A 54,875-nucleotide genomic window follows, 5' to 3' on the forward strand; every position below is an offset into this window, starting at 1 on the left:
AATTACAAGATTAATTATTTTTTGATTTTTTCTTGACATTTGATAGCTGGTCTTTTAGTTTTAATAGTATAAAATCTTATGAAACTTGTCAAAGGCACATGTGCCTTTGAAATATAATTTAGGATATTGTATTCTAATATTGAGAATATTCTTAATATTATATAGGAGGTTATTATGAGAATAAAAGTTGTTAGAATGAACAAAAGCAATAAGGGAGCTACTCCTTCTAACTGTGGAGTTCACAAAACTGGTTCAACTAATAAGTAGAAATACTTGCTTAGTAGGTATTTAGATACCTACTAAGCTTAGTATATTAATATTGTAAGAGGATATAATATTGATTTATAAAACAAAAGTTAATGATAATGTTTATATTTTCGATGGTTCAACATTTGAGTTATATAAAAATAAAATAGATGATACAAATGAAATAAGAAGAGACAATAAGTTTGTAAGAGCAGTACCAAGAAGATTAGAAAAATTAGATTTAATTATAACTACACAATGCAATGGTGAATGCCTATATTGTTATCAAAATAGAGAGTATTTTGGTCATACTAGTCCCTTAATGGATAAAACATCAGCGGATAGAATATTAGATTATTTAACTCTTAATTATGATAAAATAGCAAATGTTAATTTTTTTGGAGGAGAACCAATACTTAATTTTAAAATTATGAAATATTTAACAGAGAATCTTAGAGATGAACTTTCTGTTTCTAGCTTATCTATAACTTCAAACGCTACGTTGATTGATGATGAAATTATTGATTTTTTGGATAAATTCAATTTTAATATTATATTGAGTATAGATGGACCCGAAATTATAAATGATAAACTTAGAAAGAACTTAAAATATGACAAAATTTATGAAACAATAAAGCTATTATGTAAGGTTGGCTTAAAAAATAATCTCACTTTGAATTGCACATACACAAAATATCATGAAGATTTTTTTGATAAAAACTTGTTAATTGAATTTTTTGATAAACTAGGTATAGCATATCATATATCTGATGTCATTACGGAAGATCCTAATCTAAAACTAAATAAGATTCATGATAATGAAAATGTAAAATTAGATATAGAACACTCATTTGATAGAATAATTAATAATTCAAAGAATAAAGATATTATTTCATACACAAGAGATGTATTAGAAGCAATAATATATAATAGATCTTCAGAGTGGTTTTGTAATGATGTAATTGAAGGATATTCTGAAACATTTGATACTGATTCTAAAAGGCATCATTGTATCAGTCTTATAAAAGAAGATATTGATTTTAAAAAGATTAATAATGTCAATAGTAAGAATAATCCTGTATGTAATAACTGTTGGGCGAGGAATTTATGCTCTAAATGTATAGCACAGTATTATTTGGGGAATGAAAAAATGATTCAAAATATTAATGATTGTGAAAGAAAAAGATATTATGAGTATACAATAAAAACTCTTATGAGAATTTATGAGGTATCTGAAAAAAGATTCAATAAAATTTTTAGTAATTATATTTACTTTTGATAAAAGGAAAAAGTATGAGAGAGTATGTTTTTTTTAACAAAAATAAATTAAATGTTTTAGATATTCCAAGAATTTGCTTTAATTACGCATATTATGAGTCTTTATTTCTAGCCATTTTTAGCTTTATTAATGGAATAGTTCCCCTTGTTTCTTTAATGGCTATTTCTTCTTTTATTGATAGTGTAAGTAGTATATACTATGGTAATAGTTCTTATAGTTCTTTCTATTTTTCCTTGATATTGATAATTTTTTGCTTACTTTATTCTAGTATGTATTCTATTTTCATTGATAATTTGGATATTAGATTTAAAAATAGAATTAGTGAAAATCTAGGAGTTGATTTAATCGAAATTATAGCTTCGCTAAAGTATAAATATTTTGAAGATGGAGATTCTCTAGATTTACTTTCAAGAGTAAGCCATGAACCAGAGCTTAATTTATCAAAAGCATATATAGATTTACTCAAAGCAATTAGTTTGTTTATTAAAATTATTGGCATTATGGTAATTTTATTTGTTAAAATACCTATGGCTACAATAATTATTGGACTATTATCATTTCCTACCTTTATATTGGCTGATAAAGCTGGAAAAATTAACTATAAAGCTAATATTGAAAAGGAAATTTATCAAAGGCGAGTTACATATTTCACAAAACTTTTGAGAGGTCGATTTTTTGCTAATGAAAGAAATATTTTTAAGTTTTCAACTTATATTAATAATCAATGGTACAAGAATTATAATTTATCGAGGAAAATAAAGTTAAAGGCGCACATAAAATGGTTAATAGGTTCGGAAGTTACTGGACTACTAACTTCTTTTTTGATAACTTCTGTAATACTTATATTATTAAATACTTTAAAAGATGGTAAGATAGGATTAGGTTTATTTATTTCTGTCGTAAATAGTATCATATCGATGATTCCTGATTTATCTTGGCAGTTACCCGAATATGTAGAAAGTTTATCCAATTCAGTTAGTTATATAAACGATCTGTCTAAGCTATTTGATTTAGAAAAAGACTTTTCATATATTTCGTTACCTAGCAGTAATAATGTTAAGATAAAAAACATAGAATTTAAAAATGTTTCCTTTAAATATCCTAATACAAAAGACTATATAATTAGAAATTTAAGTTTAAGAATGGAAGGATCAAAGAGTTATGCCTTTGTTGGGAAAAATGGCAGTGGAAAGAGCACTATTATAAAGCTACTAACAGGAATGTATGATGATTATGTTGGAGAGATTCTAATAAATGGGGTCTCTATAAAAAATTATAAGGCAGATGAGATAAAATCTATGTTTTCAGTAGTATACCAAGATTATTCAAGATATGATATTAGTCTTAGAGAAAATATAGAAGTTGGAAATATAGAAAATATTAATGAAAGGTCGAATGAGCAAAGATTATTAGAAATTATCGAAAAACTTGAATTATCAGATTTAATATCGAGACTAAGTAGTGGTATAGATACCCCACTAGGAAAACTTGAACAAGATGGAGTAGATATTTCTGGAGGACAGTGGCAAAAACTCGCCATTGCGAGGTCACTTATTAATAACAGGCCTATAAGAATTCTTGATGAGCCAAGCTCGGCTTTAGACCCTTTCAGTGAGAAGGCTCTTTATGAGATTTTTAATAAGGAAAATAAAGATAAACTCACAATACTTATTAGCCATCGCCTAGCTTCCACTGTATTTTCAGATAAAATATTTGTACTTGACGGAGGAAAGCTAGTCGAAGAAGGAGATTTTAAATCTTTGCTTGGTAAGGATGGACTTTATCAAACGATGTTTAATAAACAGAAACAATGGTATAAAGATGAAAAATAAGAAAAAAATTAGAAGTATCCTATTGTCGTTTAAATTTGTAATAAAAGCCTGTCCTTTTTATTTTTTAATAATTTGTTGTGTTAATTTGCTATTGGCTTTTATACTAGCCTTTAATACTATAAAGCTAGATGAGTTTTTGAATAATATAGAATTATATATAGATGGAAATATTAAATACATATATGTTATTAGAAGTTTCTTTGGACTAATGTTAGCTATTGTGGCAAATCCCATAGTAAATAGCATTAACACAAGCTTATCAAGTGATTTCGAAGAAAGAGTTAATGGTCATATAGAAAAGAACTTCAATCAGAAATGTTCAAACTTAGATTCGATTTTTTTTGAATCTAGAGACAATCTTTTAAGCATGGAGAAGGCTTCACAAGGATTGTCTAGTATAGTTTCTTTGGTTACAGGTATTGTTCTGGGGATATTTACATACTTTCCTTACTTTATTAGCTTGACCATATATTTTTATAATATTAATCCGACCCTTATAGCAGTATTATTTGTATTTTTCATAGGTCCAGTTTTATCACAAATGTTTAAGAAAAAACTTTACCAAAGCTTAGAGGATAATATAAGTCCTCTCAGGAGAGAAAGTAATCATTACAAGGATTGTATGATTGGTAATATAAGAGTCAGAGAAACTAGAATGCTTGGAGCGTTTACTTTCTTTATGCAAAAATATAGAGCGAGCCTTTTGGCTTTGAATAAAAATATTTATTATACGCAAAAAAAATCTGCAAGAATTGAGACTATTTTTAAGCTTCCCTTAATATTATCAAATATCTTAAGTCTCATGTTACTGGTAGATTATTTAATTAAGGGGCTAATAACAATAGGCAACTTTGGAGCTATCATAGCATCTATAAATATGCTTATAATGATGGCTGAGGAATTTATATTCTATGTGATAGGTTCTGCTATAAAGCAAATTGCCTTCGTAGAAAACTTTATAGACTTTATGGAAAAGGAAATCATAATTAATAGACAGCTAATATTCAAGAAAGCTCCTGCAATTGAATTAGAAAATGTGTCATTTGCATATCCAGAAAGTAATAAAAATTCCCTTACGTATATTAATTTTAAAATAAAGGCAGGAGAAACAGTTGCGATTGTAGGAGAAAATGGATCAGGAAAGTCAACTCTTGCGAAAATCATATCAGGACTATACCAGCCGACAAGGGGTAGAATCATATACGATAATATAGATATTAAAGATTGTAATTTCGACATAGCATCCAATATTTCAATAGTCTTTCAAGACTTTTCAAGATATAAAATTAATTTAGAAGAAAATATAAGAATAAGTGATTATAACAAAAAGACATGCTTAGATGACCTTGTTACTCATCTTGAGTTTTCTAATTTAAGCCTGAATAAAAATATATTTCCAGATGGACTTGCTACAATGTTATCTAGACAATTCAATGGAGTAGAACTTTCAGGAGGTCAATGGCAAAAGCTTGCCATTGCACGAGCAAGTTTCAAGGACTCGAATCTGATAATCTTTGATGAACCTACTTCGGCTATTGATTCTATAGAAGAAGAAAAATTATTCAATAATTTTTTAGAATTATCTATTAGTAAAACTGCAATAATAATTAGCCATAAATTAGCAATGACTCGCTTTGTAGACAAAATAATAGTTATGAAGGATGGAAAAGTAGAAGAAATTGGAAATCATGATGAGCTAATTAAAAGAAACGGACTCTACAAAAAACTTTACTTGACACAAAGCGTGCCATATTTAAATAATTAATTTTAGAATATTGATTATTTGGATTAAGAAGTTGAGTATCGCTTAAAATCTTAATCGTACTATTAATTATGTTTTAGAGTAACGGATAATTTTTCATAATAAAGTAGGTGATTTTTTCGCTGTATATACAGAGATATTGTTTGCTCTAACTTTCTATACTTGGAATAGGGCCTTGCCTAATGAAAATATCCCACCATAATAACAAAAGTTTTAGTCTATAGATCTGGGCTTATGTCGCCTAGGTCTTTTTTTGATAAAACTTGCAAAAAATTATCTTCTTAGTATACTATTATTATGAGTTAGCAGTCGAAGTTCATGAGTGCTAACGCCTATCATTTCATATATAAAGAAAGGATCATACAATGAATTTAAAACCAATTGGAGATAGAATTGTTATAAAAAAAGCTGAAGCTGAAAAAACAACAGCAAGCGGCATAGTGCTTCCAGAAAGTGCTCAAGAAAAACCACAATACGCTGAAGTAGTAGCTATAAGCGCAGATATAGAAAATGACGAAAAGAAAAAAGCTTCTCTAAAGGTAGGGGATAAGGTTATTTATTCTCAATACGCAGGAACAGATGTAAAGCTAGAAGATAGCGAATATATAGTTGTCAAATATAATGACATTTTAGCAGTAGTAGAAGCTTAAGAAGGAGAGATATAAATGGCAAAAGATATTAAATTTGGAAAAGACGCAAGAGATGGTCTTGAAAGAGGTATTGATAAACTTGCAAATGCAGTAAGAGTAACTCTTGGACCAAAGGGAAGAAACGTAGTATTAGACAAGGCTTATGGTGCACCAACAATCACAAACGACGGTGTAACAATAGCAAATGATATAGAATTAGAAGATAGATTTGAAAACATGGGAGCTCAACTTGTAAAAGAAGTAGCAACCAAGACAAACGATGTAGCAGGTGATGGTACAACCACAGCCACAGTACTTGCCCATGCAATCATCAAAGAGGGCCTTAAAAACCTAGCAGCAGGAGCAAATCCAGTAGTTTTAAATAAGGGTCTTAAAAAAGCAACCGACATAGTAGTAGACTACATCAAAGAAAACTCAAAAGAAGTAGAAGATAAACAAGCTATAGAAAATGTCGGCACAATCTCATCACAAGATGAAAACATCGGTAAGCTAATAGCAGATGCCATGGAAAAAGTAGGCAACGATGGAGTAATCACAGTAGAAGAGTCAAAAACAACAGACACCTACCTGGATGTAGTAGAAGGAATGCAATTTGACAAGGGCTACCTATCACCATACATGGCCACAGACAATGAAAAGATGATAGCAGAGCTAGATGACCCATACATCCTTCTAACAGATAAGAAAATCTCAAACATCCAAGAAGTCCTACCACTCCTTGAACAAATCGTCCAAGAATCAAGACCACTACTAATCATCGCAGATGATGTAGACGGCGAAGCCCTCACAACATTAATCCTAAACAAACTAAGAGGAACCTTCAATGTAGTAGCAGTCAAAGCTCCAGGCTATGGTGACAGAAGAAAAGCCATGCTAGAAGATCTAGCAATCCTAACAGGATCAACAGTAATAAGCGAAGAGCTAGGAATGGACCTAAAAGAAGCCACAATCGACATGCTAGGCTCAGCTAAGAAAGTAAAAGTAGACAAAGACAACACAACCATAGTAGAAGGCAAGGGCGAAAAAGAAAAACTAGCTGAAAGAGTAGAAGTAATCAAAACTCAACAAGCAAGCGAAGAAAGCCAATACGAAAAAGAAAAACTAGCCGAAAGACTAGCCAAACTTGCAGGCGGAGTAGCAGTAATCAATGTTGGAGCAGCTACAGAAACAGAAATGCAAGAAAAGAAATACAGAATCGAAGATGCCCTATCAGCAACAAGAGCAGCAGTAGAAGAAGGAATCGTAGCAGGCGGTGGAGTAGTCCTAGTAGGAGCAATCGATAAGGTAGAAGCCTTAAGAGAAAGCCTAATAGGAGATGAAAAAACAGGAGCCCTAATCATAGAAAGAGCCCTAGAAGCCCCACTAAGACAAATAGTAGCAAACGCAGGCCTAGACGGATCAGTAATAGTAGAAAAAGTTAAAAACAGCGGCAAAGAAGAAGGCTACGACGCTTACAACAACGAATTCGTAAACATGTTCGAAGCAGGCATAGTAGAACCAACAAAAGTAACCAGATCAGCCCTACAAAACGCAGTAAGCGTAGCAGGAATGATACTCACAACAGAAGCCGCAGTAGCAGACATCCCAAAAGAAGAGCCAGCAATGCCAGCACCACAGATGCCTATGTATTAGACAAGGCCGTCCGCCTCATGGAGGACCCCCGCGGAGCGGTCGAGCGAAGCTCGAAACAAGCCCCCGCGGCTCGTGGAGCGGCCTCCATGGAATGGTCGAGCTTTAGCTCGAAACACGCCTGCCCGAATGTCGCTTCTACGAAGCTCTCCGTGCTCCCGCACTATCATTCGGCGTAAATATGCCAAATCAAGGCATATTTACGTGGCCCGTAGAGGGCCCGTGCAGACCACCTCGCAGCGAAGCGAGAGAGAAAGCGGCGCGCAGAGGACCCCCGCGGAGCGGTCGAGCGAAGCTCGAAAAGCCCCAAGCATTGAGTCAGAAACAAAACTTTAAGCAAAACCCAAAAATCAGGAGAAAAAACCTCCTGATTTTTTTATGAAAATAGCCCATAAGCAATATAAAAGCAAATAAGCTTTTATTTCCCAAGTAAAAATGATAAAATATAGGTAGATAAAAAATAAGGAGTAATTATGTTAGAAGCAAAAAATGACAATAAAGATAGAAACGATATAGATATAGCTGATAATACATCAGGAACAGTAGGCTTTGACCCAAAGACAGGAAAGGTTTACTATGTCGATGAACCAAAAAAAGCAGAGAAGACCGAGGCAGATTCTCTAGTTGAATTAGAAAATCTTTCAAACCAATTATCTGAAACTTCTGATAAGATTATGGATCTTTTAAAAGAAGCGGGCATAGAAGACCCTACAGACCTTGAAGCTATCAAAAAATTAGCTGAAATGGGAAATGAAGACTAAAGGCGATAGGGGACTTGCAATTGTTTGGCAGATGATAGATATCTATTACAAGGGCAACCCTAGTGAAAATTATGATAAGGATAAGTTAAAATCCTATGTCAAAAAAAGGCTAGAAGCCTGTCCCCATGGGGATGATAAACCCTTTTGCTCAACTTGCAAGATTCATTGTTATGATAAGGAACATAGAAAGCTTATAAAAAAGGTTATGAAATATGCAGGGCCTAGGATGATTTTTCTAAGACCAAAGGCCTTATTAGCCCACAAACTAGCAGAACTTAGATCTAAGAAATCGTAAGGAGAAGCCTAATGGATAAAATTGACAAGAAGTTTTTACAAAAATTAGAAGACAGGTTTAAGGCCAATATGCACAGACATAAACATATAAAATGGGACTTTGTTCAAAGTTCCCTAGCGACCAATGACAAGCTCTACGACGCAGTCCTAAAGATGGAAGAAACAGGTGGAGAACCTGACTTAATAGATTTAGAAGTCTTTAGGGGACTTGTCTATGTGGATATGTCAAAAGAAAGTCCAGAAAGCCGACGCAGCCTCTGCTATGACAAAAAGGCCAGGGAAGAAAGAAAGAATGATCCACCACTTTCATCAGCTGAGGAAGAAGCTGAAAAAATGGGCCTAAGACTTATAAAAGAAGATGAATACTATGCCATCCAAGCCATAGAAGATATTGATACAAAGACAAGCTCCTGGATCCAGACACCAGAAGAGATAAGAAACTTGGGAGGGGCCCTATTTTGTAGCAAAAAATACGACAGGACCTTTACCTACCATAACGGGGCAGATTCCTACTACCAAACAAGAGGATTTAGGGCTTGCGTAAAAATCTGATAAGGATAATTTGGGTCTTTTGCCTCTTAGCTCTTGCAGGATGTTCTGAAAAACCCCAGCCAGAAAAGGTGGAAGTAAGAGAAGAAAAACCAAGTTTTGAAGAAATAAAGTCCATAATCCTAGCTAAGCTTAATTCTCAAACCCTAATTAGGACCTATGGCGAAGACACTGGTCAAACAAAGGTGATTTTTGAAAATGATGGTCATTTTAGGGGAGATTATTTTGGAAAAATTGCCGCAGATGGCAAAGACTACGGCCTAACAGGAAGGGCTCAAATCTATTATCATGCAGAAGAAATCCACTCGTCAGAATTTCGTGGCAAAATTGACCTTACAAGTATGCTAGATGAATACCGCTACCAGGCAAAACTTCTCGATTACAAGATTACAAGCAAGGAAGGTGCTCATGATGATATCTACTACAATGTAGACTTCGCCCTAGGTCTAGATAAAGAAGATGACTACATCCTCTATAGGCCAGGTGCACCGATTAAAGATTTGGAAAAAGATGAAAGGCTTGTTGATCTAGCCAAAAAATCCAGCCAAGATGGGCAGAAGATAAGGGGTTTTATCCTCTATAACAAGACTAAGGGCGAGGTGTTTTTTCAAAGATATTAGCAAATTATATAAAAATATAAAAAGTCATAAAGATGTGTATTTTGACAAATTTATACAATATAATATAATAATAAGAAGCACATGAGCCCTAACTTTAGAATAAGGGAAAGGCTTGCAGGAGAGTTAAATGAACAAAAAAATAATAGTAAGTCTTTTAAGTCTAGGACTAATTATAGGGGTTAATAATCCTACATATATAGAAAAATCCTATGCGACAGAAGAGACAAATTTAGAAATTAAAGAAAAAGTTGATGTAATAAAGTCCTATATAGAAGATTACGAGCAAGTGATAGGGTCAATACCTTATAAGCTTGCGTCAGAAAAGGCACAAAATGCCTATAAAGAAGCTATTGATGGGGCAAAATCCTACCTAGATTCAAAAAATATTACCGCAAAGGTCTTAAAGGTCCATGAAAAGAATTTATTTGAAAGTCTAAACAAACTTTCAGATGATGCTGAAAATAATCTTAAAAATCTTAAAAGTTCTATAATTATATCTGAAAGACTAGTCGAAAATAACAAGGATACAAATATAGAAGATCCTAGTATTTTTGTGGAATTTAGAGATGATTTAGCAAAGGCAATGGAGATTTTAAAGGAAGAAAATCTTGAAAAAGCCACTGGTCAGGACCTAATCAAATTAAATGACAAGCTAGAAGCAAATTTCAAAGCTGTAAAGGAAAAGCTAGGAGATGATAAAGAATATCCTATGCCAACAGAAGATGACCTAGCAGCTCTTGATATAAGGATAAATCCAGAAGGCTACAGGGATAGCTTCTATACAGCTGTAATAGACTTTAAAGATGTATTAGATGATATGAAAGAGCTTTTATCAACAGATGAGGATTTTAAAGCCCAAGAAGCCTACAAAAAGGCTAAAGACGACCTAAAAGAAGCCTATGACAAGGCCTTTAAGGCACTTGCAGCCATAGACAAAGAAAAAGATAAGCTTGAAAATTCAAATGAAGACTATAACAAGGTCCTAGAAGCCACTAAGGCCCTAGCCAAGGTAAGACTTGATATAGATGGCAAAAGTCTAAATTTAAAGACAGTTAAATATCAAGATAGCAAGGAATCTGACCTTACAGACCTAGATAAGGCCCTTGCAAAGCTTAAGGAATACGTAGATGCTAAGCCTAGCATAGATTCATTGCTTGAAAAAGATGTCTTTAAAGAAGAATCTAAGCTAAAAGAAAAATATGGCCAAGAAATAGAAAAGGCTAAGGACTTATTAGCTAAAAAAGAGAAAAAAGAAGTTACTTTTGATGAAGCCAAAACATTAGCAGAAGACCTTAATAAAACTACAGATGAAATCCTTCAAAAAAGTCCAAAGCCAGAAGATTCAAGAACGACTGTCCTAGAAAATTCTATAAAAGAAGCAGAGAAGTTTAAAGAAAGCCTCACATATAAGCAAACATCTGACGAAGAGTCCAAAAAAGCCTTTGATAAGGCCCTAGAAAGCGCTAAAGATCTTCTAGAAAAAGAAAAGAAAGATAAGGCATCTGTCACAGACCAAGAAATAAAAAAAGCCTATGATGATATCTTAGCTGCAAAAGAAGCTATAGATAAGAAGGACTCAAACTTTACAAGTATTGACCAAGCCCTCGCTGAGCTTAAAAAACTTGTAGATGGCAAGGAAGACCTAAGGGCCAGCCAAAAATTTGTAAATGCGGAAAAACAGTCCCAAGAAGCCTACAATGAAGCCCTAAGAGATGCAGAATATCTCCTAGACAGGAAGGCAGCTGGGGAAGAGAAAACACTCGATGAAATCACCAAGGCCTACAATAAATTAAAAGATGCCATCAAAAAGCTTGACTATACAAGCATAGATAGGCTAAAAGAACTTGTAGCAGATGATGACAACTTCAGGGCACAAAAAGCCTATAAGGACATCGAAGCTGACTCAAGCAAGGCTGAAATCATCGAAAATTACAAGAAATTGATAAGCCAAGCCAAGGAGGAACTAGGCAAGGATAAGCCTTCAAAGGCTGAGCTTGCAAGGATAAGCAAGAGCCTTGAAGATTCAAGAAAAGAAATAGAAGGCAAGATATCAACTCTTGAAAGAAAGCTAAATAACGAGCTATATATAGCTGAAGTATTTGTAGAAACAAACTACTACCTAGATGCCAAAAAGGCAGATGCAGACCCAAACAAAAAGGCTGCAGCAGAAGAATATGACAAGCTAATAGCAAGGGCAAAAGCTTTAAAGATGGGCGCTAAATTTGACAGCGCAGAGGCTGCTGAAATCCTAGATTCAATAGTAAATACCAGGGACTTTTTATCAGGCAAAATCAGCTTAGAAAGATACCAAATCAATAAGTTCTACAAGCTTTTATCTATGATAAAAGAGAACAAAGACTATAAGGATATCAACCAGGCGACTAAACAAAGACTTGAAAAAGCCCTCAAATTAGCCAAGGATTCTATTGATCATCCAGATGATAAGGATAAGCAAGCAAAAGCTTTAGCAAGTTTAAAAGAAGTTATGAATGACCCAGCTATAGCAAACTTCATCAATAAGATGGCAGAAGATAAAAATCCTCTTGAAGAAAGGGATAAGATTCTAGCAGAACTTAACCAGCTGATAGAAGCAGATAAAAAGCTTAAGGAAGGCTCCTTTAAATATCAAAAGGCAAGGAAAATCCACAGAGATGCTTATGACAAGGCCCTAGAGGCAGCCAAAAAGCTCATAAAAGATACAAATCCAAACACAGAAGACCTCAAGAAAACTAGAGATGACCTAAAGAAGGCCATCGAAAACCTAGATGGGGACAAGTTTGAGGATTCAATCAAGGCCCTAGCCCAAGAATTTAAAGACAAGCAGATGAAAATAGCAGCTGATAAGAGACAGGCAATAGCTGATAAAATCAACAGTCTTAACCAACCAGGCAAGACTATGGATGACTATGACCTAGTCAAAAAAGAGCTAGAAGACCTCATAAATGCCAAGGTTGTAGTATCAACCACAACAGTCAGACAAAATCCTGACACAAATACAGTCACAAGACAAGTTTCCACAGTAACAAGCCCAGGCCATGCTGTAAAAACAGGTATAAGAGGAATGGCAAAGGTAGCAGGCGTCTTAGTAGTGGCTGGAGGAATATATATAGGTCTTAAAAAAAGTGGAGAAAAAAATAAGAAATAAAATTAAAAAAAATATTTGTTAAAAAGATATAAAGCATCGAAGATGGCTAAATAGTCACATTCGATGCTTTTAGTTTTATTGCAAAAAAATGTCTTTCTTAATATAAATTTAATAGGGGATTTTTTATAATAAAAAATATAAATCTATCAAGCATATATAATACATTATAAAGGAGACCCATATGAAAAGAAGAAATCTTGCAAAACTAGCCCTAATCACAGCCCTGTCGACAAGCGTATTTTTAGGCCACTTTAACGGAGCCCTAGCTGCTATAGACGATAGCAAAGCAGGCATCAAAAATGAAAAAAAAGAAGATGAAATCAAGAAACTAGAACAAGAAATCCAAGAAAAACAAAAAGAATTAGACGTTAAAACAAAAGAAAAGACACAATTAACAGAAGAAATATCAAAGCTTGAAAAGCAATTAAATGATATAAAAAGCAAATTAGATAAAGAAAGCAAGGCTGACCTAGATAAGCTAAATAAGCTAAAAGAAGAAAAGAAAAATAAGGAAAAGGCCCTAAAAGACCTTGAAGAAAATAAAAAAGCAGCTGAGCTTAAAAAAGAAGAACTTAAAAAGCAAATAGAAGATAATAAGAAAAAAATCTCTGAAATAAATTCTACTGACAAGAGCCAAGTAGAAAAAGAAATCCAAGAAGCAAATGAATCTAAGAAAACAGCAGAAAATGCTAAAGAAGAGTTAGGCAAGAAACTAGTTCAACAAGAAGAAGACCACAAAAAATTACAAGCAAAATACCAAAAGGAAAAGTCACTTAGTGATAGGTATGAAAAAGATATTAAAAAGCTTGAATCTGACTTAGCTAAAGAGCAAAAAGCCTTAGAAGAAATAGAGAAAGAAATAAGAGCTTTAGAAAAAGAAAATCTAGATAATACAGAAAATAAAATAGAACTAGATAAATCTAATAAAACTATAAAAGATACTGGTGATTTAATAGAAACTGCTAATAAAAAAATAAAGGAAAATGAAGCTAGAATAAGCGAGCTTAGGGCAGAATATCCTTCTTACAATCCAGAAAATGAGAAAAAAATTGAAGAACTAGGAAAAGAATATAATAGAATTCAAAATGAGATTACTAATAATGAAAATAAAATAAAAGACCTTAAGGCAAATATCAAAACTCAAGAATCAAACATAGAAAATGCTCAAAAAGAATATGATAAATATAAAGCAGACTTAGATAACTTAAAAGCAAGAATAGAAGATAAGATTAGAAATGTCCAAGACCTTGAATCTGCAAAAGCAATGGCAGAAGAAGATAAGAATCAAGACCAAGCCCAAAGGATTGAAGAAGATTTAAAAAATGCAAATGCAGAACTAGAAAATCTTAGAAAAGAGCAAAAAAATCTAGAAAACAAAGCTGACCAAGTTAATAAACAAATCGCTTATTACAGACAAAGTAAGGATGGTTTTGAGGCTAATATACAAAAAGTAAATGAAGATACTGACAAAAAAGATAAAGAACTTCAAAAGGTTGGTGGGCAATTAAGAGATCTTGAAGATCAAAGAGCTGAAACAAAACCAGAAGTTATAGAAGAGATTGATAAAAAAGAAAAAGAAAATGCGAGTTTGAAGAAAACTCTTGTTGGGCTAAATGATATATACAGAGGTGCTGTACAGCAAAAAGAAACATTCGAAAAGAAAATAAAGGAAAATGAAGAAAAAGCCCAAAGACTAGAAAAAATCAAAAAAGATAAGACTACAAAAGAAGATTCTATAAAAGAAATCACTGCAAAAATTACAGATCATAAAAATACAAAATCTAAAAATGATACAAAAGTAAGTGAATCTAAAGAAAAAGAAACTAAGGCTTATGAAGCAATAAAGCAAACAAAGGCTGACATCAAGGCTAAAGAAGCTGCTATCAAAGGCCATGATGAAAAAATAAATGAAAAAGAAAAACTTCTTAAAGAGATTCAAAATAAAGAAGCTAGTAAAAAACAATTAGAAGCTAAGAATGAAGGCTTAAATAAATCACTTAAAGAAACAGAAAATGAGCTTTCAAATATTGAGAACAAGAAGAAAAACCTTGATTCTGAGTCTGAAAAGCTAAATGAAAATATTAAGACACTTAAGGATAGCTTAGAAAAAAGAGTAGCTCCAGAAATGGCTAAAGACTACAAGGAAATAAAGGACAAACTTGATAAAAAGAAGATTTCCCTAAAACAAATTCTTGAAGAAATAAAAGAATCTGAAAAGAAATTGAATGAGAAAAAACTTGGCTTGGGAGTATTGAAGGAAAAAAGAAAACAAGAACAAGAGTCTGAAAAAGAAAATAAAAAACCAGAAAACGAAGGTAAGACTCCAGAAAAGGAGAAAAAGCCAGAAAACGAAGGCAAAGCTCCAGAAAAAGATAAAAAGCCAGAAAACGAAGGCAAGGCTCCAGAAAAGGAAAATAAAAAGCCAGAAAACAATCCTAAGACTCCAGAAAAAGAGAATAAAAGAGGTGAAAAAGATTTAAGTAAGGGACAAGGCAAAGATTTATATCCTCAAAGAGGAGAAGATATTTATAAGAAAGAAAGCCTAAGATTAAAATTAGAAAAATTAAAAGAAGCCTACAAAAAATCTATGAAGCTTTTAGCAAGGGTAGAAGAATATGTAAAGACCAAAAAGATGCCAGAAGCTAGGAGAAAAGAATTTGAAGTTTTAATAATAAGACAAAAACTCTTATTAGAAAAAGTTAGGATTCTTATAGAAAAAATGGAGGCTAGGAGCCTATAAATTAAAAAATGATGCCGCAGACTAAGATTCTGTGGCATCATTTTTTGATTTAAATAATTTTCCTACAAGCAAATCTTGGGAAAAGGGCTTTATTTCTCCCTTTCAATGACCAAGATATAGGGAGGATTCTTGGGCCTGTTGGTGTATGAAATTTCTAGGAAGGAGTAGGCCTTATTATCTAGGCCCTCTAGGTAGGTCTTCAGGCTTGCGCTTTCGACTTGGCCTGCCGGATGGCCTGGGTAGACTGTAATTATTATTCTAGATCCAATTTTTAGAAGACCAAGGGCCTTTTCTAGGCTCTCAATAGTTGTACTTGCCTTGGTACTTATAGACTTATCTGCCCCTGGCAAGTAGCCTAGATTATAGATTATGAGGTCTACGGGCTCTTTTATATACTTATCGATATGGGCGTGGCTATCTAAGATAAAAGAAAATCTAGGGTCAAGGCCCACCAAATCTTTTGTTTTTCTACAAGCTTCTTCTTGGATATCAAAGGCTATAAGCCTTTCTACATCGGTATTATCCAGGATAAATTTGCTATCCTTGCCTGTGCCTGCGGTCATATCGACTGCTATTTTTATGTCTTTCTTATCCCTTATAAGGTCCTTTACTATATCTACTATTCTTTTCGCCATTAGTAGGTCCCCATATTTTTGATATCTCTGCCATCAATTGACCTGAAAAAGTCGGCATGGCTTGGATTTCCCTTTCTGATGGGCATGCCCATCCTGTGCATTTCATTGAGTTTAAATATCATGAGGTTGACATTGACATCATACATGCTCGCTAGCTCGTTGTAGGTGTAGCCTTCTTTGACATCTTCTAATAGGCTTTTCTCATCAAGGAGGAGGTGGGCTGCAAAAATATTTGCCTCAAGCTCCATTTCATTATTTATGTCAAAGATTTGGTATTCTACCATGCCTTCCTTGGCATAGGTCTGGTGGTAGATGTCATGGCCTAGCTCATGGGCAAAGACCATGTTTAAAATCCTATAGTCTACATTTGGGTTGTAGAAGACAAAGCGAGAGTCTTTGATGATTTTGTACATGCCTAAAAGCTTGGTATCAGACTTAAAGGCTATGAGGTGGACTCCACGCTCTTTTAGGATTTCTTTTGGATTCCTGCTGTCATGTTTTTTGATTAGGTCAAGAGCATCCTCATAGATTTGATCATATGAGTAAGCCATTATTTTCTGCCATGTTTTTTGTTTTCTTGCCTGGCTATATAGTAGGCTTCTGAGATGGCATCTAGGATGGCTTTTTTGTCTTCTTCTGGGATTTCTCCCCCTGCCATTAGGCCTATTACCCCATCTACAAGCTCTCTTGCTTCCCTGCCAGCCTTTAGGCCGTAGTTTTCACGGGCTGTTAGGATAAAGTCTTCTTCGTCTGTGACTAGGTAGTCGTGGCTGGTGTCTAAGGCGGCAGCCAAGAGGTCGTAGGTCTTTCTATACCTAGGCTTTGATAGGCCAAGCTCATATCTTGAGATTGTCTTTAATGAGACATTTACTTGATCGGCTAGTTCTTGTTGGGTTAGTCTTTTATCTTCTCTTAGATTTTTTAATTTAGTCGCAAAACTCATATTCACTCTCTTTCTAGACTTTTAGAGTCTAATATTTTTATTTTTTTCTTGACAAGAGTCACTTATAGTCTTATAATTGTCTTAAGTCATTTATTGTCTTAACTATACATTTAAAGTCTAAGAAAATCAAGAGGAGTTTGATATGAAAAAAATTATCCTACATTCAGATATGAACGCTTGCTATGCATCTATCGAGGCTAAGCTTAACCCAGCCCTTAAGGGAAAGGCCATGGCTGTGGCTGGCAATCCTAAAAACAGAAATGGCATTATCCTAGCCAAAAGCCAAGAGGCCAAGGAGATGGGGGTTAAGACTGGCGAGCCTATTTGGCAAGCCCTTACTAAGTGTAGGGACCTAATCCTTGTCCCTCCCCAATATGACCAGTATCTTAAGCATTCAAAGATGGCCAAGAAGATTTATTATGATTACACCAACCAGGTCGAATCCTTTGGCCTTGATGAGTGTTTTATAGATGTGTCCGGCTCTACCAAGCTTTTTGGCTCAGGACTAGACATAGCAAGGGAAATTTCTAGGAGGATGAAGGAAGAAGTCGGCCTTACTGTAAGCATTGGAGTTTCTTTTTGCAAGATTTTTGCCAAGCTTGGATCAGACATGAAAAAGCCTGATGCCATCACAGTCATTGACCAGGACAATTGGAAAGACCTCGTTTGGCCGCTGGCTGTCGAGGAGATGGTCGGCATAGGTAGGGCCACCAAGGCTAAGCTTAATCGTATTGGAATTTACACCTTAGGAGACCTTGCCCATGCTCCTTTAAGTCTACTAAAAAACCTGCTTGGGGTAAATGGAGTTTATCTTTGGACTTATGCCAATGGCAGGGATACTCGTCCGGTTGTTGACATCAACCATAAGGACATCATAAAAACCATAGGCAACTCTTCCACCTGTAGGAGTGATTTGCTAAATAATGGAGAGGTTAAAAACGTCCTCCAGGAGCTTAGCTTTTCTGTATCAAGAAGGCTAAGGCAAGCAGGTCTTGAGGCTGGAGGGGTGGAAGTCTTTGTCAGAAATAAGGACCTGTTTTCTCAGACCTTTCAGAAAGAATTACCCCTAAACACCCAATCATCAATAATCCTAGCCCAAAAGGCATACAAACTTTTTATGGAAAAATACGACTGGGATATGCCAGTTAGGGCTGTAGGTATAAGGGCCATAAGACTTGATAAGGAAGGATCAGGTAGCCAATTAGATATGTTTTTAGACCACGAAAAATATTTTAAAAGCGAATCATGCGATAAGGCCCTTTATGAAATAAGGAAAAAATACGGCAAAGATGCCATAAGCTTCGCCGCCCTAAAAAGAGACATTAAACTTCCAAAAGAGTTGAATGAAATAATAACCTTGCCAGCTAGGCATTTTAATAGTTAGAAACTCGCCTCTCCGGCGCGTAGAGGAGCCCCGCGGAGCGGTTCGCAGCGAAGCGAGAAAGCCCGTCCGAATGCCGCTTCTTCGAAGCTCTCCGCGCTCCCGCGCTATCATTCGGCGATAACATGCCAAATCAAGGCATGTTATCGTGGCTCGTGGAGGACCCGTGCGGAGCACTCGAGCGAAGCGAGACAAGCCCCCGCGGCTCATGGAGCGGCCTCCGCGGAGCGGTTCGCAGCGAAGCGAGAAAGCCCGCCCGGCGCGTATCTATGCCTAACCCCATTTGTAAAGCAAATAGTTGGTAGGCTTGATGCAGTAGCTGAGGAGCCCCACGGAGCGGTTCGCAGCGAAGCGAGAAAGCCCGTCCGAATGTCGCTTCTTCGAAGCTCTCCATGCTACCGCACTATTATTCGGCATAAACAATTTGCCCTAGCGGCCGAGAGCGACCAAATCAAGGCATGTTTATGTGGCTCGTGGAGGACCCATGCAGACCACTCGAGCAAAGCGTGAAAAAAACTGACCTCTCGGGGCCAGTTTTTTTATGAGAAGGCATTTATAAAAAATGTAATAACTATTGGATTTGTGAGGTTAACCGCAATGGCAAGGACTATAGGGAAGATAAACATGGCCACATCTGCTGGGCCCTTTTCTTCGATTATAGCCTCCATATTGGCCATGGCATTTGGGGTTTGGCCAAGGCCTACACCGCAATGGCCTGCAACCATGACAGCTGCATCATAGTTCTTGCCTAGGATATTGAATGTAACTAGGCTTGTGTAGACAGCGATAAATATAGCTTGGGCAAGCATTATTATAACCATAGGGCCAGCTAGGCTTAGGATGGCGCTAAGGTTGAGGTTAATTAGGGCAAGGGATAAAAATAGGTTTAGGGAAATATTGCCCACGGTGTCTATATTTGTCATATTTATCGGTTTTTTTAGGATATCGTAGATATTTCTTACGATCAGTCCTCCAAATTGACAGCCCACATAATATGGGAAATTAAGGCCGGTTAGGGCAAGGGCTTTGTTTATAAAAGTCCCTAAAAGACCAGCAAGGCCGATTATAATTATGGCTTGGGTTAAGGATTCTTGATTGATAAGAGCGGATATTTTCTTATTATCAAGACCTGACTGGGATCCCTTTGTCTTTAGGTCGTACTTATTAATAAGTCTTTTGGCTGTAGGGCCACCCACAAGAGATCCTGCTAAAAGGCCAAAGGTAGCAGCAGCAACTCCAATTGATGTAGACCCACTAGCTCCCAAATCTTCCATGATTTTGCCAAAGCTTATGGCAGAGCCGATGCCTCCTGTCATTGATGTTGACCCCATGGCTATGCCGTGAAGGGGATTTATACCAAGGACTTTAGAAAGGGCGACACCTATAATATTTTGGAGGGGAAGGAGGATAATTATAGCCAGGGCCAGCCTTAGGCCAAGGGATCCAGATTTTTTAAGCATGGCAAAGGATGCTGAAAGACCGATGGCTGTGAAAAATATATTCATAAAGAAGTCTTGGAGGATCTTGTCAAATTCAAAATAGGCAAGGCCAGCCTGACCTAAGATAAAAACTCCAAGGCTAATAATTAGACCACCGATAACAGGTGCCGGTATAAAAAAAGTCCTAAGCCATGAAATTTTTTTCTTAAGGCCCATGCCGATAATAAGGGCTATAATAGCAAGTCCCAGACTTTGTAAGATATCTAATTTAATATTCATAATAACTCCATTCTTAAATTATTAAGGATATTATCCTTTTATTTCTCAAAGTATCAATATTTTCTACTCATCTTATATATTAATTTTAATTTAAAATTAAATTAAGCAAAATTCCAATAAAAAAGCCCCTCCTCCTTGCAATCATATGGTCCTTTATAATATAATTAGATAATAGGAGAAGTGTATGAAAATTTTATTTTACTTAGCAGGATTTGCCTTATTTTATGCCATGATAGGCTATCCGCTTACCCTTTTGATTTTAGATAAGCTTATCAAAAGGGAAAATGAACAAGATTATTCTATAAAACCCAGCGTATCGGTGATTATTTCTGCCTACAACGAAGAGGATGTTATAGAAAAAAAGCTTGAAAATATAATTCAAACCGACTATCCATCTTATGAGGTAATTATTGCCAATGACTCATCTACAGATAGGACAGTTGAGCTTTGTGAGAAATTTATTAAAGAAAACCCTGACTATGATATCAGGGTAAATACAGTCAAAAACCACCTGGGCAAGACCAATGCTCAAAATGAGGCGGTAGAAGTGGCAAAGGGCGAGATTATTGTATTTTCTGATGCCAATTCTATGTTTAAGCCAGATGCCATAAGCGAGCTTGTGTCATATTTTGTAGATGATGATATAGAATATGTGTGCGGGTCTTTGATTTATCATGAAGATGATGAAATCTCATCGGTTGTAGCAGAAAACACCTATTGGAATTTTGAGCTTAAGATGAGAAAGATTGAATCTAATATAAAGACCATAACCAATGGTAACGGGGCAATTTATGCTGTAAGAAAAAAGGACTACAGGCACATTGACCTAGTTAATAGCCACGACTACGAGCTTCCTTTATACGCAGCCCTAAACCACAAGAGGGCCCTTTATAATCCAAAGGCTGTGGCCTTTGAAAAGGCAGGCCAGACTACAGCAGATGAATTTAAGAGAAAGGTCAGGATGCAAAGAAGAATCCTTACCAACATATTTACCAACCTTAAGAGGCTAAATATATTTGAGTATGGGTGGTTTTCATTTTTTACCTTCAACCACAAGACCCTAAGGTATTTACAGGCCTTCTTTCATATAGTCTTGCTAGTCACTAACTTCTTCCTCCTAGGAGAAGGAGTCTTTTACGGGTCATTTTTCATGATGCAAATATTCTTCTATGCCCTAGCGATAATTGGCCAATTATCAGGGGCTAAGAGCAAAATATTCTATTTCCCAAGATATTATTGTGCCATGATGCTTGCCCAATTGATAGGCGGCTATAGGGAGCTAAGAGGCTATTCTAAGCCAACTTGGGAAAAGGCGGAGACAACTAGAAAATAATGAGAGTTGAAGTTTTAATCTCTGCTATGAATGTAGAGAGTATAGATTTTTATAAGAAATTTAACTTAGAATGTGATGCCCTAATTATAAATCAGACAGATCACAACGCCTACGAAGAAAAAATAACAGATGATTTTAAGGTGAGGATGATATCGACAGATACAAGAGGCCTTGCCAGGAGTAGAAATCTTGGCCTACTTAATTCAAAGGCTGATATAATTATCTTTGCTGATGATGATGAGGTCTTTGAAGAAGGCTACCTAGCTAAGGTTAGGGATGCTTTCATTTCCTATCCTGATGTTGATTTTTTTGTCTTTAAGACAATTATTTATCAGGATGGTAAGGAGATAATCAAGGTTAAGGAAAATAAAAAGCTTGGCTTTTATAATTGCCTGACCTATGGGTCAGTTCACTTTGCCTTTGATAGGAAGGCTGTGTCTAGGAAAAATATTTATCTAAATACAAATTTTGGAGCAGGAACAGAAAATGGATCTGGTGAAGATTCGATATTTATCCTAGATTGCATAAGAAGTGGTCTAAAGGCAAGGACAAGCACAGACCTTATAGCCAGGGTCTACAACGATGGGTCGACTTGGTTTAACGGCTTTGATGAGAAGTTTTTCCTTGACAAGGGAAAGCTTGCAAGAGCTCTATTTCCCAAAGCCTACAGGCTATATATAGAACAATTTATAATAAGACATCCTGAGATGTTAAGGAAAGTAAATAAAAGCGCTGCCCGCAGGCTCATGCTTGAGGGTGCAAGCCAATATGGAGGAGAAGATGGAAAATAAAAAATCGATGTTTCAAGCTACTCTGTCATCAATTATAGCAGGAATAATTGTGGCAATGCTTGTATATTTTGGCCTAAACTTTGCAGGTTTTAAGGAATATAGGGCAAGCGCTAAGCTTGTAACTACATCTGTAGAAAACCTAAATGATACAAATTCTGCAGGAGAATTTGCAGGAGTAATTAATTCTAATGCAATAAAACAAAGGACTTTGGACAATTTGAAGATAGGCTGGCCTTTATCAAAACTTGATAGCAGGATTAATATCAAGGCCCTTGATAATTCGGCTGTGATTGATATTTCAGTAAAAGATACCAACAAGCTAAGGGCAGAAGACTTGGCAGATGAATATGCAGATCTTTCAGCAACTGTAATTAACAACATCTACAATACAGGGGCAAGTGTAATGGAATACTCTTATGGAAATGCCAAGGCTGTTGATAATACATTATTCTACGCAGCTATAGCAGGTGGTCTTGGATTTTTACTTTACCTCTTAGGATCATTTGTATCAGTAAAAAGATATAATTCCAAACTAAAAGATAAGCAAGGAAATAAGCAAACAAAAGAAAAGAAGAAAAAAGAAAAAAGAGTCAAAAAACAAGTAGAAAAAAATAAAAAAGAGATTGAAAAACAAGAGGCTGAAGAAATAATCGAAAAAGAAGAACCTAAAGAAGAAATAAAAGAAGAAGTCAAAGAAGATATCAAGGAAGAGGCCTTCACCCAACCAATCGAAAAAGTAGAAGAGATAGAAGAAAACCTTGGAGAAACTAGGAAAATCGATAGATCTGCTATAGATATGGCTAGAGAAGCTGTCGATGCAGCAGAAGAAGAGGAAGAAGAAATAATCCTTGACCCAGCTCTAAAAAAAGAAGTAAGCAAAAGCTCAAGCAAGCTAGAAATCCTAGGCAAGCTTCCTAAGTATAAGAAGGGAGATTTAGATGTTTAGAAGAAAAAAAGTAGATGAGAGAAAAGAAATCATCCTCCAAGCCTTTTACAATCTAGAAGATAAAATAACAAGCAAGCTTGATCCAGCAGATGCCATAGTAGCTTTCACTGCAACAGATGATAGGACAAATAAAATAGAATCAATCCTAGTCATGGGAGAACACCTAGCTGAAGAAAACGAAAGAATCCTAATAATCGATGCCAACCTAAGGGCTGATGAGCTAGAGGAAATCAAAGGCTACTACAACAAGAGAGGCTTTGTAGATTGCCTTTTAGGAGACTTTGCCCTCGATGAAGTCGTAGTAAAGGATAATGACAACCTCCACCTACTAATGGCAGGCAGGGTAGCTGACTATGAAGATATGTATCTAGAGCCAGCAGCTATTAGGAATTTCTTTGATGAAGCTATGGTAAAATACGACTATATATTTGTAAATACCAAGGAAAACATAGGAATAGCTGAAGCCAATGTATTTTGTGGGCTTGCTGATAAGACAGTAATCCTAACAAATGAAGAAGCAATAAGGACCTATCTTCTAGAAGAATCAGTTGACCAATTAGAAAATTCAGGAGCCAAAATCCTAGGCGTAGTAATAACCAATTATGAATATGACAAGAATGAATTAGACGACTTATTTGGAGGCAATTAATGAAAAAACTAAAAATACTCTTAGCTTTAGGGCTTGTAATTTTGCTAAGTTCATGCCAGGATGATTCTTATGTATCAGTAAGACATCCAAAAGGTGAAGAAAATCAAGTTGTAGAAAAAACAAGTCCAGAAGAAAAAAATAAAGAAGAAACCGACCTAGGAAAAGAAGTAGAAGATGAAAAAAACCTAAGCTCAGACTTAGAAGAGGGCGTAGAAATCATGGTTAAAGACACAGTCAACATGAGACTTGCCCCATCAGAAAACTCAGCAGTAGTAGCTGAAGTAGGACCAGATGATGAAATCCTAAATCTAGGTGAAACTGAAGGTTGGACAAGAGTAACAGTAAATGGCAAAACAGGTTATATAAGAAATGACCTACTCATCAAAAAATAAATAATAAAAAAGGGTACTGGTGCAAAATATTAAATTCCTTCCACCACAAGGCCTAGTAAGCGTAAAATTGCTAGGCTAAGAAGGATTTTAAAATTATTATAGCTATAAAAAATTATTCTTTGAGCATTAGGCCCTTATTTTTGTATAAAATTATGTTATAATTAAAAGAGAGAGGTTTAAATGCCAATTATATTTTTAAAAAATATGTTTATGCCAATCTTTGCGGTAACAGCGGTGATAAGCTTAATTAACTTTATAATGGATGGTAAAAAGCTCTATGCCTATATCAGCATTGTGACAGCCCTTTTTGCCGCAATTGCCTTAGTTATATCGATAATAAGCCCGGCTAGTGATTTATTTGTGCAATTATATCTATTGTTATTCTTATTATCAATAGCTCTAGTCATTTTGGCTTTAAAAAAGCAAATCGATGCTTTTACCCTTATCGGTATAATTTTGATGGTCGTGATGTTGTATCTATTACTAAAATTCCCATTGGTATGAAAGAGGATTAAATGATTAATATCAAAAATTTAAGAAAAGTTTATGAAAATGGCTATGAAGCCTTAAAATCTGTCAATCTGGATATAGAAGATGGTGCCCTAGTGACCCTTCTAGGTCCTTCTGGTTGTGGTAAGTCTACAATCTTAAATATTATAGCAGGTATACTTGACCCAACAGAGGGGGATATCTTATTTGACAGTGATTCGATTGTAAATCTCCACCCAAAAGATCGTGATATAGGAATGGTATTTCAAAATTATGCCCTATATCCACATATGACAGTTCTTGAAAATATAATATTTCCCCTAACTGTAGGTGATAAAAAGATTAAAAAGGATGAGGCTATTAAAAGGGCCCAAAAATATATGGACCTTACCTATATTACAGATATAAAGGATAAAAAACCTAGCCAAATATCTGGTGGTCAGCAACAAAGGGTGGCTATAGCTAGAGCCCTAGTCAAAAATCCTAAGACCCTACTTTTAGATGAGCCCCTAAGTAACCTTGATGCAAGGCTAAGGCTATCTATCAGGGAAGAGATTAGAAATATAGTAAAGTCTGTAGGAGTTACGACAATATTTGTAACCCACGACCAGGAAGAAGCCCTATCAATTAGTGATTACATAGCCCTAATGGATAAGGGAGTCATCCAACAATTTGATAAGCCACAAAACCTATACTTAGAGCCTGCAAATCTCTTTGTAGCTAAGTTTATAGGTAATCCTATCATAAATATCTACGAGCTTGACAATACAAAAGATTCTATAAGCAGGGACAATCTATTCTTAGATAAGTCAAAGCTTATCGAAGATAGGAAAAAGGCAGCCCTTGATAAGGATACCTACCTAGTTGGAATTAGGCCTGAGCATTTCAAGCTTGATCCAAACGGGGACTTAGAGATAGAAGTAGAAACTAGAGAGATGATAGGTCGCTATATGATCTTGCATTTTACTATCCTAGGCCAAGCATCAAGGATGGTTGTTGACTCAGCCCTTGAAATAAAAGAAGGGGAAAAGATTAGAATTTCAATTGACCATAAGGCAATCTATATATTTGAAGAAGATGGAAAGAGAGTCTACTAATGAAAAAGAAGTCCTTCTACAGGGCAGAAAGGACCAACAAGGCTTGGTTATATTTGCTTCCTGCCTTATTCTTTATACTGGTATTTAATGTATATCCACTTATTAGAACCTTTTACATGTCTGTTCACAACAACAACATCATGAATCCAACCTATGTTGGCTTTCAAAATTTCCCTATAGTCCTAAATGACAAGCTCTTTAGGCTAGCGATGAAAAATACCTTGATTTATTCGGTAACAGTCGTGCCTTTGTCTATAATCATTTCCATGTTTATAGCCCTAATCCTAAATGAGAAAATCAAGGGAGATAAGTTTTTTGAGACTATATTTTTTATACCTTACCTAACAAGTGTAATAGCTGTAGGTATCGTATTTAGGTATTTATTTAATGGCAAATACGGCTTTATCAACCACATGCTATCTTTTGTGGGAGTCGGTCCAATTGATTTTTTAAACAATCCTGACTACAATATGCTAGCAGCCATTATCTTTGGTGTGTGGAATGCCCTAGCCTTTAATATAATCGTAATCTTAGCCGGTCTAAGGGGCATAGATGAGTCTTATTATAAGATAGCAGACACCTTTGGAGCAAGCAGCTGGGAGCAATTTAAAAAGATAACCCTCCCACAGCTAACAAGCATAATAACATTTTTGTTTTTGACAAGTTTTATAGCAACCTTTAAGGTCTACAACCAGATCTTTGCCCTCTTTAACGGCAAGGCAGGTGTGGGAAATAGGCTGATGACAGCAGTCTTTTATATCTATAGGAAGTTTTATGTGGAATATAGGTATGGTCAGGCCATGGCAGCAGCAGTCCTACTCTTCCTCTTCCTACTAGTCCTAACCTTCGCTCAAAGAAAAATAATAAAGATAATATCAAGGTAGGTTAAAATGAGAAAAGTATTAAAAGTTCTATCATTCATATTCATAATAATAATGGCAGCTATAACCCTCTTCCCATTTTTGTACATGATATCATCATCCTTGATGAGCTTTGGAGAGGTAACACAGATTCCGCCTAAGCTTTTGCCAAAGGCCCCACAATTTAATAACTATGTAGAGGCCATGAAGGCGGCACCTTTTGCAAGATATTTTGTAAATACAGTATTCGTATCATTGATAAATACAATGGGAACCCTAATTACAACAACCCTTGCAGCCTTCGCTCTAAATTTCCTAAACTTTAAGGGAAAGACAGTCTTACAAAATTTCATGCTAGCTCTACTAATGGTTCCTTTTGAAATAATAATCTTTACCAACTATTCAACCATAGCCAAGCTAGGTCTACTTGATACCTACACAGCACTAATAATCCCATTTTTGGCATCAGTATTTTATATATTCTACCTAAAAGAATTTTTAAAATCTGTCCCAATGGAATTTTATAATGCGGCCAAGGTAGATGGGGCAAGCGACTTTGAATTTATAAGAAGGGTCATGATTCCAATGTGCAAGCAAAACCTATTTACCATAGGTCTGCTCAATTTCATCACAGGTTGGAACTCATTCTTATGGCCAATCCTTGTCACAAATACAACAAAGATGAGGCTAATATCAAACGGTCTTTCATCATTTGCAACAGAAGCTGGTCAATTAATCCATCTACAAATGGCAGCATCAACCATTACAATTTTGCCAATCCTAATACTCTACTTTATCTTCAGGAAGCAAATCTTAAGGGGAGTATCATTTGGAGGAATCAAAGGTTAATCTTGAAAAAAAATCATAGAGAGGTATATATTTAATGTAAGAATTGGCTAAGAAATTAGCCGGGAAGCACCTTAAAAAAAGGAGAAATAAGGGGTAAAAATGAAAAAGAAATTATCATTATTAGCAGCACTTGTTCTTAGTCTTGGAGTATTTTCAGCATGTGGATCTACATCAAACGAAGCTCCAAAAGAAGAGACAAAGGTAGAAGAATCTGAAAAAGCACAAGATTCTAAAGAAGAAAAGGCAGAACCTGCCAAAGAAGGCCAAACAGAAATCAAATTCTGGCATGCAATGGGTGGCGGTCAAGGTGAAGCTCTAGAAGCAGTTGTAGCTGACTTTGAAAAAGAAAACCCAGACATAAAAGTAACACTTCAACACCAAGGTGGATATGGTGATCTTAACCAAATCCTAGTTGCAACAATGCAATCACCTAAAGACCTTCCAACCATAACCCAAGCTTATCCTGACTGGATGCTACAATTTAGCGATGCAGGCATGGTAGCTGACCTAACAGATAGGGTAAAAGGTGAAGGCGGAATTGAAGATTATGATGACATCTTTGAAGGTGTAAGAAATGAAATCGAACAAGATGGCAAAATCATCGGTCTCCCATTTAACAAATCAACAGAAGTTCTTTGGTATAACAAAGATATCTTTGATGAATTAAAATTAGAAAACCCAACAAACTTTGAAGAGCTAAAAGAAGTAGCAAAGAAAATCAAAGAAGAAAAAGGCATTCCAGCTTTCGGTTGGGACTCTCTATCAAACTTCTACGTAACCTACCTTAAAAACAAAGGCATAGACTTTGGTCCAGACCTAGATGTAACAAGCCCTGAATCAATCGAAGCAGTTAATTACTACCTAGATGGTATAAAAGAAGGCTACTTCAGAATAGCAGGAACAGACCAATACCTATCAGGTCCATTCTCAAATGAGCAATTAGCAGGTTATATCGGTTCAAATGCTGGTGAAGTATATGTAAAAGAAGGTGTAGAAGATAAATTCACCTACGATGTAATGCCATATCCAGCAGAAAAAGCTGTACAACAAGGTACAAACGTATATATGTTTGAAGGTGCGAGTGATGAAGAAAAAGACGCAGCATTCAAATTTATTAAATACCTAGCAAGCAAAGAAGCACAAATTAAATTTGGTCTAGCAACAGGCTACATGCCAGCTAGAAAGAGCGCTGTAGAAAGCGATGAATACAAAAATTCAGAGTCAAAAATAGCACCAATCCTAGCACCAGCAAGTGAGAAATTATTCTCAAGACCACTTGTACCAGGCAGCCAACAAGCCTACAACGACATAGCAACAAAATTAGAAGAAATCCTATCAAACCCAGATGCTGACGTAAAAGCAGAAATGGAAGCATTCAAAGGTCAATTCGAAGCAGATTTCCAATAATAAAATAAGGACCAGCGGCCAGCTGGTCTTTTTTTGGATGATAATTGCTAAAAATATAACAATATTAGCCGAAAATGAAAAATCGTGTTATAATATAGGTAGAAAATTAAAGATATCGGCTTATACCGGTTGATAATAGGGACTTTTGTAGGTTTTGCTACAATAGTCCCTTTTTTAAAAAATATTTTGGAGGATTTATGGCAAGAATTAATGTAAATAACGAAATCAAGACCCTTAAGAAGGTAATGCTACATAGACCTGGAGATGAGCTTTTAAATCTTACTCCTAACCTACTAGACGAGCTTTTATTTGATGATATACCTGATCTAGAAAAGGCCCAGGAAGAGCATGATGAATTTGCGAAGATTTTTAGGGATAATATGGTAGAGGTTGTTTATCTTGAAGACCTAATGGCTGAAGCCCTTGCTGCAAATGACGGCCTTAGGGATAAGTTTTTAAAAGAATATTTGGATGAGGCAGGTCTTGTCAATGCCGATATCTACAAGGAATCTAAGAATCTTTTAGAAAGCATTAAGGATAACAAAGAATTTGTAGAAAAAACTATGGCTGGCATTAGCCTTGCAGAAATTGATGCCTTTAACCACCTAAGAGATAAGGTTGTAAGCCACGAAAGATACACAGCTATCAATCCTATGCCAAACCTATACTTCACCAGAGACCCTTTTTCATCAATTGCAAATGGTGTTTCTATAAATGCCATGTATTCTGTAACCAGGTCTCGTGAGACTATCTATGCTGATTATATCTTCAAATACCATCCAGAATATAAGGATATCAAAGATTATTATGGTAGGCATCAAGATAAGCACATAGAGGGTGGTGATATCTTAAATATCAACGAAAACCTAGTTATGGTAGGCATCAGCCAGAGAACTGAAATAGACGCTATAGAAAAGCTTGCAAGAAATCTAATTTTTGATGAAAATAACGAAGTTAAGCAAGTCCTTGCTGTAAATATACCAAATGAGAGGGCCTACATGCACCTTGATACGGTCTTTACCCAGATAGATTTTGATACCTTTACCTACCATCCAGGTATTATTTCAAGCTTCCATGCAGTAAGCTTTACAGAAAAAGACGGAGAACTTGTAAGCGAGCAGATGGATAAGAGCCTAGATGACCTACTTAAGGATGCCCTTGGCCTTGATAAGATTAATCTCTTGCCATGTGGGGGAGGAGACCCAATCGCAGCCCTTCGTGAGCAATGGACAGACGGGTCAAATACCCTAGCCATCGCCCCAGGAAAGGTCATAGTCTATAAGAGAAATAATGTCACAAATAGGATGCTAGAATTAAATGATATAGAAGTTATAAAGCTAGATTCATCAACCCTTACTGTCGGAAGGGGTGGCCCAAGATGTATGTCCATGCCACTTGTTAGAGAATAGGAAAAAGTGGGTATAAAACATTTAAGATAAGTATTATCTTAGAAAGGAAGTATCTTATGGGATTATTTAAGAAACTTGCAGCTATAGCGGCGGCAGATAAGATTACCGACGCTTTAAAAGATGATAAAAAGAAAAGAGGATCTAAGATGTTTAAAGAAAGTAATTACAAAGATAAACCAAATATTATTTCAAGAATAGCAAAGGGAGCCTTCCTAATAGGGGCAGGTGCCTATCTATTAAAGAAAAACAAAAAAGAAGTTAAAGAAGGTATTGACAATGTCAAAGGCGGTGTAGATAGGGCTAAAGAAAAAGCCAACAGAGCCAAAGACGACTTCATAGATGCCTTTAATGGTGAGGAATTAGAATAAATTATTTAATGAACCCAGAATTATCAGAGATATTGAAATATTAGATGTTTTGGGTATAATAATATTAACCAAAGGGATATTAGTTCCATTGTGAACGAAAAAAGGACGAGTTGCAGCTCGTCCTTTTTTTGGCTAGTTATCATTATATTTTCCGTCTAACCATTTGCAAATATAGTAACCACTTACATTTGCCATAACGGAAATCAAAAGGGATATTAGGAAATCCATTGTAAACACCCCCTTTCTGCTATCAGATTGGGTAATGATAACATATATATTATATCACATTTTTTTCTAAAATAAATCTATAGCTAGGCTCACAGCCTTACTTTCCCAAGTTTGATTTCTTATAAAATTATTTGCAAAACTTTTCTTTATCTTCATTGACAAAGTATCTTTATTTGGGTATTATATAGGAAGTTTGGGGTCCTAGATCCCGAAAAATTTATGGAGGTATTTATGTCTAAAGAAAAGAAAATCTATCATATTGATGACAAGGTTCCAGCTAAATTATTATTGCCGCTATCTTTGCAACACACTTTTGCAATGTTTGGGGCATCTGTTTTAGTTCCTATTTTATTTCAAATTAACCCAGGAATCGTTCTTCTTATGAATGGTATCGGAACATTATTATTTATACTTATTACTAAAGGCAAGGCACCTGCTTATTTGGGTTCCTCATTTGCATTTTTAGCACCAGGTACAGCTATTATTGCAAAACAAGGATTTGAATATGCACAAGGTGCCTTTGTTGTAGTCGGAATTTTAGGCTGTATTATGGCCTATATTATATATAAGTTTGGCATAAAATGGATAGATGTGGTATTGCCACCTGCTGCCATGGGTGCGGTTGTAGCCTTAATTGGTTTTGAGCTTGCAGGCAATACTGTCACAGGAGGGGCAATCGGTGCTAACCTTATGACAGATACAGCTAGCTCTAAGGACTTCATTGTCTTTGCTATAACCCTACTTACAGCAATCATCGGCTCTGTAGCCTTTAAGGGATTTTTCTCAACAATTCCTATCCTAATTGCAATAATTGTAGGTTATATTTCAGCTATATTTTTCGACATGGTCGACTTTACACCGGTTCTTGAAGCTAAGCTATTTACTATGCCAAACTTCCACTTGGCTAAGTTTTCTGTAGAATCAATCCTTGCTATGCTTCCGGTAATTCTTGTTATAACAAGCGAGCACATTTCCCACCAAGTTGTTACTTCAAATATCGTCGGCAAGGACCTTCTAAAAGATCCAGGCCTACATAGGTCAATCTTTGCAGATAACTTCTCTTCAGCCCTTTCAGGTCTTGTAGGTGGTGTTCCAACTACAACCTATGGTGAAAACATCGGGGTTATGGCTATTACAGGGGTTTATTCAGTCCAAGTTATAGGTGGAGCTGCTGTAGTTTCAATCCTTATGGCCTTCTTTGGCCCACTTGCTGCCTTTATCTCAACTATTCCAGGCAATGTTATAGGCGGGGTAACCTTCCTACTTTATGGAATGATTGGTACAAGCGGGATTAGGCTTTTGGTAGATGAAAAGGTAGATTATTCAAAATCTATGAACCTAGTCCTAACATCAGTAATATTTATAGCAGGTCTTTCAGGCCTAACAATTAAGTTTGGGTCAATAAACCTATCAGGCATGGTTCTAGCATCTGTTGTAGCAGTCGTCTTATCAGCCTTTATGACTCTCTTAAGAAAACTAAATTTAACAAATCAATAAAATTAAGCAAGAAAAAATCCAAGACGATCCTTATGATCATCTTGGATTTTTTAAATTAAAGACCAAATATTTCTGCGCCTAGTTTTGTCTCAGCTGGATCTTTTCCTTCAAAGACTATAGCCTTTACATCCATTTGGTATTTTATGTCTCCCCAAAGGATGCCGCCTACAAACTTATCTCCATTTTTAAAGAGTTTGTAAATTTTACCGTCTTTTTCGATTTTTTCTTCTTCGATGCCTTCGCCAGAATTCATTCCTGCTGAAAATAGCTTGATATCACCAATCATGAGGGTTGAGAATGGTTTTGGTTTTTCATAAGTTCTATGTTCTCCAGTCATGTTGGCACCGGCAATCTTGCCCATTTCCATGCTTGCTGTCCAAAGACCAATTGTGAAATTATCTATTTGGGCAACATCTCCTGCTGCATAGATGTCATAACCTTCTACCTTTAGGTCTTCTCCTACTAGGATACCCCTGTCTGTAGCTAGATCTGAGTTTTGAGCGATTTCTATATTAGATCTTACACCTGCTTGGATCATGATGGCATCAGCTTTGATTTCTGAATCATCTGATAGTTTTACTCCTACAACGTGTCCATCTTCGATTAGGATTTCCTTGGTATTTTTGCCTGTTAGGGTTTCAATGCCCATTTCATTTAGGGCCTTTTCTAATTTGCCTGAAAGGTCTCTGTCAAGCTGTCTAGCAAGTAGGTAATCAAAGGCCTCTATTACAAGGATATCAAGGCCAAGCTTGTGGGCTGAATCAGCAGCTTCTAGTCCTAGGATGCCACCGCCGATTATAACTAATTTTTTCTTACCTTTTACATAATTTTTAAATTTTACTAGGTCTTCTGAGCTTCTTATTGCAAAAACACCTTGGCTGTCAGCGTTTTTGATAGGTGGGATAAAGGCATGGGCACCTGTAGCAATTAGGACCTTGCCATATTCTATCTCTTCTCCATCTTCCAGGTAGGCAACTTTGTTGTCCTTATCTATTTTTACAACCTTTGTATTAAATCTTTCCTCTATGTGTCTGTCATTATACCAAGGGTCTTTCTTGACAAGGATTTCATCATCGTTAAAGTCTTTGGCAATTAGCTCTGATAGTCTAGTTCTCCAATAAGTATGACCTTTTTCATCAGATACTATGAGTATAGTAGCTGTTTCTTCATGTTTTCTAATTTCTTCTGCAGCTGATAAACCAGCTATACCATTTCCTATAATTAAATAATCGTACATTTATTATCCTTTCATGTTTTGCTTATCTCTTATAATTATATCACTTTGATAAGATTATAACAACGATAAGACGCTTTTATGGTATAATATTTCTATGAGAAGAGCAGAAATTAAAGATATAAACAAAATTGAATACATAATAGAAAATGCTAAAAAAGCCCTAAAAGAAGACGGTATAGACCAATGGCAGATAGGGTCTATGGATAGGGATTTTCTTTGTAATCAAATTATTAAAGGTAAGGCTTATGTCTATGAGGATAAGGGAGAGCTTATGGCCTATGTTTATTTATCCGACGAGAAAGAGGCTGCTTATGAAGACCTTGACAAGGACTTTAAGGGGGAAAATTATATTACCATCCACACCTTTGCAGTAGATATGGAGGCCAGGGAAAATGGTCTAGGTTCAAGGTTTATGATGGAGATTTTAAAGTTTGGAATTAAATTAAATCTTGATAGCCTAAGGATAGATACCCACCAGGACAATTTTAGGATGAGGTCCTTATTAAATAAATTTGGTTTTAAGAAAATTGGAAAAATTTTAATTGATGAAGAAGGTAAGAAAAAGCCAAGAATAGCCTATGAGTTGATGTTATGATTAATGAAAAGCAAGATATAATTATAAATAAGGCAAGGACTCCTGCGGCAGTAATCGCTGGACCAGGCACCGGTAAAACCTTTACCATTGTCAAAAAGGTAGTTAGCCTTATTAAAAATGAAGGCTATCAGGCAAATAGGATTCTTATTACAACCTTTACTAAAAAGGCCGCCAAGGAACTTTCAACAAGGATAATATCTGAATTTAAAAACGAAGGGATAAGGGCTGAGCTTAAGGATATGATGATAGGTAATTTCCACTCCTTGGCCCTTGATTTTATGGAAAAATACCCAGTCCTTGATGAAAATTTCCTTGATAAGACCATAATAGATACGGTTATGGAGACCTATATAATCGAAAAAAATCTGGACCTTTACAAAAAAATCCCAGACTATGATATTTTTATAGACTACAACGACGTATTTGCCATAAAAAATATCTATGAAGAAATAACAAACAAGCTCTACGACCCCCTAAAACTCCTTGCAAGCGAGGACCCTAAAGAGGCCTTTGCTGGCAAAATTTACCTGACTCACGAAAAAATCTTAACTGATAAAAAACTAGTCAACTTCCAGATGATCTTAAGGGATTTTTATAGGCTCTTAGATGACCCTGTAAGAGGTGAGGAAATTAGGTCTGCTATTGACTTTGTCATAGTTGATGAATACCAGGATACCAACCACATCCAGCAGGAGATAGCCTTTAAGCTTGTTAGGGATAAGGAAATTATGGTCTTTGGTGATGATGACCAGTCTTTATATTCCTTTAGGGGGGCAGATCCAAGAAATTTAACCAACTTTAGCGATAATTTCTACAAGGCCAAGGGCTACAGGGCAAATATTTATAAGCTCGATATAAATTACAGGTCCAATCAGCACATCCTAGATGGGGCGAGTGCTTGGCTTAAGAGCCTAGGAGCTAAGGATATAGTAGATAAAAATCTTAGGGCCAAGGCTAAGGATTCTAATCCAAATACCATAGTCAGGGCCAGGGCCTATGAATATGCTAACCTATTGAAGGTGGTTAAAATCTTATCTACCTATATAAATCTTGGCCAAATAGCCTTTTTATTCCCTTCCTTGGGGACAGACTATGTAAATAAGCTCCAGGCCTTCTTTGAAGCAGGTGGGATAAGGGTTTTAAATAAGAAGTCTGCCAAATATTTTGAAAGAAGCGAGATAAGGGCTATGGTCTTTATCCTGATGAAGCTAGCAGGCCTTAGTCCATATTATGAAGACCCGGACAATGCCTATGGCAAGGATGCTAAAGATAAGATATCCTATATGAATTATCTTTTTGGCCTTAATAATGATTTGTCCCTAGCCCAGAATAAAGAAATCATGGACTTTATTGAAGCTAAAAAGGGAGCTGATATTCTTGTTACAAATCTCCTCTACCAGGCCCTGGGTCTTGATTATTTTAGGGCCTTTCTTATAAAAGATGAAAAGGAAATGGAAGCTCTGAGGGAGATTACAAATATTTCTGCCTTCATAGGGGTTGCTAGAGATTTTGATGAGATTTATGGAAGTGATAGGGGTGAAGATTATTATCAGGAATTTGTAGAAGCCTACATATTTCATCTTTATAGGTCAAAAGCTATTGAAGAATTAAAGGATTTAGAAAGTCATAAGGATGCGGTTAATTTCATGACCATCCACCAGGCTAAGGGCCTTGAGTTTGATACAGTCTTCATATCAGGCCTTTATGATAAGCCAAGGGCAAACGCCAATGACTTCCTAGAAAAAAGAGACCCAAAGGACTTCACTTTTGTAAAAGATTTTTATAGAAAATACTATACAGGCTTTACCAGAGCCAAAAATCTCCTGGTCTTGCTTGATAATAATAAGGATGTAAGGCTAGCAAATTTTGCGAAATCCTATCCACCAAGCTCGGTTTTAAAGACAATTGACTTTAAGAGGGCCGAAGAGGAAAAGGAAAAGAAAACCCTGGCCTATACTACAGATATAGAAGTCTATAAATCTTGTCCTTTATCATATAGATTTATCAGGAAATTCGACTTTAGGGCCCTAAAGACAGAGGCTCTCTCCTTTGGTACCAATACCCATAAGCTTGCGGAATACCTTGCCCTAAGGCCAGAAGATAAGGAAAAACTAGAGGCCTTCCTTAAGGAAAATCCAAAATATAAAAAGCCTTTGGAAAATTTTGCTAAAAGAGAATTTGAAATAGAGGCTGTGGAGACCAACTATAAGCTAGATAGGAATTTTTACATCCTCCAGGGAAAGGTCGATATAAACCTTAAAGATGGGTCGATTTTAGATATAAAAACTGGTTCTTATAAAGAGGACTTCATCGAAGTCTATACCAACCAGCTTATGACCTACAGACACTTAGTCAAGGCGACTGGCAGGGACCTAGCAAAAATGTATCTTTATTTTATAGAAGAAGATAGGCTTCTTGAAATAAAGCCTACAGACTTTGATATAAATGAGATAGATAAGATTGCAAAGCTAATCGATGAAAACCTCACCCTAAGAAGAACTGACGATAAAAACAAGTGTAAATTCTGCCAGATGAAGTATTTTTGCAAAAGAGATTGATAAAAGTCTACTATGTAATACAATATAGCTAGGTGATAAAATGATAGATTCGCAAATGTTAAAGGGATTAATCGATGGTATAATCCTCCACATAATCAAAAATAAGGAAACCTATGGCTATGAAATAATTGAAGAACTCAAGCTAAATGGTTTTTACAATATGACAGAAGGAACTGTCTACCCAATCTTGACCAGGCTTATAAAAAAAGGCCTAATCCTAGGCACCTATAGGAAATCAGACATAGGTCCTAGGAGAAAATATTACTATATAACAGATCAGGGTAGGGACTATCTTGAAGGTTTTTACAAATCCTATGATAGTCTAAGCCAGGCTATGGCAAATATCCTAGAAAAGGGGAGAAAATGAGAGTAGACAAGATGATTGGTAATACTGGTCTTGATACCAGGAAAAATATAAAAAGAAATGCAAAAAAAGGAGCCCTAGTTATAAATGGGGTGACCGTAAAAGATTCATCAACAAAGGTAGATCCCTATGTAGATGAGGTTTTCTACATGGGTCATTTTGTGGAATATATAGAAAATATCCACCTAATGATGAATAAACCGGCTGGTGTTTTATCAGCAACCAAGGATGAAGATGAAACGGTAATAGATCTTTTGGATGATTTTTACCTAGATTATGACCTGTCAATAGCTGGAAGGCTAGATAAGGATACTACAGGGCTTTTAGTTCTATCTACAGATGGAAAACTCATTCATAAGATAACAAGTCCAAATTCAAATATTACAAAGACCTATGAGGCCATCACAAGAGATCCAATTGATCAAAGCTTTATCGAAGAATTTAAAAAAGGTGTCTATATAAAAGAAGACGATTACACAGCAAGGCCTGCCGATCTTGAAATCCTAGAGCCAAATAAGGCCCTTGTTAAGGTTACAGAAGGCAAGTTTCACCTTGTTAAGAGGCTTTTTTCAAATCTAGGAAATGAAGTTACCAGCTTAAAAAGAATAGCTATAGGAGATTTAAAGCTTGACCCATATCTAGGAGAGGGTGATTATAGAGAACTTACTGAGGCTGAGTTAGAACTTTTTAAATAAGATAAAATAAGATAAAATTTTTTATGAAAACACTTGCAAAAATAATTCCTTAATGATATAATGAAGATACATTATAATAATGAGAGAAGCGAGCTTTAATAATTTAGGGCTCGCTTTGTGCGTTTAGGGAGAGATATGCTAGAAATTAGAGAAGTACTGTATGAAAATCCGTTGATTATGGCCATCAAAGATGGCAAAGACTTAAGAGAATGTCTTAAGGACGAATACGAAGATAATAAGATTGTCTTTGTTCTTTTTGGAACCATAGAAACGATTCCAACTATAGTGGCTAAACTTAAAAAGAAGAATAAAATTGTCTTTATCCACGAAAACCTAATCGAGGGCTTATCATCATCTCGCTTTTCACCTAGTTTTATCAAAAAATACACAGAAGCTGATGGAATTATTACCCTTAGGGCACAAAATGTATACGAGGCAAAAAAGTTAGGCTTATGCACAGTCTTTAGGTTTTTCCTTCTAGACAGCCTATCTTATGAGAATGTTAAGGATAGTATCAAAAATACTTCCTCAGATTTCTTAGAGGTCTTGCCAGGTATCATGCCTAAGATGGTAACAGAAATTGGCAAAAGGACTGCCATACCTCTTGTAGCAGGGGGGCTAATAAGGGATAAGTCCGATGTGATTGATGCCTTGAATGCGGGTGCTATTGCTGTTTCAAGTTCAAATTATGAAGTATGGAAAATGTAAAGGAGTAAATATGACAAAGTACATTATGGCGTTAGATGCCGGAACAACTAGTAACAGAGCGATAATTTTCAATAAAAAGGGCGAGATTATGTCTGTTGCTCAAAAAGAATTTACACAATTTTTCCCACATCCAGGTTGGGTAGAGCATGACGCTACAGAAATCTGGTCAACACAAATAGGAGTATGTACTGAAGCTATGGCAAAACTCGGCGTTACTGCTGATGATATCGAAGCTATTGGTATTACAAACCAAAGAGAGACAACCATAGTTTGGGAAAAGGATACCGGTAAACCTGTTTACAACGCAATCGTTTGGCAATGTAGAAGAACTGCAGATATGGCTGATAAACTTGTTGAAGAAGGCTATAGAGGCATGGTTCAAGAAAAAACCGGTCTTGTTCTAGACCCATATTTCTCTGCTACAAAGATTAGATGGATTCTTGATCATATAGAAAACGGCCAAGAAAGAGCTGAAAATGGCGAATTACTCTTCGGTACAGTTGATACTTGGTTAGTTTATAACCTAACTCGTGGCAAAGTACACGTTACAGATTATTCAAACGCTTCAAGAACAATGATCTTCAACATCCATACCCTAGAATGGGATGATGAACTTCTAGCTATGCTAAACATTCCAAAATGCATGCTCCCAGAAGTTAAGCCATCTTCTTATGTATATGGCACAACCTTCCCAGGCTACTTTGATGGTGAAATCAAGATAGCTGGTATAGCAGGTGACCAACAAGCAGCCCTATTTGGTCAAACATGTTTTGAAAAGGGAGATGCTAAAAATACCTACGGTACAGGTGCCTTCCTATTAATGAATACAGGAAATGAAGCTGTTAAATCAGAAAATGGCCTTGTAACAACAATTGCTTGGGGTCTTGAAGAAGGCAAGGTAGATTACGCACTTGAAGGTTCAATCTTCGTTGCAGGTTCTGCTATCCAATGGCTAAGAGACCAACTAAGAATAGTTGATGCCGCAGATGATACAGAATATATGGCTACAAAAGTAGATGATACAAATGGTTGCTATGTAGTTCCAGCCTTCACAGGACTTGGTGCTCCATATTGGGATCCATATGCTAGAGGAGCAATAGTTGGCCTAACACGTGGTACAAACAAATATCACATAGTAAGAGCTACTCTAGAGTCCCTTGCTTATCTAACAAATGACGTATTAGCATCAATGGAAAGAGACGCAGGCCATGCCCTACACGAACTAAAGGTAGATGGTGGTGCAAGTGCAAACAACTTCCTAATGCAATTCCAAGCTGACATGATTCAAACCAAGGTTGAAAGACCAAAAACACTTGAAACAACAGCCCTAGGTGCATCTTACCTAGCAGGTCTTGCAACAGGTTACTACAAAGACAAAGAAGAAATCAAAGAATACAGATTAGTAGACCATGCCTTTGAACCAGAAATCTCTAAAGAAGAAAGAGATAAGAAAGATAGAAACTGGCAAAGAGCTATAGCTAGATCTTTTGACTGGGCAAAACACTACGAAGAATGATATTTGATTGAAAAGGATAATCCAGTATAATATTAATAACTGAATAAGGATAGAGAGAAGTGAGCGTAAGTGTTAGTATACTTGCGCTCGCTTTTTTCTATAGTTTTTTACATAAAAGGAGTAAATATGTTTGATGTAATAATAATTGGTGGAGGAGTTGTCGGAGCATCAGTTGCAGCCCACCTATCAAAGAAAAAAGGTAAATTTTTATTACTAGAAAAAAACGAAGACGTATGTACCGAAACAACTAAGGCCAACTCTGGTATCTGCCATGGTGGTTATGATGCTGTTCCAGGCACCCTAAAGGCTAAATTCAACGTCGAAGGCAACCAAATGATGGAAGAAGAAAGTAAGCTCTTCGTCTTTCCTTATAAGAAAATTGGGACCCTAGTCCTATGCCATGCTGAAAAAGATATGCCAAATCTTCAAAAACTATACGACTATGGTATAGCAAATGGTGTAAAGGGTATGAAAATCCTAAATAGGGAAGAAACCCTAGCCCTAGAAAAAAACATCACAGAAGATGTAGTAGCTTCTCTATATTGCTCAGAAGCAGGCATCCTTGATCCATTTTTAATGAATATAGCCTATGCAGAAGTATCAAATATAAATGGCGTAGACTATAAGTTCAATACAAAGGTAGAAAAAATCGAAAGAGCAGATGACCATTGGCTTTTACACACAAATAATGGCGATTTTGAAACAAAGGCTGTAATTAACTGTGCAGGCATCTATTCAGATGAACTACATAACCAAATTTCTGATACAAAATATGAAATCAAGGCTAGACGTGGTGAATACTTACTTTTAGACAAGGAAACAGCTGGTTTTGTAAAGCATGTAATGTTCAACCTCCCATCTGAAAAAGGAAAGGGAATCCTAGTAAGTCCAACCATAGACAACAACACACTAGTAGGTCCAACCTCAGACTTTATCGATGATAAGAGCGATAGAAGATCAACAAGACAAAGACTTGAAGAAGTTATAGAAAAATCAAACCACACAGTAAAAGATGTTCCAGTTAGGATGGTAATCACATCCTTCTCAGGCAATAGGGCCCACGAAGTAGGCGGCGACTTTATCCTACAAGAAAGCGAAGAAGGATTCTTCGACTGCGTAGGTATAGAATCTCCAGGACTAACCTCATCTCCAGCCATAGGCAAATATATGGCAAATCTTGTAGCAGATAAATATGGATTCGCAGAAAACGAAGACTTTACTTACGATAGAAAGCCAATACCAAAGACATGCGAGATGAGCCTTGAAGAGCACTCAGAACTAATTAAGAAAAACAAATTATACGGCAAAATCATCTGCAGGTGTGAATCTGTAACAGAAGGTGAAATAGTAGATGCAATCAACAGACCTCTAGGTGCCACAACTGTAGATGGCATCAAAAGACGTGTAAGAGCTAGTGCTGGTAGGTGCCAAGGCGGATTCTGCCTTCCACATCTAATGGAAATCTTAGCCCGTGAACTAGGCGAAGATATGTCAGATGTCGTTAAAAACTCAAAAGAATCTTACTATGTAGATGGAAGAGTAAAGTAGGAGAAGAATATGAAAAATTATGATTTAGTAGTAGTAGGTGGAGGTCCTGCAGGTCTTGCAGCAGCAGCCAAGGCCTATGATTGTGGTATAGAAAATGTCTTAATTGTAGAAAGAGATAATAGGCTTGGTGGAATCCTTAATCAATGTATCCACAATGGTTTCGGCCTTCATAGATTCAAAGAAGAACTAACAGGTCCAGAATATGCTGGAAGATTTGAAGATGAAGTGGCTAATCGTGATATAGATGTAATGCTAAATACAATCGTTATGGACTTTAGCCATGATAAAACCCTAACCCTAATGAACGAAGAAAATGGAATGTTCCAAATCAAACCAAAGGCAGTAATACTTGCCATGGGTTGTAGGGAAAGACCAAGAGGAGCCCTAAACATACCAGGATCCCGTCCAGCAGGCGTATATTCAGCAGGTACAGCCCAAAAACTAGTAAACCTTGATGGCTTCATGCCAGGCAAAAAGGTAGTAATCTTAGGTTCAGGCGATATAGGTCTAATCATGGCTAGACGTATGACCCTAGAAGGAGCAAAAGTCCAATGCGTGGCAGAAATCATGCCATATTCTGGAGGACTTAAGAGAAATATTGTCCAATGTCTAGACGATTTTGATATTCCACTCTACTTTTCAACAACAATATCAGATATAGTAGGAACCGACAGGGTAGAGGGAGTTTACCTATCACAGGTAGATGACCATATGAAAGTTATCCCAGGTACAGAAAGATATGTAGAATGCGATGCTATCCTCCTATCAGTAGGCCTAATACCAGAAAACGAATTAAGTAGGGATGCAGAAATTACTATGGACCCAAGAACCAAGGGAGCAGAAGTATCCGACAGGATGATGACATCAATAGATGGGGTCTTTGCAGCAGGCAACGTCCTCCACGTTCACGACCTAGTGGACTATGTAACAGAAGAAAGTGAACTAGCTGGAGAAAACGCAGCAGCCTACATCAAAGATGAATTCAAAGAAGAAGGCGAAAAGAAAATCCACCTTACACCAGGCAATGGCGTAACCTATACAGTGCCTCAATATATAGCCCCAAGCTCAATGAGAGATGAAGTAGTAATCAGATTTAGGGTAAATAATATCTACCAAAAATCACGCCTAGTACTTGAGGTAGATGGCAAAGAAGTAGCCCAAAAGAGAAAACTAGTATTTGCACCAGGTGAAATGGAAAATCTAGTCATAAAGAAAAGCGACCTAAATGAAAACAGCGAAAAAATCGAAGTAAGATTGGAGAGCTTATGATCAAAGAATTAACCTGCATAAATTGTCCCCTAGGCTGCACAGTCAGCGTCACAGTAGAAGATGGACAAATCACAAACATCACAGGCAATACTTGCAAGAGAGGCGAAGTATATGCTAGAAATGAACTAACAAATCCAGTAAGAGTTGTAACTTCCACAGCAAGAGTAGACGGAGCAGACCAATACTCTGTATCAGTTAAAACTGAAGAAGCGATTCCAAAAGGAAAAATCATGGAAGTAATGGAAGAAATAAACAAGGCCCACATAGCAGCCCCTGTAGCCATAGGCGATACAGTCATAGAAGATGTAGCAGGCACAGGCATAAGAGTAATAGCCACATCAAAGGCCTCATAAAAACAAAACCCCAGCCGTTTTAGGTTGGGGTTTTTGAGTGCCCTTATATATTTTTTAAAATATTATTCTATTTCTAAATACAAATCATTCGCGATAAAAATTTTTGTTATAAAAAGGTTTTCTTGATATAATTAAATAAAGTAAATATATGAGGAAAGGAAAGCAAATGAAAACAGTCAAGAAAATACTTATTGGCATACTTATTTTAATTATACTTGGCCTAGGATTCTTTTTTGGGAAAAAATTTATTGATAGCAAAAAAGAAATAGGCGAAGCTGAGGGGATGAGTGGTGGGATTTCTTCTGAAAAACAAGTGACCATGAAGGAAAGCTTCCCAGCCAAGGCACAAAAGATAAGTTTTGCAGATGGTAAAAATTTCTTCACAATACCAGGCAGGGACAATATTATCCAAACAGATATTGGAGAATATGTCGACGGGCAAATCTTGGTAGATGTGGACCTAGAAAAATTCGATGAAAAGACCTTTGAAAAATACGGGGCAAGTATCATTGCCAGGTGCGATATCTGGGGAGGCTATGAAATATATATAGCTGACAAAAGTTTAGATGAATTAAAGGAAATTGCTGAAGATATAGGCAAGGAAGAAGGCGTATTGTTATCACAAGTCCACTGGCTAGTGCCGACTGTAGCTGAGGAATATTCCTATCCTGATGATAAGTTTAAAGTATATACAGATTACGGTGATATTTTTTCCAACACATTCAAGAAGAATAACTCAGATGAGTTTAACAAAACTAACCTTTGGAACAATTACAGTATCGAAGAAGGGTATAGGTTGATTTCTGAAAATGCTGACCTAGGCGAATCCACAGATGACCCTTATTGGTCTTATAAGGCCACCAACCTTCCATACATGTGGAAAAACTTAGAAAATAAAAAAGAAGTTAACCTAGGTGTATTTGAAAACACGAAATTAAGAAACAATGTAAGTAAGGACTTATCCTTTGAAAACTGGAAATCGAAAGATTATGAATCAGATCATGCAAAGTCCAACTACAAAAAATTGAGGATTATAGACGACATAGCTGACCAAGTAAGGAAGGGGATGTTATCAATTAATATAAAATCAACATTATCATTAAAATTTGACTATCGTAATCACACTCCAAAGGTATGTTCTCTCATAGGTGCAAGGCATAATGATATTGGCTTTAGCGGGGTTTGTAAGAATGCAAAAGTCTTTCCTATTCCTTACCATGAAGCGTTACTTCCATACTTATTGGCCTATAGGATCTCCAATCCAGATAATCCTGCCAATATATTTAGTATTAGCATGAGTCCAGGAGTCCTTGAACTTTATTATATTAATTCTAATGAATCATTAGAAAAGGATTCAATCAATGAAATGTTTAGAATTATGATGAATATAAAAAAAGAACCAGAAGATTTTATTAAAGCTGCAAATCAAACAAAAGAAAGCTACAATAAGTCAAAACTTAGGCTAAATATGGCCTTAAGGGCCCTTAAGAATGATGGCAAAGATTTTTTGATTGTAAGATGTGCTGGGAACGAAGGGGAAAAAATAGCTAAGATAGAAAAATATACAAGAGTTAAGATAGAAAAAACCACAATTTTTGATGAACTTGACCCAGACCTTAAGGACCATGTTATCATTGTAGGGGCATCTCGTCCGAAATTTTCTAATGGCAAAACTTTCTTTGCTGATTTTTCTACCACAAGAAATGTTGACATAGTGGGTCCAGGCGAGAATATTCCAGGCTATGACAATGGTGGCCATGTGGTTCTATGGGGAGGAACATCAGCTGCAACACCATTTATAGCCGGCCTTGCTGCTAACCTCTATGGGGCTTATCCAGAAAAAATGAACGGACCCCTTGCCAAGAAACTTATCCTAGCATCTGGAAATTTAGAAGTCTTGGATGTTAGAGAAGAGAGGCATTCAAAACTAGTCGATGCCAAAATTCTCACAGATTTGATAAAGGATGCAGATTTAGATGATGAGCTTGATGAAGATAGTGAGAAAAGAATTGATGCAAAGAAAAATGATTTTAAATCTGGCAAGTATGGCAAAAGGATTTCATTCTACCAAGAGCACGACGACCCAGAGCTTGCAGCTGACAGGAGAGATTTTATAAAAAATGTCCTCAATAAAACTGCTGATGCTGACTTTAAGGAAAGTGAAATTTATTTAGTAAAGAAGAAGGAAAATTCGTCTTATTATCTTGTAACAAAGGATAATCATTCTAAATACGCCCTACAAAATTATAAGGTTTATGTGGCTCTTCCTAACGCAGACTTATCAGAATATAGGTTGATCCAAGTCGATGATTTCATACCTGATGAAAAATATTCTGATGCCTTTGCAGATTTTTATATCTATAATTTCTATGACCCAGATAAGGATAAATTTACCGACTACCTATTTTTATTCCGTGATCACGGAGGAAATACAGTTGGAGATTACACTATAAGGGCTATTGCCTTAGACGGTGACAGAATCCATCATATTGAAGAATTGAAAGATACCCTAGCCTACAAAGACCTCGTCTACACCAAAAACAACCCTCAAGGCCTCCTAAATGGTTTTAATATCACCCTAGAACCAAGGGCCTATCACAATATCTATATCAAGCACGATTTCAATAATTATAATAGAAACTTTAGGGTAATTGATCAAGATAAAGACCAAGTTGATGAAGTCAAGGACCAAGTTGATGAAGATAAGGATAAAGTTGATGAAAGAGGCGAGAGAGAATCTATATATTCTCTATACATCAAAGATGTATATACAAATACCGACTCCTACCATGACCTTTCTGTTATAGATAAGGATAGCCTCCACTTTATGGATGTAAATGCTCTTAATGAATATTCTATGGAAAACTCTCCATACTTGACTGATCCTCAATATAAGGAATACAGGGATAAATATATTAAAGCCTTAGAAGAAAATAATGGCAAATACATCAAGAAGAATAAAGATGGTAGCTTTTATTTCGGGTTTTACCCTGGAAATGTAGGGAGGGATGTTGAGAATTCTGTAGATTACGAGTTCCAATATTTCCCAGAATATGGAGTGACCTTCTTTGCTTACAAGGATTATATGAAAGAGGATGAGGTGTATTACCTAAAGAGTCCTTATCCAGGCATGGTCGTTAATGATATCTTATACCTAGAAGCAGATTTTCTAGCCTGGTGGATAGGTTTTGAATATCAAATAGACCCTAGCAAAAAATCTATTAATATGAACTTAGAAGGCCATGATATAGGCCAGGAGGGCGTAGATTATATAAAAATACCGACGGGGTCCTATAAATCTATGAAAGATTTGTTAGATGATAATTTTGAAAAAATTAATCCATGAAAATTATTTTATTTACAAGTTAGGTTAAAAAGATATTAAAATAAAAATACCAAGCCAAAGGCAAAATGCTTAGGCTTGGTATTTTTTTTGTAAATTTAGCCAATAGAAAAGCCCCTCAGATGAGGGGGCAGATTGTCGACAAATTTGGATTCGAATGTCATTTAGGCAAACGAAGTGAGGAAGAATCCCATGAATTTAGGATTAAATTTAATTATTTAACAATATTTTAATATGTCTACACTCTGGCCCCACAAGTGTGGGCTTTTCTGGACTAGAATATAAAGTTGAATAAGATTACAGCGATAAGTCCGCCGATGATTGGGCCAACAACTGGAATCCATCCATATCCCCAGTTTGCATCTGTCTTGTTCTTAACTGGGAGAACTGCGTAAGCAATTCTTGGACCAAGGTCTCTGGCTGGGTTAATTGCATAACCTGTTAGACCACCTGTTGACATACCAATTGAAACGATTAGACCGTATACGAATAGCTTGTCAACTCCAGCACCGTTTGCGCCTGCTACATTACCAAAACCAAGGATAGCAAATACAAGGACAAAGGTACCAACTATTTCAGATAGAAGGTTTCTGCCGGTGTTTGGGATTGTAGGTGCTGTACAGAATGTACCCCTAACTCCAAGTGGGTTGTCAGCTGTTGCATCATAGTGGTCTTTGAATAGTATGTAAACTAAACATTGACCGAGGAAGGCTCCTAGCATTTGACCAGCTATGTATACTGGAACTGCGTTAGGTGCTACATCACCCTTAAATGCAAGTGCAATTGTTAGTGCTGGGTTAAAATGAGCTCCTGTGAGCGCTCCAAAGATGGTAGCTGGGATTAGAACGGCAAGACCCCAAGCAATAGTGATTTGGATAGGACCTGCACCTTTCATACCACTCTTGTTCAAAGAAACGTTTGCTACGACACCATTACCTAGAAGTATAAGTATGAGTGTACCGACCATTTCGCCTAAAAAAATATCTCTCATTTTCTCTCCTTTCTCTGAATAAAAAAACAGAGAACTACCTTGGTTATTAGCTCTCTGTCTCTGATTTATTCAACTGTGAAAATGTTTACATTTATATTATATCACAGGCTTTTATTTATTGCAAATTTTTTATATATTTTTTTCTTCTTCTAGGCTTTTGATGAATTTATTTATGTCAACCTTGTTGACTCTGCTTATGCCAGAGTGCTCTGAGTCAAACCTATCAGACTCAACTTTTTTGCCTAGCTCATCTTCCATGACCTCTATTACCCTAGACCTGCAAAATGATCCCTGGCAAAAGCCCATGCCAGCCCTGGTTCTTCTTTTGATTGAATCAAAGCTCTTGCAAGGGATGCCACGGTTCATAGCATCTCTAATGGTTTTCTCACTTACCTGCTCGCACCTGCAAACAAGCCTTTCAGGATCGCCTAGAGGAAGGTCTACCTTTTTTATGACCTTGTTGAAGTCTTCAAGTTCTTTATATTTAATAATTGCCTTTCTATTAGGGTTAAAATCAGGGTCTTCTTCAAATACTAGGCCCAAATCTCTTAGGATATCTTCGAGGATTCTTGCCACTGCAGGGGATGAAGTGATACCTGGAGATTGGATGCCTACTGCATTTATAAAACCACTTGTCTTGCTATTTTCAATTATAAAGTCGCCTGTAGATGAGGCAGGTCTTAGACCGGTAAAGGACCTGATAAATTCCTTAAGGTTAATCACGTCATCTTTTACAGATTTTTTGGCTAGGTCATAGATTTGGGCAAGCCTTTCTATGTGGGTGCCCCTGTCGATTTCTTCCTCATCAATTGCATCTGGACCTAGGAGGAGGTTGTTGTGATAGGTCCTTGTAACGAGGATTCCCTTGGATTTTGGACTTGGGGTTTGGAAGAGGACCTGTTTAATTCTAGCCCCAGTTCCCTTTTGCATTATAAGGTATTCGCCAGATCTAGGGTGGATGGTAAAGTCTGTTTCTGTAATCATTTCAGATACCCTAGCTCCCTCAAGCCCTGAGGCATTTATTACAAATTTTCCTTCAAAGTTCTTGCCAGATTCAGTACTTACGGTAAATATATCCCCATCTTTACTAATTTCTGAGACCCTCTCCTCAAGCCTAAGTTCAACTCCGTTTGAAATGGCATTTTCCATTAGGGCTATGACATATTCGTAAGGCGAGCAAACGCCAGCGCCCTTACAATATAGGGCAGATGTGGCATTTTCAGAAACATTTGGCTCGATTTCTCTTAGTTTTTCTTGGTCAATAATTTCTATATCATCAAGGCCATTTTCAAGGCCAATAGCCATGAGTTTTTCAAGTTCCTTCTCATCTTCTTCATCGAAGGCAAGGACGAGAGATCCGTTTTCTAAAAATCCAAAATTTAGTTCTTCATCAAGCTTCTTAAATTCCTTTCTACCCTCATAGCAGATACGGCCCCTAAGCTCGTGGTGGGGCTCGGCATAGCCACCATGGACTATGGCTGAATTGGCCTTGGAAGCGCCCATTGAGACATCATTTTCCTTTTCTAGGACTAGGACATCAAGCTTGTAGGCAGATAATCTCCTAGCGATACTTGCCCCTGTGACACCGGCGCCAATAATTATAACATCATACATAAAAAATCCTTTCTATAAAACCTTACTAGTTCTAAAATTTAATTTACTAATAAGACTTTAAAATCTGATTTAAAGACAAAAATAGAGCGATAAATATTAACCGCTCTCATCTCTAAATATTATGCAAACCTTTTCTACATTATATCACAAGGCAAAATCAAATTCAAGCTAGACAATAACTTGATTTTCTTATAGAAACTATTGTATTTTTGTAAAAAATTGGGAAAATAGATAAAGTTTTTACAAAAAATCCTATTTACTAGCTAATTAAGTTTATAATTCAACTTTTAAAAGTATATTATATATAAGATAATAGGAGAAATGATATGAAATGTAACCATTGCGGTGCAAATATAGATGATGATAGCAAATTTTGCCCTGTTTGTGGCAATAAGCTAGAAAAAAACGATAAGTCTAGTCCAGCTAGGGACTCGGAAAATATCAAAAAGTCAAATATATTTGCGGACAAATTTAAGAAATTTACAAATAAATCAAAACCTAAGCCGGAAGAAGCTCCAGAAGAAAGCAAGGATGTAAATACAAAGCCAGAAGAGCCAAGCCCTATAAAAGATGCGTCTGATGAGGGAAAAATTATTAAGGAAGAAATCCTCAAAGACAAACAGGTTATGAAAAAACAAGACCTAGGTCCAATCGATAGGATGGATAAGTCTAGCAGAAGGCTTGAAAACTTTGGGGAATCTAAGCAAAAGGCCAATCAGAGGTCGGTTATAGAAGAGGTCCAAGATAAGGTCTCTCGCAACCAAAAAGCCAAAAAAGATCATTCTAATTTTTATATAGATAAGAATACAAAAATGGGTAAGGACGACCTTGAAGAGAAATTAGATAGACTAATTGGGGATGAGTCTGTTCAGTTATCAAATATAACCGTATCTGCTGGAATCAGAAGGATCCAAGATAGGAAGAGGAAGTTTGATAGGGAACAATCTTTAGGCAGTCTCAAAGACAGGACTGCAGCAGCAAGGCCTCTTAAGGAAAAAAGCCTAGTTCCAGTAGAAGAAGTCAAGGAAGAAGTCCATGAGCCAGAAAAGGGCAAAAAAGAAGGCAAATCCTTTGATTTCAAAAAATACTTTACAAATAGAAATATAATCATAGCGGTAGTAGTCCTTTTAATTGCAGTTTTGGGAAGCCTCTTATATATGAAGCTCCACAAGGTAGAATATATTGGCCTTAACCTAAGCGATTATATAACAGTTTCCTATGAAGGTGAAGATGGATCGGGCATACCAAAGGCAGGAATCGACCAAGATAAGCTAATAGGAGATTATCAAGATAAGATAAAATATATCTCAAGGGATAATAACAAGGACTCCTATCCGACCCCAGCCCATGAATTTGCGGCGGATTTGGCAAATAACGCTATTTTCCAATATTCAAAAGACCAGGGCCTATCAAATGGTGATGAGATAACAATCATGGCAAACCTAGACAATATAAAGTTGTCAGATAAGTACAATGTCCAGATTACATCAGCCTCAAAACCTGTAATTGTCGAAGGCATAGGGGGAAGTAACCCTAATAATCCAGAGCAAGCTAACCAAGAGGGTGGAGAAGTCGATCTATTTGAGTATATAGATGTCAAATTTGAAGGAAAGAGCCCAGATATAACCCTAACAACAAGCCTAAAAGATGGGGCTCCAGAATACATGCACACCATAGAAGTAGCACCAGCTAAGACAAGTGGCATAAGCGATGGAGAAGATGTAGAAGTAAAACTAAACTTCAACCCTGACCAGCTTGAAGAGACCTACAAGGTAAAATTAAACCCAACAAGTAAGACCTTCAAAGCTACTTCAAGTCAAGAAGCTTCTGATGATAGCTCTTCAGACTTTATAAAATCAACAGCCAACCTAGATGAGGCCATGCTTGGCGATATGAAAGCCAAGGCAGGTGATCTTATCAAGCAAACAATTCTTTATAAAAACCTTATAAATGTAGATAATATCGAATATCTCGGTTCATTTACAGGTTTTAATGAAGATCAAAATGCTGAAATCAAAAACAGGGTATATTTGATTTATGAAGTAAGCACATCAGAAAAACTAGCTGATGTCAACTACCAGGGTAATTTCAAATATTACACCTTTGTAGAATATCAAAATGTAAGCAAGAAGAAAGATGGAGATGGTAAATTCTTCACTGGCGGACCACAAACAACAGATAATCAGATATTCCACAAATTCTTTATAGAAAGCGAATATAAATATTATCAAATTGAATACCAAGGCTTTGGCTTTATTGACAAGGTCCTAGCCCATGTGGGAGGTGCTCTAGAAGGCTTGACAGTCACCCAGGATAACAAAACTGATGTCAACCAGCACTTTGCTACAAGCGATGGGGCAGTTGGAGAATATCAAGCAGATAACCAAAGGCTATCCCTAAAGGCTGATGGAAGCTTGGTATACCAAATAGATAAGGCAGTCCACACAGGCTCTTACAGCTTAGATGGCAACAAGGTATCTGCAAGCATCAAGGGTATAAATGTAGATACTCCAATAAGCTTAACCTATGACAATGGAAGCCTAAAGGCCGAAGAACAAGGCGAATTTAGACAAACAAGCTTCCAAAAAATACAAAACTTTTAAGTATAAAAGGAAATATGGTCAAGCTGTATTTCCTTTTAAAATACAAAATAAAAAGAGGAAATAAATGCAAAATAAAGAACTAAAATCAACTTATTATCAAGTATATCTAGAAAGCTTCCTCGACTCAAACGATGATGGAATCGGGGATATAAATGGCCTAGCAAGCAAGATGTCAATCCTAGGCCAGGTAGGTTTTAACTACGTATTTGTAAGCAAAATCTTTGGGAAGAAAGATGGGAAAACAGACTTTAGCCAAATAAATCCAATTTTAGGAGATGAAAAGGCTATAGTAAATCTTTATTGGAAGGCAAAGAAAAATAGGATAAAAATAATTTTAGATTTTGAAAGTAAGGACTTAATAGAAAGTTTTGGTCAAGATAATTTTATAGATGAATTTGAAAAGATAATAAAAAAATACCACGAATTAGGCATAAGGGGCCTAAGGATCTTAGAAGCAGACTATCTAAAAGAAATCTACCAAGATAAGTTTGAAAAAATCCTAAAAAGCCTAAGGCAAATATGTCTTGACCAAGAAATCCTATTTGTAGGAGAAATAGCTGACCTAGACTTAATAAAAGATGACAGCCTCCTAGATATGGTCTACTATTCAAAGGCAAGTGATCTCATAGAGAAAAATTCCTATGGCAAATTTTATAAGCTTCTAGATAGCTTGCAAAACAATATAAAGGATAAGGACATCCACTATGGTCTAGACCTTACAAATACATCTTACCCAAGAATAATGGATAAAATCTTAGGAGAGACAGGCGACACCCTAGCCTTATCCAAGGCCCTAGCCATAATGATGATAACAATGGGCATAGTTCCAATCTTCTACCAAGGCGAAGAAATAGAAGCTAAGGCAGAATATGAGCTTGATATAGAAAAGATAAAAGATTCAGAAATCAAAGAAGCCTATGAAAAATTCTTAGAAAGTGGTCTTAGTAAAGAAGAAGCTATAGAGAAAACCAAAAGGGAAACAAATTTATCAAGTAAGCTTCCAATGAGATGGGACAGCACAGCCCTAGGTGGTTTTTCAAAAGTAGAAAATTATTATGGAGACATGGTAAATCTAGACAATAATTATAAAGACTACCTAAAAGATGCTGACTCCTTCATCTTTTACCTAAACGAATTAATAATGCTAAGAAAAAGAGAATCAGCCTTTGGTCTAGGAGATTACAAAAAAATCTTCCTCGATGATTCAGTCTATGTCTACAAAAAATCCTACAAGGACACAACTTATCTAATCCTAATAAACCTAACAGATGATTTTTACGAACTAGATGAAAAAATCTCAGCGATGATGGAAGATGGGGAAGTTATCCTAAATAACAACCAAGACTACGAGCCAGAAATCTTAGATGCCTACCAGGCCCTATTAATAAAATTATAAAAACTCATGAAATTAGAAAACACAAGCCAAGGAATTTTTGCCTAGCTTGTGTTTTTATTTAAAAATATTTTAGGATAGAATTGGCTAATTCCTGTCTTCTTCCAACTTAAAAATTATCATCTTATTATCATCTATGTAAAGATTAATGGTTTTTCCTCCATCTAGGATTTTATATTTGAAACCTGTGCCGAAATTTGATTGGTTGTCTTTAGTGGGTTTTGAAGTACTTTCAACTTCAGAATCAATTTCTCCATCAAAATCTGTCACCTCATCGTAGATTTTCTTTTCTCCTGAATATAAATAGAGCTTATCATTAATAACGATCATAGGAATCAAATCCCACTTTACATTCTCATTAGGATCCTTATTAATTTCGTTGTTATTTGTACTATTAGAACAAGCTGTTATGGTAAAAATCGTTAAAAGTAGAAATAGAAGTTTTTTCATAGATACCTCCTTAATTCAATGATGATAACGATATCAAAGTTATATAAATATTGTATTTCAAACTCTAAAAAAGGCAAGAAGATTAAAATTAAGAAAGATTGAAATAAGCACATATAGTATATATAATGTAAATATAAAAAATAGAGGTAAACAGTGGAAATTAGCAGTGAAATTAAAGAAATATTCAATATAGAGATAGAAAATGATAAGATAATTTATTCAAAAGAAGGATTATATAAACATATATCTAAAAGAAACCATAATGATGTTATTAAATATTTTAGTCACCTTTATAATATTATTAATAATCCTGATTATGTAGGTATGAATATCAGGAATAGTTCTCCTAGCTTTGAATATGTAAAATGTTACGAAGACAATGTTTTAGTAGCTGTAAAACTAAACAAGAAAAAAGGCTTTTTTTATATTGCAAGTATGTACATTATAACAAACTCTAAACTGGAGTCTAGAATTAATAGTGGAAGGCTTAAGAGCTTGCATTAATATTATAAGATGATATAATGATAGTACTAAATTAGTTAAGGGTAGAAAGGTTCCTACCGCACCTGAAAGGGTATCTGAGATGTTGAGTACACCGTTCAACTAACTAATTTTACTATTTATAAGAGTGGCTTCGGTCACTCTTTTACTTTGTCTTGAAATTAAAGATTATAGACTCTATTGTTGATTTTTAGATAAAAAAATAAGCAACCATTACTGATTGCTTTCATTTGGTCGTACGAAAACCCGTTTGCTTCGCAAACTCTTCCGTGCTGAGAAAACCGCTTACTCCGTAAGCTTTTCGAATACCCGACCTTGCGGTCTATTTCGCACTCTCGTGCTCTGTATTCGGCGTAAATAGCCAAAATCAATGGCTATTTACGTGTGCTACCGCACTGATTTTTCTCCTTAAACATCCAAAGTAGCTTTGCATAAGACATTCCATGATTCGCTTTTCAAGCTCATCAGGATATGTCTATAAATGGATGTTTAAGTGCACTAGTTTTCGGCATAAAGGCCCCAAATCAAGGGGGCTTTATGGGTAAAAGGATTACATCCTTTCTTATATAGTTTGTTTTTTAGGCACAAAAACCTGCTAACAAAAGTCAAGGAGAAAAGGAAATTAATTTTACTTTTCT

The 54,875-nt window shown here is 36.0% G+C and carries 46 protein-coding genes; 38 read left to right on the forward strand and 8 right to left on the reverse strand.

Annotated elements, in window-relative coordinates:
• Positions 1 to 337 precede the first annotated feature (337 nt).
• The 11 genes from RRB46_RS07270 (at position 338) to RRB46_RS07320 (ending at position 15,507) form a co-directional block, all read left to right on the forward strand.
• On the forward strand, positions 338 to 1,525 hold the full coding sequence (locus RRB46_RS07270; protein ID WP_311538028.1) for a radical SAM protein: 1,188 nt from the start codon (positions 338 to 340) through the stop codon (positions 1,523 to 1,525).
• A gap of 14 nt (positions 1,526 to 1,539) precedes the next feature.
• On the forward strand, positions 1,540 to 3,357 hold the full coding sequence (locus RRB46_RS07275) for an ABC transporter ATP-binding protein (protein ID WP_311538029.1): 1,818 nt from the start codon (positions 1,540 to 1,542) through the stop codon (positions 3,355 to 3,357).
• A 136-nt stretch (positions 3,358 to 3,493) separates the two neighbouring features.
• Positions 3,494 to 5,122 carry an ABC transporter ATP-binding protein gene (locus RRB46_RS07280; protein ID WP_297689987.1) on the forward strand — a complete coding sequence of 543 codons (1,629 nt, stop codon included), beginning with the start codon at positions 3,494 to 3,496 and terminating at the stop codon, positions 5,120 to 5,122.
• Between the two features lie 362 nt (positions 5,123 to 5,484).
• Positions 5,485 to 5,769 (forward strand): co-chaperone GroES, encoded by a 285-nt coding sequence (gene groES / locus RRB46_RS07285; RefSeq protein ID WP_296126132.1) that lies wholly within the window; start codon positions 5,485 to 5,487, stop codon positions 5,767 to 5,769.
• A 15-nt stretch (positions 5,770 to 5,784) separates the two neighbouring features.
• A complete protein-coding gene (gene groL / locus RRB46_RS07290) occupies positions 5,785 to 7,401 on the forward strand; it encodes a chaperonin GroEL (RefSeq protein WP_296126134.1) in 1,617 nt (538 codons plus the stop codon).
• A gap of 470 nt (positions 7,402 to 7,871) precedes the next feature.
• Complete coding sequence (locus RRB46_RS07295) at positions 7,872 to 8,159, forward strand: hypothetical protein (RefSeq protein ID WP_296126136.1); 288 nt, start codon at positions 7,872 to 7,874, stop codon at positions 8,157 to 8,159.
• A complete protein-coding gene (locus tag RRB46_RS07300) occupies positions 8,149 to 8,454 on the forward strand; it encodes a nitrous oxide-stimulated promoter family protein (protein WP_296126139.1) in 306 nt (101 codons plus the stop codon). Before RRB46_RS07295 ends, RRB46_RS07300 begins: the two co-directional genes overlap by 11 nt.
• Before the next feature lie 11 nt (positions 8,455 to 8,465).
• Positions 8,466 to 9,005 (forward strand): DUF4256 domain-containing protein, encoded by a 540-nt coding sequence (locus tag RRB46_RS07305; RefSeq protein WP_296126142.1) that lies wholly within the window; start codon positions 8,466 to 8,468, stop codon positions 9,003 to 9,005.
• Entirely contained in the window at positions 8,990 to 9,622 is a 633-nt protein-coding gene (locus RRB46_RS07310; protein ID WP_311538030.1) for a hypothetical protein, read from the forward strand. The genes RRB46_RS07305 and RRB46_RS07310 overlap by 16 nt, the downstream gene beginning before the upstream one ends.
• A 127-nt stretch (positions 9,623 to 9,749) precedes the next feature.
• Positions 9,750 to 12,767 (forward strand): hypothetical protein, encoded by a 3,018-nt coding sequence (locus RRB46_RS07315; protein ID WP_311538031.1) that lies wholly within the window; start codon positions 9,750 to 9,752, stop codon positions 12,765 to 12,767.
• Positions 12,768 to 12,948: 181 nt separating this feature from the next.
• Positions 12,949 to 15,507 carry a hypothetical protein gene (locus RRB46_RS07320; RefSeq protein ID WP_311538032.1) on the forward strand — a complete coding sequence of 853 codons (2,559 nt, stop codon included), beginning with the start codon at positions 12,949 to 12,951 and terminating at the stop codon, positions 15,505 to 15,507.
• A gap of 89 nt (positions 15,508 to 15,596) precedes the next feature.
• On the opposite strand, the gene RRB46_RS07325 is transcribed toward RRB46_RS07320, so the two are convergent.
• Genes RRB46_RS07325 through RRB46_RS07335 form a run of 3 tightly spaced genes read right to left on the reverse strand, consistent with a single transcriptional unit; the run spans position 15,597 to position 17,085 of the window.
• Positions 15,597 to 16,142 (reverse strand): class I SAM-dependent methyltransferase, encoded by a 546-nt coding sequence (locus tag RRB46_RS07325; RefSeq protein WP_311538033.1) that lies wholly within the window; start codon positions 16,140 to 16,142, stop codon positions 15,597 to 15,599.
• Positions 16,142 to 16,693 (reverse strand): ImmA/IrrE family metallo-endopeptidase, encoded by a 552-nt coding sequence (locus RRB46_RS07330; protein ID WP_311538034.1) that lies wholly within the window; start codon positions 16,691 to 16,693, stop codon positions 16,142 to 16,144. Before RRB46_RS07330 ends, RRB46_RS07325 begins: the two co-directional genes overlap by 1 nt.
• Positions 16,693 to 17,085 carry a helix-turn-helix domain-containing protein gene (locus RRB46_RS07335; RefSeq protein WP_296126160.1) on the reverse strand — a complete coding sequence of 131 codons (393 nt, stop codon included), beginning with the start codon at positions 17,083 to 17,085 and terminating at the stop codon, positions 16,693 to 16,695. Before RRB46_RS07335 ends, RRB46_RS07330 begins: the two co-directional genes overlap by 1 nt.
• Before the next feature lie 142 nt (positions 17,086 to 17,227).
• Between RRB46_RS07335 and dinB the strand changes: the two genes are divergently transcribed.
• Entirely contained in the window at positions 17,228 to 18,469 is a 1,242-nt protein-coding gene (gene dinB, locus RRB46_RS07340) for a DNA polymerase IV (protein ID WP_311538035.1), read from the forward strand.
• A gap of 536 nt (positions 18,470 to 19,005) precedes the next feature.
• On the opposite strand, the gene gltS is transcribed toward dinB, so the two are convergent.
• Positions 19,006 to 20,184, reverse strand: a complete 1,179-nt coding sequence (gene gltS / locus RRB46_RS07345) for a sodium/glutamate symporter (protein ID WP_311538036.1) — start codon at positions 20,182 to 20,184, stop codon at positions 19,006 to 19,008.
• A 184-nt stretch (positions 20,185 to 20,368) separates the two neighbouring features.
• On the opposite strand from gltS, the gene RRB46_RS07350 reads away from it, so the two are divergent.
• From RRB46_RS07350 to uraA, 13 genes are all read left to right on the forward strand, one after another.
• Complete coding sequence (locus tag RRB46_RS07350) at positions 20,369 to 21,517, forward strand: glycosyltransferase family 2 protein (RefSeq protein ID WP_311538037.1); 1,149 nt, start codon at positions 20,369 to 20,371, stop codon at positions 21,515 to 21,517.
• Positions 21,517 to 22,308, forward strand: a complete 792-nt coding sequence (locus RRB46_RS07355) for a glycosyltransferase (protein WP_311538038.1) — start codon at positions 21,517 to 21,519, stop codon at positions 22,306 to 22,308. Before RRB46_RS07350 ends, RRB46_RS07355 begins: the two co-directional genes overlap by 1 nt.
• Complete coding sequence (locus RRB46_RS07360) at positions 22,298 to 23,254, forward strand: hypothetical protein (RefSeq protein WP_311538039.1); 957 nt, start codon at positions 22,298 to 22,300, stop codon at positions 23,252 to 23,254. Before RRB46_RS07355 ends, RRB46_RS07360 begins: the two co-directional genes overlap by 11 nt.
• The gene (locus RRB46_RS07365) at positions 23,247 to 23,903 is read left to right on the forward strand and encodes a protein tyrosine kinase (RefSeq protein WP_311538040.1); all 657 of its coding nucleotides are present in this window, start codon (positions 23,247 to 23,249) and stop codon (positions 23,901 to 23,903) included. Before RRB46_RS07360 ends, RRB46_RS07365 begins: the two co-directional genes overlap by 8 nt.
• Positions 23,903 to 24,295 carry an SH3 domain-containing protein gene (locus RRB46_RS07370; RefSeq protein ID WP_311538041.1) on the forward strand — a complete coding sequence of 131 codons (393 nt, stop codon included), beginning with the start codon at positions 23,903 to 23,905 and terminating at the stop codon, positions 24,293 to 24,295. The genes RRB46_RS07365 and RRB46_RS07370 overlap by 1 nt, the downstream gene beginning before the upstream one ends.
• A gap of 180 nt (positions 24,296 to 24,475) precedes the next feature.
• The gene (locus RRB46_RS07375; RefSeq protein WP_296126182.1) at positions 24,476 to 24,799 is read left to right on the forward strand and encodes a hypothetical protein; all 324 of its coding nucleotides are present in this window, start codon (positions 24,476 to 24,478) and stop codon (positions 24,797 to 24,799) included.
• Positions 24,800 to 24,810: 11 nt separating this feature from the next.
• Positions 24,811 to 25,881, forward strand: a complete 1,071-nt coding sequence (locus RRB46_RS07380) for an ABC transporter ATP-binding protein (protein WP_297690003.1) — start codon at positions 24,811 to 24,813, stop codon at positions 25,879 to 25,881.
• Complete coding sequence (locus tag RRB46_RS07385; protein WP_311538042.1) at positions 25,881 to 26,765, forward strand: sugar ABC transporter permease; 885 nt, start codon at positions 25,881 to 25,883, stop codon at positions 26,763 to 26,765. Before RRB46_RS07380 ends, RRB46_RS07385 begins: the two co-directional genes overlap by 1 nt.
• A gap of 6 nt (positions 26,766 to 26,771) precedes the next feature.
• Positions 26,772 to 27,590 carry a carbohydrate ABC transporter permease gene (locus RRB46_RS07390; protein WP_296126192.1) on the forward strand — a complete coding sequence of 273 codons (819 nt, stop codon included), beginning with the start codon at positions 26,772 to 26,774 and terminating at the stop codon, positions 27,588 to 27,590.
• Between the two features lie 99 nt (positions 27,591 to 27,689).
• Complete coding sequence (locus RRB46_RS07395) at positions 27,690 to 28,997, forward strand: ABC transporter substrate-binding protein (protein WP_311538043.1); 1,308 nt, start codon at positions 27,690 to 27,692, stop codon at positions 28,995 to 28,997.
• 197 nt (positions 28,998 to 29,194) lie between these two features.
• Positions 29,195 to 30,406, forward strand: coding sequence for an arginine deiminase (locus RRB46_RS07400; protein ID WP_311538044.1), 1,212 nt, complete (start codon positions 29,195 to 29,197; stop codon positions 30,404 to 30,406).
• 56 nt (positions 30,407 to 30,462) lie between these two features.
• A complete protein-coding gene (locus RRB46_RS07405) occupies positions 30,463 to 30,774 on the forward strand; it encodes a hypothetical protein (RefSeq protein ID WP_296126199.1) in 312 nt (103 codons plus the stop codon).
• Positions 30,775 to 31,233: 459 nt separating this feature from the next.
• Positions 31,234 to 32,499, forward strand: coding sequence for a uracil permease (gene uraA, locus RRB46_RS07410; RefSeq protein ID WP_311538045.1), 1,266 nt, complete (start codon positions 31,234 to 31,236; stop codon positions 32,497 to 32,499).
• 55 nt (positions 32,500 to 32,554) lie between these two features.
• Here the strand turns inward: uraA and RRB46_RS07415 are convergent, their stop codons facing one another.
• On the reverse strand, positions 32,555 to 33,736 hold the full coding sequence (locus RRB46_RS07415) for an FAD-dependent oxidoreductase (protein ID WP_311538046.1): 1,182 nt from the start codon (positions 33,734 to 33,736) through the stop codon (positions 32,555 to 32,557).
• Positions 33,737 to 33,830: 94 nt separating this feature from the next.
• Between RRB46_RS07415 and RRB46_RS07420 the strand changes: the two genes are divergently transcribed.
• From RRB46_RS07420 to RRB46_RS07465, 10 genes are all read left to right on the forward strand, one after another.
• Positions 33,831 to 34,331, forward strand: coding sequence for a GNAT family N-acetyltransferase (locus RRB46_RS07420; RefSeq protein WP_311538047.1), 501 nt, complete (start codon positions 33,831 to 33,833; stop codon positions 34,329 to 34,331).
• Entirely contained in the window at positions 34,328 to 36,889 is a 2,562-nt protein-coding gene (locus RRB46_RS07425; protein WP_311538048.1) for an ATP-dependent DNA helicase, read from the forward strand. The genes RRB46_RS07420 and RRB46_RS07425 overlap by 4 nt, the downstream gene beginning before the upstream one ends.
• A 40-nt stretch (positions 36,890 to 36,929) precedes the next feature.
• Positions 36,930 to 37,256, forward strand: a complete 327-nt coding sequence (locus RRB46_RS07430; protein WP_311538049.1) for a PadR family transcriptional regulator — start codon at positions 36,930 to 36,932, stop codon at positions 37,254 to 37,256.
• The gene (locus RRB46_RS07435) at positions 37,253 to 37,948 is read left to right on the forward strand and encodes a 16S rRNA pseudouridine(516) synthase (RefSeq protein ID WP_311538050.1); all 696 of its coding nucleotides are present in this window, start codon (positions 37,253 to 37,255) and stop codon (positions 37,946 to 37,948) included. The genes RRB46_RS07430 and RRB46_RS07435 overlap by 4 nt, the downstream gene beginning before the upstream one ends.
• A 135-nt stretch (positions 37,949 to 38,083) precedes the next feature.
• The gene (locus tag RRB46_RS07440; protein ID WP_311538051.1) at positions 38,084 to 38,656 is read left to right on the forward strand and encodes a glycerol-3-phosphate responsive antiterminator; all 573 of its coding nucleotides are present in this window, start codon (positions 38,084 to 38,086) and stop codon (positions 38,654 to 38,656) included.
• 10 nt (positions 38,657 to 38,666) lie between these two features.
• Positions 38,667 to 40,172 (forward strand): glycerol kinase GlpK, encoded by a 1,506-nt coding sequence (gene glpK / locus RRB46_RS07445; protein ID WP_296126221.1) that lies wholly within the window; start codon positions 38,667 to 38,669, stop codon positions 40,170 to 40,172.
• A gap of 126 nt (positions 40,173 to 40,298) precedes the next feature.
• A complete protein-coding gene (locus tag RRB46_RS07450; protein WP_311538052.1) occupies positions 40,299 to 41,720 on the forward strand; it encodes an NAD(P)/FAD-dependent oxidoreductase in 1,422 nt (473 codons plus the stop codon).
• 9 nt (positions 41,721 to 41,729) lie between these two features.
• On the forward strand, positions 41,730 to 42,989 hold the full coding sequence (locus tag RRB46_RS07455; RefSeq protein WP_311538053.1) for an FAD-dependent oxidoreductase: 1,260 nt from the start codon (positions 41,730 to 41,732) through the stop codon (positions 42,987 to 42,989).
• A complete protein-coding gene (locus tag RRB46_RS07460; protein ID WP_296126229.1) occupies positions 42,986 to 43,342 on the forward strand; it encodes a DUF1667 domain-containing protein in 357 nt (118 codons plus the stop codon). The genes RRB46_RS07455 and RRB46_RS07460 overlap by 4 nt, the downstream gene beginning before the upstream one ends.
• Before the next feature lie 166 nt (positions 43,343 to 43,508).
• Positions 43,509 to 46,688 carry a S8/S53 family peptidase gene (locus tag RRB46_RS07465; protein ID WP_311538054.1) on the forward strand — a complete coding sequence of 1,060 codons (3,180 nt, stop codon included), beginning with the start codon at positions 43,509 to 43,511 and terminating at the stop codon, positions 46,686 to 46,688.
• A gap of 271 nt (positions 46,689 to 46,959) precedes the next feature.
• Here RRB46_RS07465 and RRB46_RS07470 read toward each other — a convergent pair whose 3' ends face one another.
• On the reverse strand, positions 46,960 to 47,676 hold the full coding sequence (locus tag RRB46_RS07470) for an MIP/aquaporin family protein (protein WP_311538055.1): 717 nt from the start codon (positions 47,674 to 47,676) through the stop codon (positions 46,960 to 46,962).
• A gap of 129 nt (positions 47,677 to 47,805) precedes the next feature.
• Positions 47,806 to 49,290 carry an NAD(P)/FAD-dependent oxidoreductase gene (locus RRB46_RS07475; protein ID WP_311538056.1) on the reverse strand — a complete coding sequence of 495 codons (1,485 nt, stop codon included), beginning with the start codon at positions 49,288 to 49,290 and terminating at the stop codon, positions 47,806 to 47,808.
• A gap of 326 nt (positions 49,291 to 49,616) precedes the next feature.
• Here RRB46_RS07475 and RRB46_RS07480 point away from each other — a divergent pair, with 326 nt between their 5' ends.
• Positions 49,617 to 51,893 (forward strand): zinc-ribbon domain-containing protein, encoded by a 2,277-nt coding sequence (locus RRB46_RS07480; protein ID WP_311538057.1) that lies wholly within the window; start codon positions 49,617 to 49,619, stop codon positions 51,891 to 51,893.
• A gap of 64 nt (positions 51,894 to 51,957) precedes the next feature.
• Positions 51,958 to 53,289: an alpha-amylase family glycosyl hydrolase gene (locus RRB46_RS07485; RefSeq protein WP_311538058.1), complete on the forward strand. Its 1,332-nt coding sequence runs from the start codon at positions 51,958 to 51,960 to the stop codon at positions 53,287 to 53,289.
• Between the two features lie 84 nt (positions 53,290 to 53,373).
• Here RRB46_RS07485 and RRB46_RS07490 read toward each other — a convergent pair whose 3' ends face one another.
• Positions 53,374 to 53,736: a hypothetical protein gene (locus RRB46_RS07490; protein WP_311538059.1), complete on the reverse strand. Its 363-nt coding sequence runs from the start codon at positions 53,734 to 53,736 to the stop codon at positions 53,374 to 53,376.
• 153 nt (positions 53,737 to 53,889) lie between these two features.
• Between RRB46_RS07490 and RRB46_RS07495 the strand changes: the two genes are divergently transcribed.
• On the forward strand, positions 53,890 to 54,240 hold the full coding sequence (locus RRB46_RS07495) for a PBECR2 nuclease fold domain-containing protein (protein WP_311538060.1): 351 nt from the start codon (positions 53,890 to 53,892) through the stop codon (positions 54,238 to 54,240).
• Positions 54,241 to 54,875: the final 635 nt, after the last annotated feature.

Source organism: uncultured Anaerococcus sp. (assembly GCF_963512375.1).
Taxonomy (GTDB): domain Bacteria; phylum Bacillota; class Clostridia; order Tissierellales; family Peptoniphilaceae; genus Anaerococcus.

Bases quoted from the DNA above. Each gene is read 5' to 3' on its own strand.
- RRB46_RS07275 (WP_311538029.1), top strand. From the start codon at position 1,540: ATGAGAGAGTATGTTTTTTTTAACAAAAATAAATTAAATGTTTTAGAT.
- groES (WP_296126132.1), top strand. From the start codon at position 5,485: ATGAATTTAAAACCAATTGGAGATAGAATTGTTATAAAAAAAGCTGAA.
- groL (WP_296126134.1), top strand. From the start codon at position 5,785: ATGGCAAAAGATATTAAATTTGGAAAAGACGCAAGAGATGGTCTTGAA.
- RRB46_RS07295 (WP_296126136.1), top strand. From the start codon at position 7,872: ATGTTAGAAGCAAAAAATGACAATAAAGATAGAAACGATATAGATATA.
- RRB46_RS07300 (WP_296126139.1), top strand. From the start codon at position 8,149: ATGAAGACTAAAGGCGATAGGGGACTTGCAATTGTTTGGCAGATGATA.
- RRB46_RS07305 (WP_296126142.1), top strand. From the start codon at position 8,466: ATGGATAAAATTGACAAGAAGTTTTTACAAAAATTAGAAGACAGGTTT.
- RRB46_RS07315 (WP_311538031.1), top strand. From the start codon at position 9,750: ATGAACAAAAAAATAATAGTAAGTCTTTTAAGTCTAGGACTAATTATA.
- RRB46_RS07320 (WP_311538032.1), top strand. From the start codon at position 12,949: ATGAAAAGAAGAAATCTTGCAAAACTAGCCCTAATCACAGCCCTGTCG.
- RRB46_RS07325 (WP_311538033.1), bottom strand. From the start codon at position 16,142: ATGGCGAAAAGAATAGTAGATATAGTAAAGGACCTTATAAGGGATAAG.
- RRB46_RS07330 (WP_311538034.1), bottom strand. From the start codon at position 16,693: ATGGCTTACTCATATGATCAAATCTATGAGGATGCTCTTGACCTAATC.
- RRB46_RS07335 (WP_296126160.1), bottom strand. From the start codon at position 17,085: ATGAGTTTTGCGACTAAATTAAAAAATCTAAGAGAAGATAAAAGACTA.
- dinB (WP_311538035.1), top strand. From the start codon at position 17,228: ATGAAAAAAATTATCCTACATTCAGATATGAACGCTTGCTATGCATCT.
- gltS (WP_311538036.1), bottom strand. From the start codon at position 20,184: ATGAATATTAAATTAGATATCTTACAAAGTCTGGGACTTGCTATTATA.
- RRB46_RS07350 (WP_311538037.1), top strand. From the start codon at position 20,369: ATGAAAATTTTATTTTACTTAGCAGGATTTGCCTTATTTTATGCCATG.
- RRB46_RS07355 (WP_311538038.1), top strand. From the start codon at position 21,517: ATGAGAGTTGAAGTTTTAATCTCTGCTATGAATGTAGAGAGTATAGAT.
- RRB46_RS07360 (WP_311538039.1), top strand. From the start codon at position 22,298: ATGGAAAATAAAAAATCGATGTTTCAAGCTACTCTGTCATCAATTATA.
- RRB46_RS07365 (WP_311538040.1), top strand. From the start codon at position 23,247: ATGTTTAGAAGAAAAAAAGTAGATGAGAGAAAAGAAATCATCCTCCAA.
- RRB46_RS07370 (WP_311538041.1), top strand. From the start codon at position 23,903: ATGAAAAAACTAAAAATACTCTTAGCTTTAGGGCTTGTAATTTTGCTA.
- RRB46_RS07375 (WP_296126182.1), top strand. From the start codon at position 24,476: ATGCCAATTATATTTTTAAAAAATATGTTTATGCCAATCTTTGCGGTA.
- RRB46_RS07380 (WP_297690003.1), top strand. From the start codon at position 24,811: ATGATTAATATCAAAAATTTAAGAAAAGTTTATGAAAATGGCTATGAA.
- RRB46_RS07385 (WP_311538042.1), top strand. From the start codon at position 25,881: ATGAAAAAGAAGTCCTTCTACAGGGCAGAAAGGACCAACAAGGCTTGG.
- RRB46_RS07390 (WP_296126192.1), top strand. From the start codon at position 26,772: ATGAGAAAAGTATTAAAAGTTCTATCATTCATATTCATAATAATAATG.
- RRB46_RS07395 (WP_311538043.1), top strand. From the start codon at position 27,690: ATGAAAAAGAAATTATCATTATTAGCAGCACTTGTTCTTAGTCTTGGA.
- RRB46_RS07400 (WP_311538044.1), top strand. From the start codon at position 29,195: ATGGCAAGAATTAATGTAAATAACGAAATCAAGACCCTTAAGAAGGTA.
- RRB46_RS07405 (WP_296126199.1), top strand. From the start codon at position 30,463: ATGGGATTATTTAAGAAACTTGCAGCTATAGCGGCGGCAGATAAGATT.
- uraA (WP_311538045.1), top strand. From the start codon at position 31,234: ATGTCTAAAGAAAAGAAAATCTATCATATTGATGACAAGGTTCCAGCT.
- RRB46_RS07415 (WP_311538046.1), bottom strand. From the start codon at position 33,736: ATGTACGATTATTTAATTATAGGAAATGGTATAGCTGGTTTATCAGCT.
- RRB46_RS07420 (WP_311538047.1), top strand. From the start codon at position 33,831: ATGAGAAGAGCAGAAATTAAAGATATAAACAAAATTGAATACATAATA.
- RRB46_RS07425 (WP_311538048.1), top strand. From the start codon at position 34,328: ATGATTAATGAAAAGCAAGATATAATTATAAATAAGGCAAGGACTCCT.
- RRB46_RS07430 (WP_311538049.1), top strand. From the start codon at position 36,930: ATGATAGATTCGCAAATGTTAAAGGGATTAATCGATGGTATAATCCTC.
- RRB46_RS07435 (WP_311538050.1), top strand. From the start codon at position 37,253: ATGAGAGTAGACAAGATGATTGGTAATACTGGTCTTGATACCAGGAAA.
- RRB46_RS07440 (WP_311538051.1), top strand. From the start codon at position 38,084: ATGCTAGAAATTAGAGAAGTACTGTATGAAAATCCGTTGATTATGGCC.
- glpK (WP_296126221.1), top strand. From the start codon at position 38,667: ATGACAAAGTACATTATGGCGTTAGATGCCGGAACAACTAGTAACAGA.
- RRB46_RS07450 (WP_311538052.1), top strand. From the start codon at position 40,299: ATGTTTGATGTAATAATAATTGGTGGAGGAGTTGTCGGAGCATCAGTT.
- RRB46_RS07455 (WP_311538053.1), top strand. From the start codon at position 41,730: ATGAAAAATTATGATTTAGTAGTAGTAGGTGGAGGTCCTGCAGGTCTT.
- RRB46_RS07460 (WP_296126229.1), top strand. From the start codon at position 42,986: ATGATCAAAGAATTAACCTGCATAAATTGTCCCCTAGGCTGCACAGTC.
- RRB46_RS07465 (WP_311538054.1), top strand. From the start codon at position 43,509: ATGAAAACAGTCAAGAAAATACTTATTGGCATACTTATTTTAATTATA.
- RRB46_RS07470 (WP_311538055.1), bottom strand. From the start codon at position 47,676: ATGAGAGATATTTTTTTAGGCGAAATGGTCGGTACACTCATACTTATA.
- RRB46_RS07475 (WP_311538056.1), bottom strand. From the start codon at position 49,290: ATGTATGATGTTATAATTATTGGCGCCGGTGTCACAGGGGCAAGTATC.
- RRB46_RS07480 (WP_311538057.1), top strand. From the start codon at position 49,617: ATGAAATGTAACCATTGCGGTGCAAATATAGATGATGATAGCAAATTT.
- RRB46_RS07485 (WP_311538058.1), top strand. From the start codon at position 51,958: ATGCAAAATAAAGAACTAAAATCAACTTATTATCAAGTATATCTAGAA.
- RRB46_RS07490 (WP_311538059.1), bottom strand. From the start codon at position 53,736: ATGAAAAAACTTCTATTTCTACTTTTAACGATTTTTACCATAACAGCT.